The sequence below is a fragment of the Pseudomonas sp. BN411 genome, from assembly GCF_029871235.1.
Lineage (GTDB): Bacteria > Pseudomonadota > Gammaproteobacteria > Pseudomonadales > Pseudomonadaceae > Metapseudomonas.
In genome coordinates, this window is record NZ_SSOM01000086.1 from 1 (window position 1) to 56,048 (window position 56,048).

Genomic DNA, 56,048 nt, shown 5'->3' on the forward strand with positions numbered 1-56,048 from the left:
GCCAGCCTGGAGCTGCGCAACTTCTACTTCAACCGCGACTTCCGCCAGCACGCCGCCCCGCAGGCCAAGGCCGAGGAATGGGCGCAAGGCTTCCTCCTGCGCTACGAGTCGGGTTTCACCGAAGGCAGCATCGGCGTCGGCCTGGACGCCATCGGCCTGCTCGGCGTGAAGCTGGACTCCAGCCCCGACCGCGCCGGCTCCGGCCTGCTCAAGCGAGATCGCGAAGCGCCCAAACGCGCCCAGGACGAGTACGGTGAGCTGGGCCTGACCGCCAAGCTGCGGGCCTCGAAAAGCACCCTCAAGCTGGGCACCCTGATGCCCAAGCTGCCGGTGCTGCTGGCCAACGACTCGCGCCTGCTGCCGCAGACCTTCGAAGGCGGCCAGCTCAACTCGCTGGAGATCGACGGCCTGACCGTCGACGCCGGACGCCTCACCCAGGTGAACCAGCGCGATTCCTCCGATTACGAAGACATGAGCATCACCACGGTGGGCGTGAAGAACATCCGCGCGCGCCAGACCACCAGCGACGCCTTCGACTTCGCCAACCTCAGCTACAAGTGGAACGACGCCCTGACTACCGGCTATGGCTTCAGCCGCCTGGACGACTTCTACCGCCAGCACTACCTGAGCCTGAACCACCTGCTGGCGCTCGGCGACGGCCAGAGCCTGAAGAGCGACCTGCGCTTCGCCCGCTCCACCGACGAGGGCGGCAGCAATGTCGACAACAAGGCCTTCGGCGCCATGTTCACCTACGGCTTCGGCGGCCATGCCGTCGGCCTGGGCTACCAGCGCATGAGCGGCGACACCGGCTTCGCCTACGTCAACGGCAGCGACGCCTACCTGGTGAACTTCGTGCAGATCAGCGACTTCGCCAACCGCGAAGAACGCTCCTGGCAAGCCCGCTACGACTACAACTTCGCCGCTGTGGGGATTCCGGGGTTGACCTTCATGACCCGCTACCTCAGCGGCGACGACGTGGAACTGGGCGCCGGCCGCGAGGACGGCAAGGAGTGGGAACGCGACACCGACATCGCCTATGTGGTGCAGAGCGGCCCCCTGAAGAACCTCGGCCTCAAATGGCGCAACGCGACCGTGCGCACCACCAACTTCGGCAACGACCTCGACGAGAACCGCCTGATCCTCAGCTACACCCTGCCGCTCTGGTAAGGGTTCACCGCGGCAGGACGGCGTCCTGCCTGGCGAATGAATTCGCCCCTACAGGATGTCCGGCTCTACAGAGCGGGCTCCTGTAGGTTGGCGCAGCGCGCAGCGAAGCCCAACACAACGGATTCCCCCCGCCAGCATTTGTAGGAGCGAGCTCTGCTCGCGAACCTTCCGAGCCGGCCCCTTTCGCGAGCAAGCTCGCTCCTACACAGAAGCTGTGCTGCGTATTTCGATCGACCTACGGCATCCGGCAGCACCCACCTACACGTAGGTTGCGGCTGAGCTACGCGAAGCCCAACGAACGCGCGTTCCGGCAGCCGAGCACCATCACTGCTTGTAAGGATCCAGAACCGCTTCCTTCGGGCCCTTCAGCATCCACACCACCAGCTTCGCCGGCTTGGATTCGCTGGCGTTACGTGATTGCAGGTGGACGCTGCCAGCGGGCTCATACCAACTTTCGCCCGCCTTGTAGTGCTTGGCCTCCTCGCCCTTGAGCTGGGAGATCACCTCCCCTTCCTCCACGTAGGCGAACACCGAACCCGCATGACTGTGAGCCACGGAGCGCTGCCCCGGCGCATAGTCCACGGTCAGCAGGATGGCCTGCTTGCCTGGCGCGTTGAGCAGTTCGTGATCCTGCAGGATGCTGACTTGCTCCTGGCCCTCGCCCGCTTCGTGCGCATAGGCCAGCGGAAGGTTCAACAGCACCAGGCCGGCGGCCAGGGCGCCCAGAGTTTTCAGATTGCGCATGACGGCCTCACTCGCTCGGGATTTTGCGGAAGCCGACTGCCAGCCGATTCCAGGAGTTGATGGTGCTGATGGCCAGGGTCAGGTCCACGCGCTCGCGCTCGCTGAATTCTTCCGCGAGTTGGGCGTAGTCCTCGTCTGGTGCGTGGGTTTCAGAAAGGCGTGTCAGGGCTTCGGTCCAGGCCAGAGCAGCTCGCTCGCGCGGGGTAAAGAAGGGGCTCTCGCGCCAGACGGCCACCGCGTAAAGACGGCGTTCGGTTTCGCCGCGCTTGCGGGCGTCCGTGCTGTGCAGGTCAACGCAGAAGGCGCAGCCGTTGAGCTGCGATGCACGCAGCTTCACCAGCTCCAGCAGCGGCTTCTCCAGCGGCAATTTGCTCACCGCAGCATCCAGGGCGAGCATCGCCTTGAGGGCATCGGGAGAGGCGGCGTAGAAATCCAGGCGTGGGGTCATCGGGGCATCCTCGGGGTGGGAAGGGATGCCTTCAAACTACCGCTGGCGGGGTCTTTGACCTACGGCCAATTGGCCTGAATACCGGGTGACCAATCACAATAAATCAGGCGGTCGCAGATCATCTGTAGGGGCGAATTCATTCGCCAACCGGACCGAAGGTTCGGCGCTTGGACTTGGCCGTGGCAGCTGCGCGGCCATTGGCGATTGAAATCGCCCCTACACAACACGGTCACGCCTTGAGCTTGTGGGTCCAGTCCAACAGGCTGCGCCAGAGGCAGATGCCGACGAAGTAGGCCGAGGCCAGCCACCAGATGCCCAGCACCAGGGATTTGTAGAACGGGTGCTGGAGGATGAGGAGCATGCTGCTGATCATCCACACGAAGGTGACCACGATGTTCAGCGGCATCAGCTTGCGCACCCGGAACGGGTGAAGGAACTTCAGCTTGGTCAGGGTCAGCGCGGCAAGGACGCAGATCAGCAGCAGGCTCACCACCGCCGGCGGGTCGATGATCCAGACGTACAGCGCCACCACGTTCCAGGCTGCGGGGAAGCCGACGAAATAGTTGTCGCTGCTCTTCATGTTCAGGTTGCAGAAACAGAACAGCGACGACACCAGGATCAGGCTCACCGCCACCAGCGCCGTGTGGTCCGGCAGGTCGATGTAGCGGTAGATGAAGATCGCCGGGATGAACACATAGGTGAGGTAGTCGATCACCAGGTCCAGCGTGGAGCCGTCGAAGTTCGGCAGCATGGTGCTGGTCTGCACGCGGCGCGCGAGCGTGCCATCGAGGCCGTCGACCAGCAGGGCCGCACCGAGCCAGAGCAGGCAGTCGCGGGGTTGGTTGTCGAATAGGGCGAGAATGGCCATCAGGGCCAGCACGACGCCGGTGGCGGTGACACCGTGAGCGGACCAGGCCTTGGCTTTGTTGACGGCAGTGATGTTGGTGGACACGAGGCAGCTCTGCTCAGAATGGTGGGTTACAGAATCGATAGACCGCGATTATGCGTCAGCTGCTTCAGGGCCTTCAGACTTTTGTGAATCCGGCCATGTCGCTTTCAGACATCTTCACCTTGCATATTCGAGCCTAGGTCATCCGCGCCGGACGGCAACGTCCAACACCGCACGATCATCGGGAAATAGCGCCTATCGGCACGGGCTTGCAGCCAGGCGCGCAAGGTTGCACCCTTGCGCCCTTTCCGCCGCGAACCACCTTCATGAGCGCCCCGTCCGATCCCACCCGCTGCCCGCTTTGCGGCCAGAGCAACCAGTGCACCCAGGCCGATCCCACACGCGCCGGGCAGGCATGCTGGTGCTTCACGGCAAAGATCGATCCCGCTGCGCTCGAACGCATTCCTGCGCAAGACATTGACCGCGCCTGCCTGTGCCCCCGCTGCGCACAGGCGCTGCCACCCGATGCACCAAGCTGATGCGCCTTGATCGATTTTTGAGCAATCTCGCCGAGTTCAACCGCCTCGACGCTCGCCTGCTGCTGGCCGCCGGTCGGATTCGGGTCGATGGTCATCCGGTCAGCGACGGTCGCATCGACATCCGCGAGTTCAATCGCGTGGAACTCGACGAACGCGTGCTCCAACCCGGCAAGCCCGCGCGCTATTTCATGCTCTACAAGCCCTCCGGTCACGTCAGCGCCACCGAGCACCCGGAGCATCCCACCGTGCTCGACCTGCTCGACGAGCCCGACAAGCACGAACTGCATCTGGGCGGGCGACTGGACCTCACCACCAGCGGCCTGCTGCTGATCACCAACGACGGGCACTGGTCACGCCGGCTCACCCTGCCCGGCAGCAAGCAGCCCAAGGTCTACTACGTGGAAACCGAGCAGCCCATCGAAGCCGAGTACATCGAGACCTTCGCCCAGGGGCTGTACTTCGCCTTCGAGGACCTCACCACCCTCCCCGCCCAGCTGGAAATCCTCGACACCCGCGCCGCCCGTCTGACCCTGCACGAGGGTCGTTATCACCAGGTGAAGCGCATGTTCGGCCACTTCCGCAACCGCGTCGTGCGCCTGCATCGGGAGAGTGTCGGCCCGCTGCAACTGGACCCATACATGCAGCCGGGCGACTACCGGTCGCTCACTGCTGAAGAAGTGGCCTGCTTTTAGCTAGAAACATTCCGAGTCACATCGGGATCGAATAAACCGACGAACTGCAAGAATTTTTCCTTTCAATGAGCTTGCAGGGGTAAAGAGGCCCTGCTTAAATCGAACCCAAGGTCAGAGCGTGACCAAAGAGTCACGACGACCGTCTAAGCGTTCCCTGCGGCATCCTGTGCTCTGCACTCGTAGGTTCCCTGCCTGGTTAGAAGACCCCGTCCGGTGCTTGAAAAAGCGCCGGAACCCGCCGTCTTTTTTCGACCTAACCGCTTGAAATATAAAGAATTTTAAAAATTTCCGTCTGACATTCGATTGTCATCGAAAGACGTTTTCCTACTGCCAAGACTTAGAGCGGGCCAAGCCGTTGAGAGGGCCCGCATGACCCATCTGCGCCAGGAGGAAACGACATGAGGCCGGAAACCGCCATCGTCGAGATTCACAGCCAGTACAAGGTTTACACGGAGTTCTATGGCAACCCGGAAGCCAAGGAGACCATCATTCTGGTCAACGGCTCCTTGTCGACGACTGCCTCGTTCGCGCAGACAGTGAAATACCTGCAACCGCACTTCAACGTGGTGCTCTTCGACGAGCCCTATGCCGGCCACTCCAAGCCGCATAACGACAACACCCGCTTCATCAGCAAGGAGACCGAGGCCGACATCCTCCTCCACCTGATCGAGCACTTCCGGGTGGATTACCTGATGTCCTTCTCCTGGGGCAGCGTTTCCGCCCTGCTCGCCCTGGCCCAGTGCCCGGCGCGCATCAAGAAGGCCATCGTTACCTCCTTCTCGCCCATCCTCAACGAGCCGATGATGGACTACCTCAGCCGTGGCCTGGATTGCCTGTCCGCCATCGACCGGGATGGAGTCGGCAACCTGGTGAACGGCACCATCGGCAAGCACCTGCCGAGCCTCTACCAACGCTTCAACCACAAGCACTGCAGCAATCTGGATGAGCACGAGTACCTGCAGATGCACTTCCATGTCCGTCAGGTGATGAACATGGATTCGCGCTGCTACGTGGATTGCCTGGCCAATGTCGATATCCCGCTGCTGTTCATCAACGGCGACCGCGACGAGTACACCTCCGCCGAGGATGCCCGCCACTTCGCCAAGCACGTGCGCGATTGCCATTTCGCCACCATCGACAACGCCGGTCACTTCGTCGACGTCGAACACAAGGCAGGCTGGCTGCAAACCCAGCAGGCGATGCTGGGCTTCCTCAAGTCCAAGGCCACCAAGGGCATGGCTCGCCCACAGGTTGCCGACTACCAGGCCGTTGCCGTTTGAACGCGTGGCCGCCCGGGCAGGTGCAAGTATTTTCAGTAACTTGTGGCTGTCCCGGGCTTCACCTCGCCCGCGCCTTCTGGTAAAAATGGCACCCTTCGCGGGCGTCGTATAATGGCATTACCTGAGCTTCCCAAGCTCATGACGAGGGTTCGATTCCCTTCGCCCGCTCCAAAATCCCCTGACTAAGCCCCTGATTTATGGGGTTTTTTCGTTTCTGGGCTCTGGCAGTGTCGATGAAGTGTCGAAATCTGCCTATCTGCTTCTCACGCGTGGATACCGCTCAAGAAAGCTGATCGCCCACAAAAGCGCCCAGCATTCCGCAAGCACGATGAAGCCTCCCCAGAGAAACGTCGCGACTTTGCCGAAGTGGAACTTCCGGGTTTGCCGTCAGGTGCGAGTTTTCTTCTGCTCAGGTGATCGATGTCTTCATAGGCAGTTTGTCGACCGACTTAATCTGCTGGTCGTAGTCAACTGGCTCGTCCAGGCGGATGCTAGAGCGGGCATGCCTGTTTTCCTTTCTGATCCGCCACCGGTCGGCGTCTTGCTCAACTCCATAAGCGTCAGAGGGCCTTGCTGGCCAAACTGCCGACAGGTGTAACGCAAGTTGCCCCGCTGCGGCGGCGGTTCCTCGGTCACGAGCTAATGGAGCTTACGCAATGTCGGTAATCGAACCACTGTTGCTAAGCACCGTGCGCATTTGCACCTATGCAGGGTCGCGCGTGCTGACCAATGCCAGCGGCTTCTTTTTCACGCGGGACGAGCGCCTGTTCCTGGTCACCAGCCGGCATGTGGTGCTGGATGCGTCGAGCCGACATTTCCCTGACCGCCTCGAAATCGAGCTGCACACCGATCGGCATAATATGGCGCGTTCCTGCAGCTTCTCCGTGCCGCTGTATCGTGACGGCAAGAGCCTGTGGCGCCAGGGGCAGGATACGGCAGGTGGTATCGATGTCGCGCTGATCGAGATGGAGCGTGCGGCGTTGCCGAGCGAGATGGTTTACCACGCTTTCACACCGGGGCACCTGCAGTCTCCCAGCGACCTGATCGAGGTCGGCACTGCCCTGTTGGTGGTGGGATTTCCCTTGGGATTCCACGACAGCCTGCATCACATGCCGGTGGTACGGCATGCCATTGTTGCCTCTTCGTTCGGCCTACGTTTCCAGGGGCAGGGCTATTTCCTCACCGACGCACGCACCCACCGTGGCACAAGCGGGGCACCGGTGGTGATGCGGATGATGGATGATTGCAGGAGCTCGGAGGATCTGCCCTGGATCTTGCTCGGCATTCATTCGGCGCGCCTCGATCTGGGCAGCCGCGACCTGGTACAGGACGAAGCGCTTGGGCTCAACTGTACCTGGTATGCCGATATCCTGATGACCCTGAGTGCAAACTGACGGATGCGACAGTTGTAATCGGGGCAGCAGGGCGAGAAAGAGATCATTTGACGTGGAGGCCTCTGACGATGGGCAGGCAGGACTCCCTCGCTTTCGCGCAGGCCGCAGGCTGCGCTCAGCCCTCGATCGCCAGTGCATTCTGGTTTTAACTTTGCTGAGCTAGGGCTGCAGTCAGTGCGGCCTTGTCTGACATGCTTCCCCCCTTGGGCCTGATCCTGAGGTTGAAGCCGTGCGCGGCACCTCGGCCCTCAAGATCAGCACTCCGGGGAGCTGAAGATAGGCGTGCCGTTCTGGTCGATGCGCAAAATCTTACTCAGCGCGTGCTCGGCAGCGGATGCCGCATCGGACAGCAATTTGAAACACGCCTGGTCGCATACCAGGTGATAGATGGGTTCGGATGTCAGTCCGTGTTTTCTAATCGCAACGAATGCAAGCACACGACCGCCGCTCACTTCGGCTGTGCTCCAAGCCACATAGCCTGGAAATTCTCGCCTTTTCATGACGTTCTCAATTATTGGGGAGTGAGATTTCACTATCACCCTGATGCGCCTGAATAGCTCCCTCTAATTTAGATAACGGACCAAGGGGAGATGTCCGTAAATAAAAGGCCCGTTCGGTAGCGCGTTGGGGGGGAGGGATGGCGATCAGTATTCTCGGTATCGGCTGGCAACGCGGACCAGGCAGTGCCTGATCTCACGCCCGAGGGCTCGCCACGGGCATCATCCTGGCGCCCAGCATTCCACTGAGCTGAACACCGGCTGATCTTGCTCGTCGATGTGGAGCAGTTTGCTCAATGCCACCTTGGCCGCTTCAAGTGCATCGCACTGACGCGCAAAGTACGTACAGCCGTAGACCTGGTGAAAGCGGGGTTCGTCCTCACTGCCGTGAGGCTGGACGGCGACGAAGGCCAGCACGTGGTCTCCGTTGATGCGGGTTTCGGTCCAGGCGGAATGTTCGGGGAAATCGCGCCTATTCATTGTCAGCCCTCCTCTGGAGGGTTGGATAGATTCCCACTATTCGCCCTATGAGATCGAATAGCTCTCAGTAATTTCGATATCGGATGAAAGGTGTAAAACGCCGGAAACAAAAAAGCCCCGACGGCACGGGGCTTTTCTTTATGCGGAACTGTTATTCGGCGCGAACTTGTTCGGCCTGAGGACCTTTAGGCCCGGCGGTGACGAGGAAGCTGACGCGCTGACCTTCGTCCAGGGACTTGTAGCCAGTGCTTTCGATCGCACGGAAATGTACGAACACATCCGGCCCCTGCTCAGGGGTGATGAAGCCGAAGCCTTTCTCGGCGTTGAACCATTTGACGGTGCCGTTTTGGCGAGCAGACATAATGTTATCTCCAAGGTGTAGGAATACACGTCAGGCGGAAGCCTGGCCATGACTGGATGCGAAGCGAGGGGTGCCGAGGAGATGGAACATCGAAAGGACAGAACATCAAGACGGTGCCGCAAGACTGAGCAGGCAGTGGGCTCAGCATACAGGGTTCGCCTGGACTAGATAGTCTTTTCGGCCGATAGGGCCAGTTCTGGACTGATTCGGGACGACCGGTCCGGTTTCCCGGTCGGCGGACAAGCAAGTCTGTATAGTCCAAGGCGAGTCGCTCGCAATGACGGCTCATCACTCATAGGTAACCTACATGTCCGACGCACCGGCAAGCCGAGCGCAATCAGTACTGAACGAGCAGATTGAGACCTTTCTATCGAAGGGCGGCGAGATCACCGCGGTTCCCTCCGGCAAGACGGGGTGGAACGCTGATCGCAAGAAGTCGCAGTGGACCACGGCTCAGGACAAGAAATCAGGTAAGTGAACCCTGAAACGAAAGACCCCACCGGTGGCGGGGCTTAGTTGCTGAGCGCATCGCTAGTTTGTCGTATCCGACATTAGGCGCATGAGGTTCGGTAGTGGCTGGGACGGGAGCTGGAGGTGCTGCACTGGCAGGGCAAGGCCTGGATGCCGCTCAGTGATTGCTCGCGTCTGCTGGAGCGCCTGCCGCCCGTGATCGGTCAGTAAGTCCGCCAAACCGGAAAGGAAAATGCCGAGCCCTTGAATGGACTCGGCGTTTTTGCTTCAGCCGCGGTAGACCCGCACTACCCCAGGGCGGTCGCTCGCACCGGTCGGGCGTGGCGGCGGGCGGTGATGATGCCCAGGAAGGAAATCACGATCGCCAGGCTCACGGTGGTGGTGATTTCGGCCCGATGCTCGGGGGTCACCAGCATTACGCCCAGCGCGCAGACAATGAACGCGATGACGAGGTAGGTGAGCCAGGGGAACAGCCACATGCGGAAGACGATCTCGGTGTTGTTGCGCTGCAGTTTCGAGCGCATGCGCAATTGCGAAATCGCGATGACGAGGTACACCAGCAGCGCGATGGCGCCGGAGCTTGCCAGCAGGAAGTCGAATACGCCGGCCGGTGCGAAGAAGTTCAGCACGGCGATGCCGGCGCCGATCAGGGTACTGGCAATGACCGCAGCCCTGGGCACGCCAACGGGGGACGTCATTTTCAGGAAGGCCGGGGCCTCGGAGCGGCGGGCCAGGGAGAAGAGCATGCGGGAGGCGATGTAGATGGATGAGTTCATGCAGCTCGCCACGGCGACCAGCACGACCACGTCCACCAGGAACTTGGCGTAGGGAACGTTCATCAGCTCCAGGGCGCGCTGATAAGAGCCTTGCACCGGCAGCAGCGGGTCATTCCACGGCACCACGGAGATGATCACGAAGATGGACAGCAGGTAGAAGACGCTGATCCGCCAGATGACGGAGCGCGTGGCCCGGGCGATGTTCCGTGCCGGGTTGCTGGATTCGGCAGCGGCGATGGTGACGGCTTCGGTGCCGATGAAGCTGAACATGACGGTGATGAAGGCCCCGACCACTGCGGCCATGCCCTTGGGCGCGAAGCCGCCATGCTCATTCACCAGGGTACTGAGCCCGCTTACTTCCCGGTCGGGCACCCAGCCCATCAACATGACCAGGCCCAGGCTGATGAACGCGATGATCGCCGCCACCTTGAACATCGCGAACCAGAACTCGAACTCACCGTACTTGGACACGCTGAAGAGGTTGGTCGCGGCCAGGGCGATCACGGAAATCAGGGCGTACAACCAGGTGTCGATCTGGGGGAACCAGTTGTTCAGCACGTGGCCGGCGGCCAGCGCTTCGATGGGAATCACCAGCACCCAGAACCACCAGTAAAGCCAGCCGATGGTGAAGCCCGCCCAGCGCCCTATCGCCTGGTCGGCGTAGGTGGAGAACGACCCGGTGTCCGGATTGGCAACGGCCATTTCGCCGAGCATCCGCATGACGAGGACGACCAGAATCCCGGATGCGATATATGCCAGGATCGCTGCGGGCCCGGCGGCTGCGATCGCATGCCCCGACCCAACGAACAGGCCTGCGCCGATGATGCCCGCAATGGACAACATTGTTACGTGACGCGGCTTGAAGCCTTGCGCCAGATTTCCACTCGAACCATCGGATCCCACGGTGTTCATTTCGTCTTGTTCTCTTATTTCTGAAATTGGGGGATTGGGGCGGGCATCTACGAAAAGGGCGATCTCCTTCAATGGCCAAAGAACCGCATTCCAGACGCTCGCAGCGGCCAAACGGCGCGTCACTTTAAGTTGCGCGGGCCCGATTCCAGTTACTCAAAAACGCCACGGTACTGCTCAATCACGACTCGATTCCCCATAGAGCAGTGCTATCAAATTGCCCATCGCGAACCCTGGCGGGAGGCACTTTCCGCGAGTTCTCAGCAGCTTCGTCGGGAGATCAGATGAGATGGCGGCACGTCCGGCACGCTTGCGCCGGTTTACCGGAGGAAGGCTCGTTCAAGCCTGAAGAAACCCAGGGCGCGGGGCCCTGGGCGTCGGGGAGGGTCAGCGGGGTTCGGCGGCCAGGATCGCGCTGGCCAGTTCCAGGTCGCTGCTGCCTTGCAGGTCGGGGTTCTGCTGGCGCAGCCGCTGCAGTTCCGCTTCGAGGTACGGGCCGCGAATGGCACCATCGCTGGCGATGAAGCTGCTGGCGTCATCCTTCACCGGGCCGACGAGTTTGTCGTCGCCGCCGCTGGTGATGTAGCTGGAAGCAGTGGTTGCGCCGGTGGAGATGAGGTTGCGCAGCAGGTCGTCGTGATCGTCGTGGTCGTGCTTGGCCTCGGCGGACGCAAAGGGAACGGCGATCAGTACGAGGGCGGCAGCGGTGTTGCGGACACGCATGGTGACTCCTTGGTGTTGGCGTTCCCCCTCAGAGTGCGGTCGGTGAAACGAGTTCCAGCGCCCACCAGACATTTCTCCAATCGCGCCAGACGCTGCGATTCCCGTTCGTCGCGGCGAGCGGTGCCGCATCAAAAGCATTGATCCAGATTCGGTGAAACCTGGTTTCTTGCGTGGAAGAATGCGCGCGATTCCACGCTGAACCCTGTACCGGGTGTCGGGCCATGGCCAATGAACCTGGGAAGAACGCGGCGCTGTACTAGACTGCTCCCCTGCTGTGTCGGCGGGTTCGGTCAGTCGTTGCCTCGCACGGTTTCACGTCACTGTATTCTGTAATCCGCGGACCAGGGAGGGCCGACATTTCGAAGGAAGAGAGCGTTTCCATGTCCAATAACAAGTGTCTGATCGCCGCAGCCCTGACCATCGTGGCCGGCTATTTATCCACTGCCCAGGCCGATGAATCGGCCATTCAGGCGCACTGCCAGAACAAATGGAGTGGCGATGCCATGCGCGCCTACTGCGTGGAGGAACAACGCCGGTCCGCCGAGGCAATTGCCGGCTACAGCGGACCGGTTCGCAGCCGCTGCGAGTCCGAATGGGGCAGCGATTTCCACATGGTGCTGTTCTGCATCAGAGAGCAGGAGGGCCCAACCCAGGCTGTCGTGTCCAACGTGGCTCAGGACCAGTAGATTTCCCCCGCACAAGAAAAAGCCCCGCACTGCGGGGCTTTTTCATTGGACGCCTCGATGAACGGGAGAGCCCCGTTCGCTTTCACCTACAGCAACCCGCCGGCTCGGTACAGCTCCGGGCGCCGGTCGTCGTGCAGGTGGTTGTGCTGGCTGATGCGTTTGTTGCGGGCTTCGTCCAGCTTCAGGGTGGCGATCAGGATCTGCTCCCCACCCTCCTCCGCCGGCCCGGCCAAGGGGTAGCCATCCGGGTCGACGATGATCGAGCCCTGCACCCAGTTCACCCCGCGCTCACTGCCGTGGCGGTCGCAGGCGGCGATGAACAGCCGATTGACCGCCGCGTTGGCCTGCACGCGCACCACCTCCGCCGGACGCTCGATGGCAGGGCGCGGACCGTCCGGCCAATTGACGGGCGCACACAGCAGGTCGGCACCAGCCAGGGCGGGCAGGCGCACCCATTCCGGGAATTCCAGGTCGTAGCAGACCATCACACCGATACGACCGAAGGCGGTTTCCACCACCGGCGGCTGCTCGTTGCCAGCAGTGAAGATGGCGTTCTCGGCGTCCCACAGGTGGGCCTTGCGGTAGATCGCGCGCACGCCCGTGGCATCCACCAGTGCGGCGCTGTTGGCGACTCGCTCACCCTCCAGACGCTCGCAGAAGCCGCCGACGATGACGATATCCAGCTCGCCAGCCAGCGCCTGCCACAGCTGCAGGGTCGGCCCGTCCGCCGCCTCGGCAAGCGCCAGCGCTTCACCGAGGTCGTGGAAGACGTAGCCGCTCTGTACCAGCTCCGGCAGCACCACGACTCGCGCTCCTTGCAGCGCCGCCGCGCGGATGGCCCGCTCGGTGATGCGGCGGTTGTGGGCGAGGTCGCCGATCTTCGGTGCCAACTGGCAGCAGGCCACGGCGATGGTTCGAGGTGCGTTCACGGGTGGGTACTCCCTGTTGTCAGGTTCACGACGCCTGGCTTGAGCCAGGTCGGGCCACGGCGAGGATGTCGCGCTCGCTGATGGCGTCGATGGTGCGGCGCTCGGCTTCCAGGTCGAGCGAGCGGCTGAGGATGAAATAGGTCAGCCCGGAAACCACCAGCCCCACCAGCCAGGCGATATCCACACCGTCCAGCAGGCGCGCCATGGGGCCAATGAAGACTTCCTCGCCCGCCGACGCATCGAAGATGAAGAAGAACGGGACCATGCAGGCGAAGCCCACCAGGTAGGAGACGATGCCGCGCAGTTGCCAGGCGCCGTACATGCCCTTGGGCGTGAAGAAGTGCGGAATGGCGTAACGACCCTTGCGCACGAAGAAGTAGTCCACCAGGTTCACGGCGGTCCAGGGCACCAGGAAGTAGAGCATCAGCACCAGGAAGGTATTGAGGATGGAAATGCCGTTGCCGCGAATGGACAGCACGCAGGCCAGCAGCACCAAAGTAATGACGAGGATGGACAGCACCCGTGCGCGCGGTGTGGGGTTGATGCGGCGAACGGAGTCGATCCCGGTGAGCAGGGTCAGCATGGCGCTGTAGGTGTTGAGGGCGATCACCGGCAGGAAGCCGAGCACCGAGACCAGCACCAGCACATTGCCCAGCCCAGGCAGGAGGGCACTGCCCACGCGGTCCAGCGCCACCAGCGCATCGGAGGCTTGGAGCAGTTGGGCCAGCCAGGCACCGAGGCCGATCATCCAGCCACCGGAAAGCGAAGCACCGAGGAAGATGGCGGTAATCAGCTTCGCGCGACTGGTGTTCTTCGGCAGGTAGCGCGAGTAGTCGGAGACATAGGGCGCATAGGAGATGTTGTAGCTGGCGGCGATGGCGAATTGCGTGGCGAAGGCGACCCAGCTGAAACCGAGGCTGGCCGGCTCGGCGGCCTCCGTCTGCCCGGCGCCGAACATCAGGGCGACAGTCACCAGCGCATAGAGCGGCAGGGTCAGCATCAGCGCCCACTTGAACGCCTTGTGCATCAGGTCATGGCCGTAGATCGACAGCAGCGCGCCAACGGCGATCACCCCACAGGCCACCGGAAGCGGTTCGAGCCCGAAGACCTTGTTCAGGCCATCGATGATGAGGGTGACGTTGACCACGTTGAAGCCGACGAACACGAACAGGGTCGCCAGCAGCGCCAGCACCACGCCGCGATAACCGAACTGTGCGCGGGACTGGATCATCTGCGGCAAACCCATCTCCGGCCCTTGGGAGCCATGGAAGGCCATGAACAGGGTGCCGAACATGATGCCCAGTGCGCCGGCCAGGGTTGTCCACAGGGCGGACAGGCCGAGGGCGGGGCCGACGAAGCCGATGGAAATGGTGAAGAAGTGGAAGTTGCCGAGGAACCAGAACGGCCCCTGGCTGCCGAGCCGGGCATGGCGCTCCGATTCGGGGATGTAGTCGATCGAGTGGCCTTCGATGGCCAGGCCGCCGCCGGCTTCGGCAGCGTGCACGGGCTGGGTGGACCCTGACATGGGATGCTCCTTCGCTCCTGGTCGAGCGAACTGTTGTTCTTGTGATGATGCTGTCAGCGGCCACGCACGGCCCCGGCCATACATCGGGTTCATCTATGTTGGGTGAGGTAACGCAGCCCGAGCCCTGTGGCGAACGCTACCCGGGGCGCCCTATGATGGCGCGCCCGCGACCTGGCTCTTCCCCGCATCCGGCGGGCATCGAGCTATCGCTGAGATGGCAATCTAGGCGCCCGACCGGGCTCGTAAAATAGCCAGGCCTAACTGTTCACATAGATCAACATCTATGTAATGCACTCTGGAGGTCCCATGCTGGGCAACGTGTCCGAACTGGATATCCGCTTGATCCGGGTCTTTCTCGCCGTCGTCGAGGCGGGCGGCATTTCGGCGGCGCAGACCGCGCTGAACACTTCGCAGCCCACCATCAGCGCGCAGCTGGCCTCGCTGGAAACGCGCCTGGGCTTTCGCCTCTGCCAGCGCGGCCGGGCGGGGTTCGCGCTGACGCCCAAGGGCAGCCAGTTCGTCGAAGCGGCGCGCCGCCTACTGGCCGCCGCCGAAGGCTTCCGCCTGGAAGTGCAGCACATCAACCGCACCCTCAGCGGCACCCTGAATATCGGCCTGCTGGGGCAGATCGACCCGACGGCCAACAAGAAGATCGCCCAGGCCATCGCCCGCCTGCGCGCCCGCAACCAGGGCCTGTACTTCCAGTTCACCGAGCTGTCGTCATCCTTCCTCGAAGAGAAGCTGGTGAACGGCCACCTGGACCTCGCCATCGGTTATTTCTGGCGGAGGCTCGACAGCCTCGACTACTTTGCCCTCTTCAACGAAACCCAGTTGGCCTATTGCAGCGCCTCGCACCCGCTCTACGCGAAGGCCGGAGCGCTGGACAGCACGGAGGTGGCCGGGCACGAGTGGGTCTGGCCCAGTCATCCGCTGCCGGAGATGCCGGCGCCCGCCGCCATCGACCACCTCACCGCCCTCACCGACAGCATGGACGGCGCCGCCCTGCTGATTCTCTCCGGCCAGCACCTCGGCTTCCTGCCGCAACACTACGCGGCGCGGCACGTTGAACTGGACCAGGTTCGCGCGCTCAACCCCCAGCAACTGAGCTATGAAGTGCAGTTCCACGCGGCGGTACGGCGCTCCACCCGCCAGAGCGAACTGGTGAGCACCTTTCTCGGGGAGTTGATGGAAGTATTCGAGCTGGCCTGACCGGCTATGCCGTGTCTCAAAGCTCGTACTTGGCCTTCATGGCCTGCACCGCTGCCTGATCCCGTTGCAGGAAGGCGTTGAAGCGCTTGATCAGTCCTGGGTGGCGGATGCTGGAGAGGTGGTAGTAACTGTCGCTGATGGGCAGCAGTTTGGGCTCAACCACCAGACCCTGCTCGCGTCCCAGGTTCTTGAGGTGGAAGTGCGCCACCTGCCGCGCCATGTTGGCGGCATCGATGTAGCCGGCCAGGGCCATGTGGATCAGGCCTTCGGGGTTGGGCGCTTCCTTGATGGTCACCCGTCCGGCGGCGATGTCGTCCTGGAATTTCCACGGCGTGAAACCACGAACGAACCCTAGCCGGCCAAAGGTCTCGCGCGGATTTCCATTGCGTTCCGGCAACACCAGCATGACGTCCTGGAACTGCAGCACCGGTTGTGAATAAGTGATGCCGGCCGGCTTCTGCGCAACGTCCCAGCGCGGGTTGTCAGGGAAGACCAGATCGAGTTGGCCCGACCAGTAGGCATGGAACAGGCGCCGCACGGGCAGCGCCACATAGGTGAAGTGCAGGTGCTCACGCTCGGCGAAGAGGTCCAGCAGGTCGCGGGCGTAGCCACGGTACTGGTAGTCCGGCGGCGCGGCGGAGAAGATCGGGTAGTAGTCCACCTGCTCCACCCCGATGCGGTACTCCGCCGGCTGACTGGCATGACCGAACGGCAGCCACGCGCTGGTAAACAGCAACGCGGCGGTCCACAACGCTCGGCAACGACTTGATACCTGCGTATTCCGCATAGATGGGCAATGGGCCTGACGAAAATGCCGCCCAGTTTAGGCCGCCAGGCCGTCGGCAGTCTCCCCTTTTTCAGTCCTTCAGCGGCACCCGGATATCCACCCAGGCGGTACCGGCCATGGGGTCGAAATCGGCGCTGTAGCGCTCGAACTCCGGCGCGTCGGCGGCCTGCAGGTCGAAACGGCCATCGATGTCAGTTTCGATCAATCACAGGGCCTTTCCGATGGGGTCTTGCATGATCACTCCTTCGAGACGCGGGGCAGTGTGCCCTGCCCGCCTTGGCGCCACTTGATCGTTCTTGCGCGGCGCACTGGACGATAGCGCCAGGCGAAACCTCCGGGAACCTTGCCGCCTATAATGTTTCCAAATATTTCCCACACCTTCAGCGCACTCAGCCCTTCGGAAATCGCTCGCTAGCCACAAGGGAGGTTCCATGAACGTATCCGCCTCCATTCCCCAGTATTCGGCCGAGGAACGCCGCACGCGCATCCTGGCCATTGTCGGCGCCTCGTCCGGCAACCTGGTGGAGTGGTTCGATTTCTACGTCTACGCCTTCACCGCCATCTATTTCGCCCACGCCTTCTTCCCCTCCGACAACCCCACGGTGCAACTGCTCAACACCGCCGGTGTATTCGCCGCCGGTTTCCTGATGCGCCCCATCGGCGGCTGGATGTTCGGCCGCATCGCCGACAAGAAGGGGCGCAAGACCGCGATGATGATTTCGGTGCTGATGATGTGCGGCGGCTCGCTGGCCATAGCCGTGATGCCCACCTACGAAACCATTGGCGTCCTGGCGCCGGCCCTGCTGTTGCTGGCACGGCTGTTCCAGGGGCTTTCGGTGGGCGGCGAGTACGGCACCAGCGCCACCTACATGAGCGAGGTCGCGCTCAAAGGCCAGCGCGGCTTCTTCGCTTCCTTCCAGTACGTGACCTTGATTGGCGGACAGCTGCTGGCGGTATTGGTGGTAGTGGTACTGCAACAACTGCTGACCAACGACGAGCTGCGCGACTGGGGCTGGCGAATTCCCTTCGTTGCCGGCGCGGCCACCGCCGTCATCGCCTTCTACCTGCGCCGCTCGCTGAATGAAACAGCCAAGGCCGAAAACCTCCACCGCAAGGAGGCAGGCACCCTCGGGGAGCTCTTCGCCCACCACAAACGCGCCTTCTTCACCGTGCTGGGCTTCACCGCCGGTGGCTCGCTGATCTTCTACACCTTCACCACCTACATGCAGAAATACCTGGTCAACACCGCCGGCATGGACGCCAAGACCGCCAGCGGCGTGATGACCTTCTCCCTGTTCGTCTACATGTGCCTGCAACCGTTGTTCGGCTCCATGTCCGACCGCATCGGACGCAAGACTTCGATGCTCTGGTTCAGCGCCCTGGGCATGCTCTGCACCTGGCCGATCCTGTCCGCGCTGAAGACCGTCAGCAGCCCCTTTGCCGCCTTCGGGTTGATCATCCTCGCGCTGGCCATCGTCAGCCTGTACACCTCCATCAGCGGGCTGATCAAGGCGGAGATGTTCCCACCGGAAATCCGCGCCCTCGGCGTCGGCCTGTCCTACGCAGTGGGCAACGCGATCTTCGGTGGCTCGGCGGAGTACGTGGCTCTGGGCCTGAAGAGCCTGGGCGTGGAGGAGTACTTCTATATCTACGTGTCGTTCATGTGCGGCGTGGCCCTGGTGGTCTGCCTGCTGCTGCCTGACCTGCGCAAGGTCAGCTACCTGAACGACGAAGACTGAACCGGCTCCCGGCCGACGGCCGGCGGGGGATTGCGCAACCAATCCCCGCCGTCGCTGTCCATAATGGCGCGCGCAGTCCGCGCCTCCGGGAGGCCCCTTGTTCGCTGTATCCCCTCGTACGCTCCTTCGCCACACCATCCTCGCCCTGTCCTTCGCTTCCACCGCCGCCCTCGCCTGCCCCGCCGGGCAATCGGAGGTCTGCGTGGTGACCTGCTTCTGCGCGCCGGGCAGCCCGGGAGACATGGCGCCACTGCTGGAGGGCGTCAACCAGATGGCCGCCACCAGCCTGCAACAGTGGATCGTGGAGTCGCGCAACAACATGCCCGATACCCTGCTGCATCCCATTCCGCTGCATATCCGCGCGCAACTGGAGCCGTACTACGACCTGCAGGTACTGGACACGGCGCGCTACAAGGTGGGCGTCGACCAGCAAGCGAATGCCGCCAATACCCTGATGCAGAACCCCGACGTGGAAGCCGTGACCCTGGTGGACGTGATCGTCTTCCGCAGTGAAGACGACGCGCAGAACAACGTCGCCCTCTGGGCCCACGAGCTGCACCACGTGAAGCAGTACCTGGAATGGGGCGTGGCGGACTTCGCCAAGCGCTACACCCGCGACTACAACGCGGTGGAAGCCCCGGCCTACAAGATCCAGGGCGAAGTGGCGCGGGCGCTCAAGCCGACAGTGGTGAGTGGCGGGAGCCAGCAAGCGCACGCTACCGTCCAACCGTAGGGTGCGCCGTGCGCACCGGCGGTCGGGTCCCGTACAACTGTCATTCCGCGCCAGTCAGCGCAGCGGCTGGTCCAGCTTCCAACGCTGGCGCAGCTGCTGCAGCCGACCATCCTTGCGCATGGCCTCCAACGCTGCCTGCCAGCGGGCGGCCACTTGCCAGTCAGTCTGCAGGGAGAAGGCGATGTAGCTTCCTTGGCTCGCCAACGGCATCTGGTAGCGCAGCATGTCAGGCGGTAGTCCTTCCTCGCCGGCCAGCGTCGCGGCAGTGAGGGTATCGGTGACGATCAGGTCGGTACGCCCCAACTTCAACAGCCGCATCATCTGTTCCGGGCTGTCCACGCCATAGAGATTGGTAAAGCCAAGCGCTTGCAGCTGCGCATAGGCAACCCATTTGCGCGGCACGACGATGCGCGGTACGGCGCGAGCCTCGTCCAGGGTGCGCACCTGGCTGGAAGAATCGCTACGCCCGTAGAACGCCGTCTCCACGTCCATCAACGGCCCCACCCACAAGTACCGCCGCTCACGCTCGGGCGTACGCAAGATAGTGAACAGCCCCGTGTTGGCGGCGCTGCTGCCGTCGGCCAGGGCGCGCAGCAGAGGTTCCCGCTCGATCCGGATGTTGTCGCCCTCCTGCTCCGCCAGGGCACGCACCACATCCACGGCAAAGCCGACGATCTCGCCATTGCGCTCGAAATGCAGCGGCGGGTGGTTGTCGGTGAGCATGTGCAGATCTGCCGAAGCGGCAGCGAAGGATAGTGACAACAGCAACAGGCCTAGAATGCGCCTCATGTACAACACTCGATCGAACGATTGGCACAGCTTACGGCCAGCGCATGACAACTGTCCTGCGCCAGGGCGGCGGATGGGCACCAGGCGACGACCTGTCACCATCAGATAATCAGCCAGCTGCATGCTGATCTCCTTGAGCCGCCGCCGATGATGAAGTCGTACAAGGCCCTTGTTCCATGCTTGTGTCCAGTCTCCTTCCATGACGCCGGGCTTCCGTGGGGTCCGGCGGGCGATGCCCAGGTTCGCCACATCCTACGGGCTTGCGCCCTGCCCTTCCAAAACAGGTTGTCTGGCGAACCCTTCGCTGCCAGCGCAGCTATCACGCTGATCCCGCCGGCCGGGCCAGGTACCTGTCAGCCTCCCGCAGCCGACGGTTCTCCCGGCGCAGGGCATCATTGGCAGCCTGCAGCTCATGCTGCCGGCGCCCCATGTCGGCCAGCGCCTCCTGCCAGTAGCGCACCCGCAGCTCCTGCCAGAACAGGGCCAGCATCAGCAACGCAATCAGCAGGATCGCACCGCCGAGCAAGGCCCAGGTCAGTTCCATGGCACTCATTCCCCACTCCAGAATGGGCAGTCTTGCCCGACGCCACAAACATATGTAGCGTGAGGCGACAGGTCTAGAATGTAGATGTGTACAGGTAAACATTTGGCACGGATGGAGGCACGCCATGAAACGCAAGCAGTCGATCGAACACGTGCGCTGGGACCTGGCCCTGCGCTACCGCCTGATCGAGACCGTGGCCTGGTGGGAAGGGCGCTTGACCACCAATCACCTGATGCAGAGTTTCGGCATCAGCCGCCAACAGGCGTCCAAGGACATCAACACCTACATCGGTGAACATGCGCCCAGGAACCTGACATATGACAAGCACCTGAAGGGCTACGTCCCCAGCAAGCAGTTCCGCCCGCTGTTCATCGACGACAGCGCCGATGCCTATCTCCACCTGCTCAACCAGAACCACGAGCGCGCCCCCCATATCGAGGGCCTGGCCCTGGCCTATGCCCACACCGAAGTGCTCAAGGTGCCGGACCGCTCGGTACGCCCGGAAGTGCTGCGCCCGCTGCTGCGCGCCTGCCGCGAGGGGCTGCGCCTGGAGACCGAGTACGTCTCCCTGGCCAACCCTGCCCCGGAGATCCGCCTGATTGCCCCGCACACGCTGATCTACACCGGTATGCGCTGGCACGTGCGCGCCTATTGCGAGAAGAACCGCGCCTACCGTGACTTCGTCCTCAGCCGCCTGCGCGGCGTGCCGGAGCTGCTGGACACATCGGACTTTGGCCGTGAGCAGGATGAAGGCTGGAACACCCAGGTACAGGTGATCATCGAGCCCGACCCGCGCCTCAAGCCGGCGCAGAAGGCGCTGATCGAAGTCGATTACGGCATGCAGGACGGCCGTCTGGTGCTGGATACCCGTGGCGCCCTGGTGCAGTACGTGCTGCAGCGCTACCAGATCGACCAGAACAAGGTGCAGGCCAAGGCCGCGGCCCAGCAGATCGTGGCAGCCAACCTGGAGGAACTGCAGCGCTGGCTGTACAGCTGATTGCGGCCCCGTCCCATCGAGAAAGGGACCGATCGGGCAGCACTTCGTTCGTCCCGCGGTCCCACGAACTAGACTTCCATTAAGGCCCCAAAGAGAAGAGCCTCTGGCCGTCGCGGCACCTTCCCCATCCGCGAGTGATCGCGAAGCTTCGGCGGCCTTCTTTGGGAAGTTGCAATTTTCCCTCGCCTATCGGCTGCACCCGCTTCGCGTCGCCCTTTCAGGCCTTTCCGCCCCCTACCCCGCCGCTGAAACCGCAGCGTTCCGGGCCTTGCGGGTCATCAGGCTGAACAGGCTGAACGCGCTCAGGGCGAATACGCCCTGCAAACCGATCATCGGCCAGGCGGTGCCATCCTGCAGGGCACCCAGCAGCAGGCCGCTGCACGTGGCGCCGAGCATCTGCGAAAAGCCCATCAGACCGGCGGCCAGCCCCGCGCGGTGGGCGTTGGGCATGACCACGCCAGCCACCGACGCGGGGATCAGCATGCCGCCGCCCAGGGTAACCAGCACCTGCGGCAGGGAAAGGCCCAGCACCGACAGCCCGAGGGTGGCGTGCACCAGCACGGTGAGGGTGGCGCCGGTAGCCACGAGGCTGACGCCAATGCCGACGATACGCTGCGGCCCCAGCTGCATGATCTTGCGCTGGGTGAACAGCGCCCCGGCGATCAGCCCGGAGATGGTGGCGCCGAACGCCATGCCGTATTGCGCCGAGTTCAGCCCCAGCAAGCCGATATAGACAGCCGATGAGCCAGCCACTACGGCGAACATCGCCCCGTAGGTGCCCGCCAGGGTCAGGGCCAGGGCGCGGCTGGAGCGCTGCTTGAGCAGGTCGAAGTAGTCCCGCGCCAGGGTCGCCGGATGCCCGGCCTTGGGGTCGAGGCTGGGATTGGATTCGCGATAGAAGGCCAGCACCGCCAACAGCGCGACGCTACCGATGGTCAGCGAAGCCAGGACAGGGGCGTGCCAACCGCCCCACTGGGTCAGCAGGCCGCCCACCATCGGTGCCAGGGCGATGGCACTGAGCATGCCGATCACGGTCAGCGCCAGGGCCGGCGCGGCCTGGGCCTTCCATACATCGCGGACGATGGCTCGCGCCAGCACCAGCGCGGCGCAGGCGCCGAGGCCCTGGGCGACACGTCCGAGAATGAAGCCGGTCATGTTGTCGGCCAGCAGCATCCAGGCGGTGGCGGCCAGGTAAAGGGCGAGACCACCGATCAGTACCGGCCGGCGGCCGACGCGGTCGGACAGCGGTCCCATCAGCAGTTGCCCGATGCCGAAGGCAGCGACGAAACCAGACAGCGCGGCGAGGCTGGCGCCATGCACCGCGCCCAGACCCTGCTCGATCCTGCCGAGGGCGGGAATCAGTAGTTGGGTGGAGATTTCCCCCAGGGCGGTCAGCGCCATGAGGATGACCAGCAGCAGACGCGACGGGTTCATGACCGGACTCCTTCTTCTTCGGCTTCCAGCGCCAGGGCCATCAGCTGCCATTCCAGGGCCTGCCAGTCGTCATTGCTGACGGCAGACGGGGCGCCGCAATCCGCATCGCGTTGCACGGCTTGTTGCTCTTGGTTCATCGCAGGCATCTCCGTTGGTCGCTTCGCCCTTGGGCTGACGAATTAAATGACGAGTGACATATATACACAAAATTAGATTATGCCTATCATATTTTCGACCTGCGGTACTCCGCCCCGTCGCCGCCCTACCCGAGGATCGCTCCATGAATCGTCCGCACCTTGCCCTTCTCGCCCTGATTCCCGCGGCCCTGGTGGCCTTGAGCGGCTGCAACAGCCAAGCCGACACCTCGGTCACCGCGCCCCAGCCACGGGCGGTACTCGCAACAGACGTGCAGGCAGCTTCCCAGCAGGACGCGCTCTACACCGGTGTAGTAGCTGCGCGTACCGCCAGCGACCTGGGCTTTCGCGTCGGCGGCAAGGTGATTGCCCGCAAGGTGGACCCGGGCACCCGGGTCAAGCGTGGCGACGTGCTGCTGGTGCTGGACAACACCGACTTCGAACTGGCCCTGCGCGCCGCGCGCAACCGCGTGACCGCCGCCGAGGCCGAACTGCGCCAGGCCCGCGACGACGAAGCCCGCTACCGTCGCCTGTCCGGTACCGGCGCCGTGTCTCGCCAAATCTACGATCAGGCCAACACCCGCCTGCGGGTTGCCCAGGCAGAACAGGCCGCCGCCACGTCCGAAGCGGCCCAGGTGGAGAATCGCCGGACCTACTCGACCTTGCAGGCCGACGGCGACGGCGTGATCACCGATGTGCGGGTGGATCGTGGACAGGTCGTCGCCGAAGGCCAGATCGTCGCCAGCCTCGCCCATGACGGCGCGCGCGAGGCGGTGATCGATATCCCGGAAACCCAGCGTTCCCTCGCCAATCACACAGCCCGCGCCTATCCCTACGGCGCCTCTGGCGACGCGGTGCCGGCCACCCTGCGCGAACTCTCCGCCGCGGCGGATGCCACCACCCGCACCTTCCGCGCCCGCTACACCCTGGGCGGCGACTCCTCCGCCCTGGCCATCGGTTCCACCGTCACCCTGCAACTGGACGGCGCCGACCACCAGCAACTGGTTCGCGTGCCGCTGGGCGCCCTGCACGACAAGGGTCAGGGCACCGGCGTCTGGATCATCAAGACCGACGGAAAGGTAGAGCTGCGCGCTGTTCGCGTGGTGCGCCTGGAGCAGGAAGAGGCGGTTCTGGAAGGCGGCGTGCAGCCGGGCGAACGCATCGTCGCCCTTGGCGCCCACCTGCTGAACCCCGGTGACAGCGTGCGTGAACTGCCGGCGCCGTCGCTGGCCCTGGAGCACTGAGATGAGCCGCTTCAACCTTTCTGCCTTCGCGGTGCGCAATCGGGCGGTGACCCTCTTCCTGATCATCGCCACCCTGGTCGCCGGCGCCATCGCCTTCAACAAGCTGGGCCGTGCCGAGGACCCGTCCTTCACGGTCAAGACCATGACCATCACCGCCGCCTGGCCGGGCGCTACCGCACGTGAAATGCAGGAACAGGTGGCGGACCGCCTGGAAAAGCGCCTGCAGGAACTGGACTTCTACGACCGGGTGGAAACCATCGCCCAGCCCGGCTTCGTCTCGATGAAGCTGCAGTACCAGGACTCCACCCGGCCGGGCGACATCCAGCAGCTCTTCTACCAGACCCGCAAGAAGCTCTCCGACGAAGCCAAACGCTTGCCGCAAGGCGTGGTGGGCCCCTTCTTCAATGACGAATATTCGGACGTCTACTTCGCCCTCTACGCGCTGGAGGCCGACCAACTGCCGCACCGCCAACTGGTGCAGATGGCCGAGGACCTGCGCCAGAGCCTGCTCAACCTGCCCGGCGTGAAGAAGGTCAACATCCTCGGCGAACAGGCCCAGCGCATCTTCGTCGAGTTTTCCTACCAACGCCTGGCCACCCTCGGCCTGAAACCCGAACAGATCTTCGAAGCCCTGGGCAAGCAGAACGGCGTGGCGCCGGCAGGCTTCGTCGAAACCAGCGGCCCACGCGCCTACATCCGTCTGGATGGCGCCTTCGACAGCCTGAAGCTGATCGAGAACGTACCGATCAACGCCAACGGCAAGCTGCTGCGCATCGCCGACGTGGCCACGGTCAAGCGCGGCTACGAGGACCCGCCGAGCTACCGCATCCGCCACCAGGGCGAACCGGCGCTGATGCTGGGCGTGATCATGGAACCGCACTTCAACGGCCTTGAACTGGACAAGTCCCTCCAGGCCGAGGAAGACCGCATCCACGCCGGACTGCCCTTGGGCGTGACGTTCGACAAGGTCTCCGATCAGGCCGAGAAAATCCGCATCGCGGTGAACGAGTTCATGATCAAGTTCTTCGTTGCCCTCGGCGTGGTGATGCTGATCAGCCTGCTGGCCCTGGGCTTCCGCGTCGGCCTGGTGGTAACCGCCGCCGTGCCGCTGACCCTGTCCATCGTCTTCGTGATCATGCTGATGACTGGGCGCGAGTTCGACCGGATCACCCTCGGCGCGCTGATCCTCTCCCTGGGCCTGCTGGTGGACGACGCCATCATCGCCATCGAGATGATGGTGGTGAAGCTGGAGGAAGGCCTCGACCGCATCCAGGCCGCCACCTTCGCCTGGACCTCCACCGCCGCGCCCATGCTCACCGGCACCCTGGTGACCGTCATCGGCTTCCTGCCGGTGGGCTTCGCCAAGTCCGGCGCGGGCGAGTACGCCGGCAACATCTTCTGGATCGTCGGCTTCGCCCTGCTCGCCTCCTGGGTGGTGGCGGTGTTCTTCACACCCTACCTGGGGGTGAAGCTGCTGCCGAAGATCCAACCCGTCGCCGGTGGCCATGAAGCGCTCTACGCCACCCGCCTCTACCAGCGCCTGCGCGCCCTGGTCACCTGGTGCGTAAACCACCGCAAGACCGTCGCTGCGCTGGTGGTGGCGGCGTTCGTCGCCAGCGGCCTGGGCATGGGCATCGTGAAGAAGCAGTTCTTCCCCAACTCCGACCGTTCGGAACTGCTGGTGGAGGTCTACATGCCGCCGGGCAGCGCCTTCAAGGCCACCGAATCCGTGGTCGCCCAGGTGGAGAAAGCCCTGTTGGAAGAACCCCAGACCAAACTGGTCAACGCTTATGTGGGCGGCGGCGCTCCGCGCTTCTTCCTCTCCCTGAACCCCGAACTGCCGGACCCGGCCTTCGCCAAGATCATCGTGCAGACCGCCGACTCCAAGGCCCGCGATGCCCTGCGGGAACGCATGCAGGCGCGCATCGCCGCCGGCGAATTCCCCTCGGCACGGGTGCGCGTCACCCAACTGGTATTCGGCCCGCCGGTGCCGTTCCCGGTGGTGTTCCGCGTATCCGGTCCCAACCTCGACCAGCTGCGGCAGATCAGCGAAGAGGTGCGTGCCGTGGTCGCCGCCAACGCCATGACTCGCGACACCTTCATCGACTGGGGTGAGCGCAGCAGCTCCTATCGCCTGGTGCTGGACCAGGACCGCCTGCGCCTGCTCGGCTTCACCCCCAATGAGGTGAAAAGCCAGCTCAACGCCCTGCTCACTGGCAACCCGGTGACCGAAGTGCGCGAGGGCACCCGCACCGTGGCCGTGACGGTCCGTGCGCAGAACACCCAGCGGGAAAACCTCGGCGGTATCGAGGGCCTGACCATTACCAACGCCGCCGGCGTCTCGGTGCCGCTGGAACAGGTGGGCCGCTTCCAGCCGCTGATGGAAGAGCCCATCCTCAAGCGCCGCGACCGCGAGCTGACCTTCGAAGTACGCGCCGACATCATCAAGGGCACCCAGCCGCCGGATGTGGAAAAGGCCGTGTACGCCGACCTGCAACCGCTGATCGCCAAGCTGCCACCAGGCTACAAGGTGACCATCGGCGGCCCGGTGGAAGAAAGCGCCAAGGCCAACAAGGCGCTGGCCGTGCTGTTCCCGGTGATGATCCTGCTGACCCTGGTGGTGATCATGTTCCAGGTGCGTTCCTTCAGCCGGATGTTCATGGTCTTCGCCACGGCGCCCCTGGGCCTGATCGGCGCCATGCCGGCGCTGCTGTTTTTCAACCAGCCCTTTGGCTTCAACGCCATCCTGGCGCTGATCGGCATCGGCGGCATCCTGATGCGCAACACGCTGATCTTCACCGACCAGATCGACCAGGAACTGGCCCACGGCCGCCCCCTGCGCGAGGCCATCATCGAAGCCACCGTCCGCCGCGCCCGCCCGGTGCTGCTCACTGCCCTGGCTGCTGCGCTGGCGTTCATCCCGCTGACCTTCTCGGTGTTCTGGTCATCCCTGGCCTATGTGCTGATTGGCGGCGTGCTGGTGGGTACAGTGTTGACCCTGCTGTTCCTGCCGGCACTGTGTGCGCTGGTGTTGCGGCCTGTAGGGGCGAATTCATTCGCCAAGGGCAACGCAGTTGCCCCCTGACACTCCCCAGGGCAGGCCTTCGGTCTGCCTAGCGAATGAATTCGCCCCCACAAAAAAGCGGTGCCTCAATGGTCGAGCACGGCGCTGGACGTGACTTCTCTGTAGGGGCGAATTCATTCGCCAAGGGCAACGCAGTTGCCCCCTGACACTCCCAGGGCAGGCCTTCGGCCTGCTTGGCGAATGAATTCGCCCCCACAAAAAAAGCGGTGCCTCAATGGTCGAGCGCCGCGGCTGAAGGTGACTCCCCTGTGGGGGCGATTTCAATCGCTATGCGGACCGCAGGTTCGCCCAACCCAATCACTCCGCGCAGCAGCTATGCACCTTGGCCGGCTCATCCTCATAGCGGTCGTGGTAGGTCATCCAGTCCATGATCTCCTGCTCGTCCCGCCCCTTGGGCAGCAGGTCGAGGAAGTTGTAGGCGCCCACCAGCAGGTCCAGGCCACGGGCGTAGGTGGAGTAGGTGTGGAAAATCTCCCCCGCGTCGTTGCGATAGAACACGCTGAGCCCCGGCATGTCCTCGCCCGGGTCCTTGCTGGTGCCGTAGTTGTAGCGGGCGGTGCCGGCGGCGATGTCCTCGGGCCGGGCGGCCACGCCGAAGTCCTGGTTGAAGGAGCTGCCCTGGGACGACACCCACTTGAACTTCCAGCCCATGCGCTTGCGGAAGGCCTGGAACTCCTGCAAGGGCGCACGGGAAACGCAGAGTAGCGTCACATCGTGGTGCTTGAGGTGCTGGTTGGGCCCGTCGATGTGGTCGGCGAGGAAGGAGCAGCCGGGGCAACCTTCCTTCCAGTTGGGGCCGAACATGAAGTGGTAGACGACCAGGGTGCTGCGCCCGTCGAACAGGTCGGCCAGGGTTTCCCAACCGTCCGGTCCCTCGAAGGCGTAGACCTGCTCGATTCGAACCCAGGGCAGCGCCCGCCGCTCGGCGCTGAGCCGGTCGCGTTCACGGGTGAAGGCCTTTTCCTTGCGCAACAGCTCCTCGCGGGCATGCAGCCATTCTTCGCGGGAAACCACGGGGTGTTTGTCGATTTTCATGTCGCACTCTCCTGAACCTGACGGAAATGAGGGACTCGCCCCTGGTAGTCGTCTGATTTCAGGACCGTTCGACAATCACCCGTGCATTTCTCGACAGGCGGCAGTGCTTCAGAGAGAACGCCCGCGCCGCTCCTCCAGGCGCTGGATGGTCATGCTCGGGGTTTCGTCGAACAGCTTGCGGTACTCGCTGGCGAAGCGGCCGAGATGGTTGAAGCCCCAGCCCATGGCGATCACCGAGATATTCCGGGCGCTGCGGTCTTCCAGCAGTTCCTGGCGCACGGCGGTCAGGCGGTGCTTCTTCAGGTAGGCCATGGGCGATTGGCCGAAATATCGCTTGAAGCCCTCGAACAGCTTGAAGCGCGACACGCCGGCGGCCCGCTCGATGTCTTCCAGGCAGATCTCTTCGCGAGCATGGACATGGATGAAGTCCCGCGCCCGCACCAGGTAATGGGGCAACTTGATCTCCAGCCGTCCGCGCAACTCCTCCGAATAATTGTTCGGCTGCGCCAGGATCAGCCCCTTGATCAGCGCGCTTTCCAGGTCGCGGGTGAAGAACAGCTGGCCGTAGAGGTCACGGCTGCGCTCCAGCTCGTCGATCAGGTGCCGCGCCATGCGCCACCAGGACGCCGCAGCGCCCTCCACCGCGTTCATCTCCGCCTGGAAGCTCAACGGTGTGTCCACGCTGCGCTGCAGAAGGTCCTCCAGGGTCTGCTGCATGGCGGCGCGGGGAATGGCCACCTGCAACTTGTGGCAGTCACCGGCGATGGTGAGTTCCTGGAACTCGTGGGGCGACACGATCACCCCCCAGTCGCGATCCGAACGCAGGAGGTGCCCGGACTTGACCAGCTCCTGTTCACCGGCCAGCGGCAGGCTGAGGCTGTAGCAATTGAGGTTCATCTCGTCGCCGACACCGATGGTGACGTCCGTGCCGTACTCGACGTAGCCCATCGTCGTCGACATCGAGGGCAGCACGTTTCCGCTGTGATGGAACTGGATCCGCTCGGGCTTTGCAGCCTTCAGGTGGTGAGGGCCGCAGATGTTCGACATCCAGGAGCGCGCCCCGGCGAGGTCGTAGCGATCGGCGGAAATGTCTCGGAATTGATGGTTCTTCGTACTCATCACGCGGCACCCAAAACGGCTTCTGGAGATGCGCACTCTGCGGCGCGTCAACATGGACAAGGCAAGCTCCGTGCCACGCCCCTGCGGTCCGTCGCGATTCGAAACAAAAGGATAGCATTGTCGAAGTTCGTGGATACCCGCCTCTGTCTGGAGGGCCCGTCAGGCCTGTTCCAGAGCGATTCGCCGCCCCAGTACGGAGCAACCCGCCTCGCCACGGCGCAGCGTGGCAAAAACGCTTCGGATACCCCCTGGCAGGGTCCTGCCCCCGCCTCGCGAGCGAGCCGATGCCCCTTTGGAATCACGGGTGTTACCGCCATTGACCGGACACCGCACCGAAGACGCCGAAGTCGAAGCCTGCGGACAGCCTTCGCCAACTTTCCGGATAGCGCGCCAGACGCCCTTCTGCTAGCCGCGCGAAAAAGCGTTACCCCGCATCGCAGACCGTTACTGCGGCCTCGGGCGGCACGGCGAGGGCGAATTTCAATCCGCTCCGGCACCTGTTGGCCATCCGCTTTTTCGGCGAAAGCTATCCGCTTATTCAGGCTGCCAGAAATCCTTTGAAAGCCCCGTCACCCGGGACTTTCAAGGACCCGGTGAGCCGTCAAAATTTTCGGCGTTTCTTCGCCAACCAAGCGGATAGACCAGCCGACCCGCGGCTCCTTCTAATGGCCTCCACTGATTCACCCGATGTGGAAGGTGCCACCCATGAATACTTCGAATAAGAACGTTGCGCAGTGGAGAGAGTACGTCAGCGGCTGCCTGGACTTCCGTCCGGAAGAAGGCGTGTACCGCATTGCCCGCGACATGTTCACCGAGCCGGAACTGTTCGACCTGGAGATGGAGCTGATCTTCGAGAAGAACTGGATCTACGCCTGCCACGAGAGCGAGATCCCCAATGCCCACGACTTCATGACCCTGCGCGCCGGCCGCCAGCCGATGATCATCACCCGTGACGGCAACGGCCAGCTGAACGCGCTGATCAACGCCTGCCAGCATCGTGGCGCCACCCTCACCCGCGTCGGCAAGGGCAACCAGTCCACCTTCACCTGCCCCTTCCACGCCTGGTGCTACAAGAGCGATGGCCGCCTGGTGAAGGTCAAGGCACCGGGCGAGTACCCGGAAGGTTTCGACAAGGCCACCCGTGGCCTGAAGAAGGCACGCATCGAGAGCTACAAGGGCTTCGTCTTCATCAGCCTCGATGTCGCAGGCACCGACAGCCTCGAAGACTTCCTCGGCGACGCCAAGGTGTTCTTCGACATGATGGTCGCCCAGTCGCCCACCGGTGAGCTGGAAGTCCTGCCCGGCAAGTCCACCTACACCTTCGACGGCAACTGGAAGCTGCAGAACGAGAACGGCCTGGACGGCTATCACGTCAGCACCGTGCACTACAACTACGTGGCCACCGTGCAGCACCGCCAGCAGGTCAACGCCAGCAAGGGCAGCGCCGGCAGCACCCTGGACTACAGCAAGCTGGGGGCCGGCGACACCGAAACCGACGACGGCTGGTTCTCCTTCAACAACGGCCACAGCGTGCTGTTCAGCGACATGCCCAACCCCACCGTGCGCCCCGGTTACGCCACCGTGATGCCGCGCCTGGTCGAGGAGCACGGTCAGGGCAAGGCGGAGTGGATGATGCACCGCCTGCGCAACCTGAATATCTACCCCAGCCTGTTCTTCATGGACCAGATCAGCTCGCAGCTGCGCATCGTGCGTCCGCTGGCCTGGAACAAGACCGAGATCATCAGCCAGTGCATCGGCGTGAAAGGCGAATCCGACGCCGATCGCGAAAGCCGCATCCGCCAGTTCGAGGACTTCTTCAACGTCTCCGGCATGGGCACCCCCGACGACCTGGTGGAGTTCCGCGAACAGCAGCGCGGTTTCCAGGGCCGCCTGGAACGCTGGAGCGACATCTCCCGCGGCTACGGCAAGTGGGTCACCGGCGCCACGTCGAACAGCCAGACCCTGGGCATCGCCCCGGTGATGACCGGCACCGAATTCACCCATGAAGGCCTGTACGTGAACCAGCACGCCAACTGGCAGCGCTTCCTGCTCCAGGGCCTGGACCAGAAAGCCCTGAAACTGCAGGAGGTGCAGGCATGAACCAGCAGCTGCAATACCAGATCGAGCAATTTCTCTACGCAAAATCTGCCCTGTGCGACGCCCAGGACTGGGACGCCTACTTGGACCTGTTCGACGAGCAGTGCGAGTACCACCTGCCGCAGTGGGAGTCCGAGCACCAGTACACCACCGACCCGAAGCGCGGCATGTCGCTGATCTACTACAGCAACCGTTCGGGCCTGGAAGACCGCGTGTTCCGCATCCGCACCGGCAAGGCCGCCTCGACCATCCCGATGCCGCGCACCCTGCACCAGATCAGCAACGTGCGCGTCAAGGAGCGCGATGACGGCCAACTGGAAGTGAAGGCCAACTGGCACACCCTGTACTTCCGCCTGGGCCAGAGCGAGCAGTTCTTCGGCCACGCGACCTACCACCTCAAGCCCGTGGGTGAGAGCTGGAAGATCACCCGCAAGCACATGGTCCTGCTCAACGACACCATCAACTCGGTGCTCGATTTCTACCACCTCTGATTGCCCGGATGTACGCGCCATGAACCACAAGGTCGCCTTCAGTTTTGCCGATGGCAAAACCCTGTTCTTCCCCGTGCAGGGCAACGAGATCCTTCTCGATGCCGCCCTGCGCAACGGCATCAACATTCCGCTGGACTGCCGCGAGGGCGTCTGCGGCACCTGCATGGGCCGCTGCGAGTCCGGCCGCTACGCCATGGACTACGTGGACGAGGAGGCCTTGTCGGCCAAGGACCTGGAGCAGCGCAAGATGCTCACCTGCCAGACCCGCGTGCAGTCCGATGCGTCCTTCTACTTCGACTTCGACTCCGCCCTCTGCGGCGCGTCGAAGACGGTGCAGGAGCGCGGCATCGTCACCTTCGTGGAGCAGGTCTCGCCGACCACCGCCATCCTCCATCTGGATGCCGGTGTCGACGGCCAGCAGCTGGACTTCCTGCCGGGGCAGTACGCCCGCCTGCAGGTGCCGGGCACGGACTCGAATCGCTCCTACTCCTTCGCCAACCGGCCGAATGCGGAGAACAAGCTGCAATTCCTCATCCGCCTGCTGCCCGATGGAGTGATGAGCAACTACATCCGCGAGCGCTGCAAGGTGGGTGACGAAATCCGCTTCGAAGCCCCGCTGGGTGCTTTCTACATGCGCCACATCGAGAAGCCGCTGCTGCTGGTAGCCGGCGGCACCGGCCTCTCGGCCTTCCTCGGCATGCTCGACGAAATCGCCGAACGCGGCGGCTGCGGCCAACCTGTACACCTGTTCTACGGCGTGCGCCAGGTGGCGGACCTCTGCGAGCTGGAGCGCATCCAGGGCTACGCCGAGCGCATCCCAGGCTTCAGCTTCACGCCGGTGATCAGCGACGAAGGCCAGGACTGGAACGGCAAGCGCGGCTACGTCCCCGAGCATTTCGATGCAGCGGCCCTGCGCGAAGCCCCCTTCGACATGTACCTCTGCGGCCCGCCGCCGATGGTCGAGTCGGTGAAGACCTGGCTCACGGAGAACGGCATCGACAACGGCCACCTGTATTTCGAGAAGTTCACCGAGAGCAATACCTGACCGCTTCGTAGGATGGCGCGGGCGGCGTTCCGCTAGAGCGAAGCGAAACCCATCACCACATCGATGGGTTTCGCAGGCTCTACCCATCCTACGGGGTGGCGAATGCGCGATGCGTTCGCGAGCAAGCTCGCTCCTACGGCGGCACACAAAACAACAAACACGCTCCACCCGCTTCACCAACTGCCCAAACAACAACTATGCAGGCCGAGTCACGACGGCACTGCGCAACCAAGGCGGTAACCATGAAAAAAACCCTGAACCTTGCGATGCTCGGGGCCGCGCTGGCCTCTTCCCTCCCCGTCCTGGCACAGGACCCTGTGCGCATCGGCTTCATCACCACCCTCTCCACCCCCGCTGGCTACCTGGGCGAAGACGCCCGCGACGCCTTCCGCCTGGCCATGGACCAGGAAGGCGGCAAGCTCGGCGGCGTGCCAGTGGAACTGGTGGTGGAGGACGACGGCCTGCAGCCCGCCAAAGGCAAGCAGATCATCGACCGCATGAGCCTCGACGGCATCTCGCTCTACACCGGGGTGATGTTCTCCAACGTCCTCGCCGCCGTGGTCAACGGCGCCACCCAGGGCGACCGCTTCTACATCAGCACCAACGCCGCGCCCTCCAACCTGGCCGGCGCGCAGTGCAAGCCCCACTACTTCGCCGCCTCCTACCAGAACGACGTACCCCACGAGATGGCCGGCGTCGCCGCCAACGACCTGGGCTACAAGAAGATGGTCATCCTCGCCCCCAACTACCAGGCCGGCCGCGATGCCCTGGCGGGGTTCAAGCGCACCTTCAAGGGCGAGGTCACCGAGATCTACACCAAGCTCAACCAGCTGGACTTCTCCGTGGAGCTGGCGCGCATCCGCTCGCTGAACCCGGACGCGGTGTTCCAGTTCCATCCGGGCGGCGGCGGCATCAACTTCGCCAAGCAGTACGGCAGCTCGGGCCTGGCCAAGAGCATCCCGATGGTGGTGCCGGTGTTCTCCATGGACGAACGCATGCTCGCCGCCACCGGCAACGTGGCCGAGGGCGTCAACGTGGTCAGCGGCTGGAACCCGCAGTCCGACAACCCGGCCAACCAGGCCTTCGTCAAGGCGTTCACCGAGAAGTACAACCGCGCGCCCACCATGTACGCCGCCCAGGGCTACGACACCGCGCGCCTGATCGGCTCCGCCCTCAAGGCCACCAACGGCGACATCAAGAACGCTGAAGCCTTCCGCAGCGCCCTGCGTGATGCCCGTTTCGACTCGGTGCGTGGCGAATTCCGCTTCGGCAGCAACCAGCACGCCGTGATCGACTGGCACCTGCTCAAGGTCCAGGCCGGCGCCGACGGCAAGCTCACGGAAGTGCCGGTGAAGACCATCGCCAAGGCCCAGGTGGACAGTTACGCGGCCCAGTGCGCGCTCTGATCCCGACCTGAACCGCCAGCCCGCCGGCCACCCCGGCGGGCCATCACCGCAGGACTTCGCCATGCTGTTGCTCGAACAACTTCTCAACGGCCTGCAGTACAGCGCCCTGCTGTTTCTGCTCGCCTCCGGCCTGACGCTGATCTTCGGCATCATGGGTGTCATCAACCTGGCCCACGGCGCCTTCTACATGGTCGGTGCGTTCTGCGCCGCCTACACCGCCATCGCCAGCGGCTCCTTCTGGCTCGGCGGCCTCGCTGCCCTGGCCGGTGCCGCGCTCTATGGCCTGGTGATCGAGACCGGGATCATCCGCCGCCTCTACAACCGCGACCACCTCGACCAGGTGCTGGCGACGCTGGCCGTGGTGTTCTTCAGCAACGAGCTGATCACCCTGCTGTTCGGCCGCAGCCCGCCGGCCATGCCGACACCGGACTGGTACAACACCTTCGTCGAAGTGCTGCCCGGCCTGATGTACCCGGTCAGCCGCCTGCTGTTCATCGGCGCCGGCCTGCTGGTGGCCCTCGGCATGTGGCTGCTGATCAACCACACCCGCCTGGGCATGCTGATCCGCGCGGGTGCCGACGACCACGAGATGGTCGGTGCCCTTGGGGTCAACATCAGCCGCCTCTACACCCTGGTGTTCGTCTTTGGCTGCGTGCTCTGCGGCCTCGCCGGATTCATGGCGGCGCCGCTGCTCTCGGTGGAGATCGGCATGGGCGAGAAGGTGCTGATCACCACCTTCGTGGTCATCGTCGTTGGCGGCGTGGGTTCGGTACGTGGCGCCCTGGTCGGTGCCCTGCTGATCGGCATGGTCGACAGCCTCGGCCGCGCCTACATCCCACCGCTGCTGGACCAGCTGCTGCCCGCCGACGTCAGCGGCGCACTGAGCGGCGGCCTGATTTCCGCCAGCGCCTACATCGTCATGGCCCTGGTGCTGCTGGTGCGTCCGCGCGGCCTGCTGCCGGCCCGTGCCTGAGGAGAATCCCATGTCCCGTCGACTGATTATCGACCTGGCCTGCCTGGCCACCTTCGCGCTGATGCCGCTGCTGGCGGCGCTGCTCGACGAACCCTTCCTGGTCAGCCTGTTCACCCGCCTGGCCATCTACGGCATGGCCGCCGCCAGCCTGGACCTGCTGATCGGCTACGGCGCCATGGTCAGCTTCGGCCACGCCGCCTTCTTCGGCCTGGGCGGCTACGTGGTCGGCATCATCGCCTTCCATACGTCCCAGGGCATGCCGCTGTGGGGCTGGGAAGGCAGCAACAGCGCATTGGTGGTCTGGCCGCTGGCCCTGCTCTGCTGCGCCCTGCTCGGCCTGGTGATGGGCTACCTGTCGCTGCGCACCACCGGCGTGCAGTTCATCATGATCACCCTGGCCTTCAGCCAGATGCTCTATTTCATCCTCGGTTCGCTGTCCCTCTACGGCGGCGACGACGGCATCCTGATGAACGAGCGCAACACGGTTCCGGGCCTCGACCTGAACGACACCAACCAGTTCTATTACCTCTGCGTCGGCCTGCTGGTGGCCTGGCTGCTGTTCTGCCGGCGCCTGGTGGGATCGCGATTCGGCTTCGTCCTGCGCGGCCTCAAGCAAAGTGAACGGCGCACCGTCAGCCTGGGGCTGAAACCCCTGCGCTATCGCCTCACCACCTTCGTCATCGCTGGCATCGGCGCCGGGCTGGCCGGCCTGCTCTGGGCCAACTACGCGCTGTTCGTCAGCCCCGACATGGCGTCCTGGCAGAAGTCCGGCGAGCTGATGGCCATGGTCATCCTCGGTGGCGTCGGCACCCTGCTCGGCCCGGTACTGGGTGCGGCCGTCTACCTCGGCCTGGAGCAACTGCTGAGCCTGTGGACCGAGCACTGGCTGCTGATCTTCGGCCCGCTCCTGCTGCTGGTGGTGTTGTTTGGCCGCCAGGGCATCTACGGCCTGCTGATGGCCCGTCAGCGGCCGCGCAAGCCCTCCGCCCAGCCCGCCCCTGTCGCCACCACCCGCGAGGTGCACCCATGAGCGCGCAACTGTCCATCCGTGGCCTGGAAAAGGCCTTCGGTGCGGTGAAGGCCACCAATGGCGCCAACCTGGAACTGGCCGCTGGCGAGCTGCACGCCATCATCGGCCCCAACGGTGCCGGAAAGTCGACGCTGATCTCGCAGATCGCCGGGGAAATCCGTCCGGACAAGGGGCAGATCCTCTTTGCTGGCAAGGACATCACCGATGTGCCCGCCCACGAACGCCCACGCCTGGGCCTGGCGCGGTCCTTCCAGGTCAGCCAGCTCTACCCGGACTTCAGCCTGCTGGAAAACGTCGCCGTGGCCATCGCCGCCCGCGAAGGCAAGAGCTTCGGCATGTGGAAGCCGCTGTCCCGCGACCGCAGCCTGCTGGACCCGGCGCGCGGCTACCTGGAGCAGGTCGGCCTCGGCCATCGCTCGGAGGACCGGGTGAGCGAACTGTCCCACGGCGAACGCCGCCAGCTGGAACTGGCCCTGGCGCTGGCCCAGGAAGCCTCGGTGCTGCTGCTGGACGAACCCATGGCCGGCATGGGCGCCGAGGAATCCGCGCGCATGACCGAGCTGCTCATGTCGCTCAAGGGGCGCTACGCCATTCTGCTGGTGGAACACGACATGGACGCGGTGTTCGCCCTGGCCGACCGCATCACCGTGCTGGTCTACGGCCAGACCATCCTCACCGGCTCCGTCGAAGAAGTCCGCAGCAACGCGCAGGTCCGCGCCGCCTACCTGGGGGAAGAATATGCTTGAAGTCAGTGGATTGCAGGCCGGCTACGGCCTGAGCCAGGTGCTGTTCGACATGCACCTGAAGATCGAACAGGGCGAAGTGGTGTCGCTGATCGGCCGCAATGGCATGGGCAAGACCACCACGGTGAAATCCATCATGGGCCTGCTCAAACCCAGCGCCGGGAACATCCGCATCCACGGCAAGGAGATGCGCGGCGCCACGCCCTACCGCATCGCCCAGGCCGGCCTCGGCCTGGTGCCGGAAGGCCGCCGCGCCTTCGGCACCCTGAGCGTGAAGGAGAACCTGCTGGCCACCGCCAGCAAGGGCGGCAAGTGGGACCTCAAGCGCATCTACGCCCTGTTCCCGCGCCTGGAGGAACGCCAGGAGCAACTGTCCAAGACCCTCTCCGGCGGCGAGCAGCAGATGCTGGTAGTGGGTCGCGCGCTGATGACCAACCCGCAGTTGCTGATCCTCGACGAAGCCACCGAAGGCCTCGCCCCGGTGATCCGCGAGACCATCTGGAACTGCCTGGCCACCCTCAAGGCCGAGGGCGAGACCATCCTGGTGATCGACAAGAACCTCAAGGAGATGGCGCGGGTGGTCGACCGCCATCACATCATCGAGAAGGGCCGCCAGGTCTGGCAGGGCACGCCAGCGGAGCTGTCGGCTGCCCCCGAGCTTTCGCACCGATACCTGGGCGTCTAGAGCACCGCCCCGACCCGCCCGGTCCGTCGTCACCACGGACCGGCAACCCCGACGCAACCCGCCTCCCGCCGGCTTCGCAAAAAGCCGGCGGCGGACGGTTGCGCCCAAAAACCAGAAGAAGAAGAGCCTTGCGATGATCTACAAGTCCCGTGCGTTACCCCTCCTTTTGAGCACCCTCCCCTTCAGCGCGCTGGCCGCGGAATCCGGTTTCATCGAGGACTCCACCGCCACCCTGCAGCTGCGCAACTACTACTTCAGCCGCGATTTCTCCGACATCGTCGGACCGAACAAACAGTCCAAGGCCGAGGAATGGGCCCAGGGCTTCATCCTCAACTTCAAGTCCGGTTACACGCCGGGAACCGTGGGCTTCGGCATCGACGCCATCGGCACCCTCGGTATCAAGCTCGACAGCAGCCCCGACCGGGTGAACACCGGCCTGCTGCCGGTGCAGGAAGACGGCGAGGCCGCCGACGACTACAGCCGCCTGGGCGTCGCCGGGAAGATGCGCGTTTCCAAAACCGAGCTGAAAGTCGGCGAGCTGCAACCCAACCTGCCGGTGCTGATGTTCAGCGATATCCGCCTGTTGCCGCCCAGCTACCAGGGCGCCAGCGTCACCTCCAGCGAGATCGCCGGGCTCACCCTGCAGGGCGGCCACCTGACCGGCACGAGCCTGCGCAACGAAGCCGGCGACGACAAGATCCAGGCCCAGATCGGCTACCAGCCGCAACGCCAGGCCTCCTCGGACGCGTTCAACTACGCGGGCGCGGATTACGCCTTCAACAGCAACCGAACCACAGTGGGCGCCTGGTATGCGCAACTGGAAGACATCTACGACCAGCGCCTGATCAGCCTGAAGCACGCCGAACCTGTGGGCGACTGGGTGCTGGGCGCCAATATGGGCTTCTACGATTCCAGCGAAGACGGCAAGAAGATGATCGGCGAGGTCGACAACCAGGCCTTCTACTCCCTGCTCTCGGCCAAGCGCGGCGGCCACACCTTCTTCATCGGCTACCAGGGCATGTACGGCGACCAGGGCTTCCCCAAGGTCTTCGCCAACATCACGCCGCTGGGCAACGAGGTCCCCACCTACGAGTTCGCCTCGGCGGATGAGCGCTCCTGGCAGGTGCGCCATGACTACGACTTCGCCGCCCTCGGCATCCCCGGCCTGACCACCACCCTGCGCTACATCAAGGGCGACAACGTCGACACCGGCAAGGGCTTCGAAGGCGAGGACTGGGAGCGTGACCTGGACATCGGCTACGTGATCCAGAGCGGCTCGCTCAAGGGCCTGGGCGTGCGCATCCGTAATGTCACCGCGCGTTCCAACTACCGCACCGACATCGACGAAAACCGCCTGATCCTCAACTATACCGTGGCACTGTTCTAAGACCGAGCGCCGAGGTCAGACCTCGGCACGGCCTGCTCCACCTGTGGGGGCGATTTCAATCGCGAAGCAGGCCGAAGGGCTGCCCTACGGAGGTTCGTTGGGGGCAGCTGCGCTGCCCTAAGCGAATGAATTCGCCCCCACAGGTAATTTCCCCCCAGTGCCTGCCCCGACAAGGAATCCCCATGCCCCGAAAATCCCTGGCCGCCCTGCTGCTCTGTCTCGGCGGCCTTTTCATGCTCGCCGCCTGGCTGCTGGCCAGCCCCTGGCCGTTGGTCCTGGCCGGTACCTGCACCTTATGGGGTGGGTTGCTCTATCACCATCTGCCTGCCCAGGTAGTCGAAGTGCCGGTGCTCCAGCCGATTCCAGAACCGCTGCCCGCGCCGTCACTCCCTGTGGAAAACCCGGTGGTGGCCGCGCCCACGCTGCCGTTCGATCAACTGCTGGCCCGCCTGGCCGACCTTGGCCTGGCGATTGCCGAAAGCGAGGCCGACATGCAGCAGGCCAACAGCCTGGCCCAGCAGGCGGGCGAGAACCTGCAACTCTCCACTCGCAGCATCGAGGATTCGAAAACGTCCATAGGTGAGCTGGGCGAGTACATGGTCCACATCACCGAGGTGTTCAACGATCTCAGCGACCAGTCGCAACGCATCGGTTCCATCGTCGGCAGCATCCAGGAGATCGCCAAGCAGACCAACCTGCTGGCCCTCAACGCCGCCATCGAGGCGGCACGCGCCGGCGAACAGGGCCGTGGATTCGCGGTGGTGGCGGAAGAAGTGCGTAACCTCGCCCGCCGCGCAAACGAAGCCAGCGAACAGATCAGGGAAATTGTCGGCGGCTTGCAGAACGCCTCGGAAAACGCACGCACCGGCCTGGCACAGGTGGATGGTTCGACGCGCTCCGGCCTGGAGAAATCCGCCATCGCCCTGCAGGCCCTGGCACAGATGAAGAGCGTCGCCGTGACGCGCTACGAAATCGTCCAGCGCATCATGCAGCGCCTGGACGAGAAGCAGCGGATCACCGGGCAATTGAGGGAGTTGCTGGGCTGAGGCGAACCAGCAGGGATAGGCACAGGTTTCTGTGGGCTGCTTTTCCTGTGGGGGCGAATTCATTCGCGATGCAGACCGCAGGTCTGCCATTGGGGGCACTGCGTGCCCCTCAGCGATTGAAATCGCCCCCACAAACGGTCCGCTACAACCCCATCAATTCGCATATCGCCCGATACAACGGCGTCCCCGGCTGCCCCAGCTCCAGCACCACGTCGAAATGGTTCCGACCAGGCGCTTCGACGAAGCGGCCCGGCAGCCCGCTCGCGCGCCAGGCCTCAAGGAAGTCATGGGACTGGCGAGCGAACTCCGCCGTTTCCAGCGCCCCGTAGCTGATCACCAGTTCCGCCCCCCGCGTCGGCAGATGGAAGGCCGGGCTGTTGCGGCGCGCCGCCATCTCGTCCATCCCCATCCAGCCGTTGATATGGGTCTCCAGCAGCGGCCGCAGGTCGAACAGCCCACTGATGGGAAGCGCACCGCACAGCACATTGCCCGGCACGCCGTAGCGCCCGTGCCAGTCGCCGGCCAGGAGCATTCCCGTGAGATGCCCGCCGGCAGAGCTGCCACTGGCATACAGCCGCTGCGGATCGCCGCCGTACTCGACGATATGCCGATGCAGCCAGGCCAGCGCGCGGCGGGTCTGGTCGACGATGTGATCGAGGCTCACGGCCGGAGCCAGGTCGTAGTCCAGGACCACCACGCAGGCGCCAGCGGTAGTCAAGGCCGGCGCCATGAACGCCGATTCGGCCTTGGACAACGCACGCCAATAGCCGCCGTGAATGAACAGCAGTACCGGGGCATCCCGCTGAACGGCCGGGAAGATATCCAGCCGCTCACCGGCTCCTGGCCCGTAGGACACATCCTTGAAGCACTTCAGCTTCGCGTGGGCTGCGTCGCTCAGCGCGCGGTACTGGCGCGGGTACTGGTCGAAGTCCTCGACGCTGGCGCGGGCGTTGTACTGCACGTCGTAGTAGGCGGCCAGTTCGGCCGGATCGCTGGGGCGGGTCATGGGCACCTCCGAGGGTTGTCCGTCGATTAGGCGGCATCCCGCGGGAGGGCGAAATCCGGATAGTCGGGGATGGTTATCCGGGGAGTTGGGGGGGCCGTTATTGGGGGGAAATCATTCATGAAAGGCCGAGCGCGGGGTCAACCACCCTCACCCCAACCCTCTCCCAAAGGGAGAGGGGGCTGTCCGTGCAGGATTGGTAGGGAGTGCCCAGCGCGAGTCATCCCTCTACCTCTGGGAGAGGGGCCGGGGGTGAGGGAGGCAGAGTTCGGCATTATCCCGAAAGTCGATATCAACCCACCGCCCATAAAAAAGCCGGCCAAACGGCCGGCTCAAAAGCGGGGGAACCAGCCTCCCCCGCCTAGTCGGTGACTCAGGCTTCAGCGCGAACGCGGTCGCGGATGTTCTCCTGCTCCTGGCTCGGAGCCGACTGCAGCTGGAAGTCGAAGTCGATTTCGGCGAAGCGGTCCACGGCGCCACGGGCGGCGGCAGCGGCGGCGTCTTCGGTGAAGCGGATCTCACCCACCAGGCCATCGCGGGTGGCGTAGGCGAAGTCGTCCCACAGGTATTCGTCGCCCGACAGGTTGATCTGAGTGGTCAGGTGACGGTAGCCCGGTGCGGAGATGAAGAAGTGGATGTGCGCCGGACGATTGCCGTGGCGGCCCAGGTGGTTCAGCACTTCCTGGGTGGTGCCATCCGGCGGGCAGCCGTAGCCGGACGGCACGATGCTGCGGGCGCGGTAGCGGCCTTCGGCGTCGGTGACGATACGGCGACGCAGGTTGTAGTCCGACTGGGTGGTGTCGAAGTAGGAATAGGTGCCCTTGGTGTTGGCGTGCCACAGGTCAACCACCGCACCAGCGATCGGCTTGCCATCGGCGTCTTTTACCTGGCCCTGGAGGAACATCACGGTACCGGCGTCGGTGCCGTCGTCCATGCGGGTCTCGCCTTCGGACAGCGGCGCGCCGGCCACGTACAGCGGGCCCTCGATGGTGCGCGGAGTGCCGCCGGTCAGGCCGGCCTGCTCGTCCTGGGCATCCAGCAGCAGGTCCAGGTAGTGCTCCAGGCCGAGGCCGGCAACCAGCAGGCCGGCCTCACCACGGGCGCCCATGCGGTTGAAGTAGTCCACCGCTTTCCAGAACTCTTCGGTGGTGACTTCCAGGTCTTCGATGATCTTGATGGAGTCGACCAGGATGCGGTTCACCAGCTTCTTCATGCGCTGGCTGCCCTGGTCGTTGTTGAATCCGCTGACTTCCTGGAAGAACTTCTGGACGCTTTCGTTGCTGGACAGTTTGATAGTCATGGCTATTTCCTCATCTTGTTGTTATCGGGCGCGAATCGATCAGCGATCGTCTTCGTGAATCGATGACGGGTGGCGGCAGAGACCGTCCACCTCAATCTCCATGTAGGGGAAGAGCGGCAGCTGCATCAGGGTGTCGTGCAGTTCTTCAACACTGGCGAGGTCGAAGACGCTGTAGTTGGCGTAGTGGCCGGCGATGCGCCACAGGTGACGCCACTTGCCCTCGCGCTGCAGGCGCTGGGCCAGTTCTTTCTCGTCGGCCTTGAGCTTGGCAGCCTTGGCCGGGTCCATGTCGACCGGGAGTTTCACGGTCATCTTCACGTGGAACAGCATGGAAAGGTCTCCTGTTTACTTGCGGCGGAAGAACGCCAAGCGCTCTTCGTCCAGGGCCAGGCCAAGGCCCGGGGTACGCGGCACGTGCAGCTGGAAGTCGCGGTAGACCGGCGCTTCGCTGACGATTTCCTCGGTCAGCAGCAGCGGCCCGAACAGCTCGGTGTGCCAGGTCAGTTGCTTCAGGGTGACGAAGGCATGGGCCGACGCCAGGGTACCGATGGAGCCTTCGAGCATGGTGCCGCCGTACAGGGCGATACCGGCCGCTTCGGCGATCTGCGCGGTGCGCAGCACGGCACGCGGACCACCGTTCTTGGCGATCTTCAGGGCGAAGATGCTGGCGGCGCCGTCGGCGGCCAGGCTGAAGGCGTCTTCGACGCTTTCGATGGATTCGTCGGCCATGATCGGCGCCGGGCTGCGCTGGTTCAGGCGCACCTGGCCGGAACGGTTGATACGCGAGATCGGTTGCTCGATCAGGTCGATGCCATTGTCACCGAGAATGCGGCAGGCACGCAGGGCGACGGACTCGTCCCAGGCCTGGTTCACATCGACACGCACGCTGGCGTTGTCGCCCAGGGCTTGCTTGATGGCAATCACGTGCTTGAGGTCGCGGTTCACTTCGCCCGCGCCGATCTTCAGCTTGAAGATGCGGTGGCGGCGGATTTCCAGCATGTGCTCGGCTTCGGCGATGTCCTTGGCGGTGTCGCCGCTGGCCAGGGTCCAGGCCACTTCCAGGCCGTCACGCACGCGGCCACCGAGCAGCTCGCTCACCGGCAGGCCGAGGCGCTTGCCCTGGGCATCCAGCAGCGCGCTTTCCAGGCCGGACTTGGCGAAGGTGTTGCCCTTGGCAGCCTTGTCCAGGCGCAGCATGGCGGCGTTGATGTTGTTGGCGTCCTGGCCGATCAGTAGCGGAGCGAGGTGGCTGTCGATGTTCTGCTTGATGCTTTCCGGGCTCTCGTTGCCGTAGGCCAGGCCACCGATGGTGGTGGACTCGCCGAGGCCTTCGATGCCATCGGAGCAGCGCAGGCGAATCACCACCAGCGTCTGGTTCTGCATGGTGTGCATGGCCAGCTTGTGCGGGCGGATGGTCGGCAGGTCGACGATGATCGTCTCGACGCTTTCGATCAGGACTTGGCTCACTTCAATACCCATCAGGTTCGTTTCATCTGGTCCCGATAGTGGCCGCGACAAATCGCGGGGTCCAATATAGAGTTTGTCTAGCACGATACCCACAGGGTATCGAATACCTCGCACAGCCACCGCCCCGGAGTCACCATGGAGCTTCGCCATCTGCGCTACTTCCAGGCGCTTGCCGAAACCCTCAATTTCACCCGTGCCGCCGAGCGTCTGCACATTGCTCAACCCCCACTGAGCCGCCAGATCCAGCAGCTCGAGGAGGAACTCGGGGTGGCCTTGCTGGACCGTGGAAGACCCCTGCGCCTGACCGAAGCCGGACGCTTCTTCCACGAGCATTCCCGCACCCTGCTCGAGCAACTGGGCAAGGTTTGTGACAATACCCGCCGCATTGGGTCGGGGGAAAAAGCCTGGCTCGGCATCGGCTTCGCACCCTCCACCCTCTACGGTGTTCTACCCGACCTGATCCGCCGCCTGCGCAGCGATGCCGGCCTGGAGCTGGGCCTTTCCGAGATGACCACCCTGCAACAGGTGGAAGCCCTCAAAGCCGGCCGCATCGATGTCGGCTTCGGCCGCATCCACATCAACGATCCGGCCATCCAGCAAGAGGTGCTCACCCTCGACCCGCTGGTAGCCGCCCTGCCCGCCGGACACCCGCTGCTGCCTGGCCCGGTGAGCCTCACCGATCTCGCCCAGGAGCCTTTCGTGCTCTATCCGGGCAACCCGCGGCCGAGCTACGCCGACCATGTGTTGTCACTGTTCGCCGCCTATGGCCTGCAGATCGAAGTGGCGCAATGGACCAACGAACTGCAGACCGCCATCGGCCTGGTCGCCGCCGGCATCGGCATCACCCTGGTGCCGGCATCGGTGCAAGTGCTGCACCGCATCGACATCGGCTATGCCAGCCTGCAGGAAGCCCAGGCCACCTCGCCCATCATCATCAGCCGCCGCGTGGGTGACGCATCGCCGGCACTGACCCATTGCCTGGCGCTCATCGAAGAGCTGGCCGAGGGGCATATCGGCTGAACAGCGGACACCTTGTGGGGGCGTACCTGCTCTTCCGTAGGGTGGATCACGCTTCATCGATCCACCGTCCGCGGCTCACCCGGACTCCATTGGTGGATGTAAAAAGCGACATCCACCCTACGGGGCAGCTGCGCTGCCCATAGCGAATGAATTCGCCCCCACAACAAGCCTGCATTCCCTGGCACGTTCGTAGGGTGGATCACGCTTTATCGATCCACCGTCCGTGGCTCATCCGGGCTCCATTGGTGGATGTAAAGAGCGACATCTACCCTACGGGGCAGCTGCGCTGCCCTTGGCGAATGAATTCGCCCCCACAAAAAAGCGACCGCCCCCACCGCAAGAAAAAAAGCCCGCAAAGGAGTGGAACGGGCTGAGGTAAAGCTAAAAAGGATTCGCCTACCGCAAGGGCGAGAACTTTGCCGGCAGGTAGACGGTGGAATGCATTTCCCGCAGTTGCGGCCCGGAGTTCTCCGGCGGCCAGACGCCGTCCTCCACTGCCCGCGTGCGCACGTCGAGGCGCTGTTCCAGGGTCGTGTAGGGCCAGATGTGCAGGTAGCGCGGCGTGCGACCATCGGTGGCGTAGAAGGCCGCGTAGACCTGTGAATAACTTTCCGTGGTGCGCGGTCCGACGGCTTTCTTCCAGCCTTCCAGGGTGGGCGTCAGGCCGGAGGGAATCAGGTTGTATTCACGCAGTTCGTAGAAGGGCCCATGGGCACCCGGCGCCAGGGGTTCGAGGAAGGGGAACAGCGTGTAGTTCTCCACCTTCATGTCGAGCATGAATTCTTCGATACCGAAGGCATCCCGTGCCTGCAGGAAGCGCTCGCGCTCGGTCTGGCGGGCATTCTCGTCGGCGAAGCCACGCAGTACGGCGATCTGGTTCAGCGGACCGATTTCCGAGGCCCAGCAGCCCATCAGGGTGCAGCCCGGCGCCGCCTCGGCCAGGGTGGATTCCAGGCGCGCCAGCGCTGCAGCCGGGGTGCGCACGCGCAGGGTGAAGGTGATGAGTTCGTAGAGTCGCATCGGGGTCTCGCTGCCAGGTTTGAAAAAGGGGCCGACCATCTTCAGCCGGCCCCGTTGGCTCAGAACTTGAAGGTGTAGGTGGTGATCAGGCGGTTCTCCTGATAGTCCGGCCCGGAGGCAGTGCCAGTGCCGAAGCGGGTCTTGACGTCGATGTTGCGCCACTCGAGGCCCACACCCTTGAGCGGACCGCTCTGCACCACGTAGCTGAGGAAGAAGTTGCGTTCGCTCTCCACGTTCTGGTCCAGGGCGTTGTTGCCACGGTCAATGCCGGTGCCTCGCAGGTAGCGCGTCATCAGCTTGAGGCCGGGCACGCCGTAGGCGGCGAAGTCGAGGTCATAGCGCAGCTGCCAGGAGCTTTCGTTCGGCTTGATGAAGCCGACGGTGGACCAGTTCACCAGGTAAGGCTGGGGCGCGAAGCCGTTCAGCGTCGGGAAGACACTCTCGCCGAGCATGCGCTGGTAGCCGACGCCGATGGCGTGGGCGCCCTTGCGCACGGTGGTCATGGCGCCGTAGGAGTGGTTGTCGATATCGCCGTAGAGCGCCTTGCCGTCTTCGCTGTTGTCGAAGTAGCGCAGGTCGGTCTTCAGGCCGTAACCGCCCCCAAGATCGGCGTTGTGGGTCACGCCCAGGTAGTGCTGCTGGTAGATGTCTTCCAGCTGGCCGTAGAAGTAGCTGGCATTCAGCGCGGGGCTGAACGCGTAGGTAGCGCCGCCGAAGTTCAGGCCATCGCTGCGACGTTTGATGTCCGGGCCGTTGAACAGGTACATCTTCTCGCGGCCGGACGATTCGCGGCTGCTGATCTCGGTGAAGCGCCCGCCGGTGAGGGTGAGTTTGTCCACCTCGCGGGATTCCAGCAGGAAACCGTGGTAGGTGGTGATCAGCTGGCGGGTGTCGTCGTAGAAGGCCACCGGCAGCATCGGGCGGTGCTCACCCACCTTCAGCTCGGTCTTCGAATAACGCATCTTGCCGGTCAGCGCGGCGCGGCCATATTCGTGGGCCTGCTCTCCCTTGCTGTCATCGTAGGGAATGATGGTGTCCGGGCCGCGGCCACCGCCGCCATCTAGGCGGAAAGCATATTGCCCGGAAACATCCAGACCGAACTGCACAGTGCCTTCGGTATATCCGGAGATAGCGCGGAAGTCGAAACCCTGGGTCCAACTTCCGAGACGCGATTTCGGCGCACCTTCCTGTTTGAAGTCACGATCGATATAGAAGTTACGCAGGCCAAGGCTGATTTGCCGATCCTTCACGAAGTCCGCCTGGGCAGACATCGGCATGAGCATCCCCATCAGGCCTGCGGCAGCTACGCCGCTGGCCAGCCAGCTTTTCTGAAACATGGAAGTAATCCTTTCTTACATGTGCATGCAAGGCACATCGAGTGGGAGCAGATTAATTAGCAAGAAGTGCAACTTCGGCAGTTAATCCACACTGTTGTTTTTATAACCACTTACTGCAAAAAAGTTGTAGCAAGGCCCGCCACCCGAACATGTACGGGCGCCCTCGATTTCTAGTTATGGGTAAACCTTTTAAACGGATGAATTACAACTTCATCCGACATTCCGGAATGACTCCGAAATTCTTTTCAACACCGCGCGTTGGGCTTCGCGTAGCTCAGCCACAACCTACGAAGTTCGCCGTAGGAGCCAGCTTGCTGGCGAACACCCCCGCGACGATCTTTCGCGAGCAAGAACTCGGCGTCCCCCTCGCTCCTACATGACCAACCCAAATCAGCAGGCCGAGCGCGAGGCGTCTCCCAGGCGGTGGTAGGCGCGGTTGAAATACACCAGGCCTTCCTGGTTCTTGCCGTGGCGGATGCCCAGCACCTCGCAGTAGAAGATGGTGTGCGAGCCCACTTCATGGGCCTGGGCGATGCGGCAGTCGAAGCTCACCAGGGCATCGTCCAACAACGGCGAACCACTCTCCAGGGTGCTCCAGCTGGCGCGGGCGAAGCGCTGATCGGAGTCCAGTTCGCGGTTGGCGAACACGGCGGAAATCTCTTTCAGCTCGGCGGTCAGCACGTTCACGCTGAGCACACCGTTCTGCTTGAAGTGGCCGTTGGCGAACGAAGAGCGGTTCATGCACACCAGCAGCGTCGGCGGCTGGTCGGTGACGCTGCACACCGCTGAAGCGGTGAAGCCCCAGCGGCCCGCCGCGCCATCGGTGGTGATGACTGAAACGGCGCCGCCCAGCAGCGCCATGGCATTACGGAATCCATTGGTATCGACCATGGTCTTGCCCCTCTGCTGTCAGATGTCCAGCACCAGTTTGTTCGACTTGGCTCGCGAGCAGCAGACCAGGATCTGGTCGTTGGCGGCCTTCTCTTCATCGGTCAGGTAGACGTCGCGGTGGTCCGGTTCGCCTTCCAGCACGTCGCACAGGCAAGTCCCGCAGACGCCCTGCTCGCAGGAAATCTCGATCTTGATGCCCACACCGGCCAGCGCATCGACAATGCTCTGACCCTCGGCCACCTGCACGGTCTTGCCGCTGCGCGAAGCGACGACTTCGAAGCTTTCGCCACTGGCGTCCACTTCCACCTGGAAGTACTCGCGGTGGATATGATCGTCGGCGTAACCGGCCTTGCGCGCCTCGGCGATCACCCAGTCCATGAACCCGGCCGGGCCGCAGACATAGACGTGAACGTCGTCGGCCGGCTGACCCAGCACGGCGGGCAGGTCGAGCTTCTGCGCAGCGTCTTCGTCGTCGAAGTGGGTACGCACACAGGCCGCGAAATCGGCGCTTTCCAGCTCTTCGAGGAAGGCAGTACGGCTGCGCGAACGGCCGCAGTAGTGCAGCTCGAAGGCGCTGTCCTTCGCGGTCAGTTCGTGGGCCATGGCGATCATCGGGGTGATGCCGATGCCACCGCCGATGAGGATGGAACGGCTCGCGCCGCTAGCCAGCGGGAAGAGGTTGCGCGGTGCGCCGATGGCGACCTCGCTGCCTTCCTGCAGCAGTTCGTGGACCGCGACCGAACCACCACGGGAAGCTGGATCACGCAGCACGCCAAGGCGGTAGACGGAGGCGTTGGCCGGGTCACCGCAAAGGGAGTACTGGCGCACCAGGCCGGATTTCAGGTGGATATCCACATGGGCACCGGCCTCGAACGCCGGCAGGGGTTTGCCCGACGGGTCGGCGAGGTCGAGGATCACTACGCCCTCGCCCTGCTCCACCCGCTTGCGGACCACCAGATTCAACACTTGCTCACTCATACCGGCCTTCCCGCACCCTCGTAGGTGCTGATTGTTCTGTTTCGTTGTTACTTGCCGCACTGCACGCACGACATCATTTGGAATCGTCTGATTCAGGGGCTTCCGAGCTAGGTCGAAGCGAGGCGAAAGGGCCTGAGAAAGCGGAATTTACGACTGTAAATGAGCATTTCGAAGGCACTTTCAACGCTGCTTCCCCGACGCGCAGCTGACCCTGGACAGACGATCAGCGCATGAACAGCCCACCGTTCACATCCCAGGTCGCCCCGGTGGTGAAGTAGGCTTCCGGACGCGCCAACTGCACCACCAGATCGCCGAGGAAATCGGCATCGCCCAGGCGCTTGACCGGGATGTTGGCCAGCAGCCCTTCCATGCGCTCGGCCGGCACCGCTGCGCGCACCGCCGGGGATTCGATCGGACCCGGAGCGATGGCATTGACGGTGACGCCGCCCACCGCCAGCTCCTTGGCGAAGATCTTGGTCAGGGTGACGATGGCGCCCTTGGACGCGGCGTAGTGCGCACCCGTGGCGGTGCCGCCGTTCTGTCCGGCCAGGGACGCCATGTTGACGATCCGCCCGTAGCCGGCCGCCGCCATGTGCGCACCGAACACCTGGCAGCCGACGAAGACGCTGCGGGTGTTGAGGCTGAGGACGCGGTCGAACTCTTCGGGGCTGATCTGCATGACCGGGGTGGTCATGGTCATGGCGGCGTTGTTCACCACCACGTGCAGGGCGCCGAAGCGTTCCAGGGTCGCTGCCAGCGCCAGCTCGAAGTCGGCCTTGCTGGCCACGTCGAGCTTCAGCGCCAGACTGCGCTCGCCACTGGGGTCGAGCCTGTCGGCGGCGGCCTGGGCGCCTTCCAGCGACAGGTCGGTGATCACCACCGCGTAACCGGCTGCGAACAGGCGGCTGGCGATGGCGAGGCCGAGGCCCTGCGCGGCGCCGGTGACGAGTGCAATCTGGCTCATGGCGCGCTCCCCAGGGTCGATCCATGGGCTCGCGAGCTAGAGCGAGACAAGGAAGAAATGGCTGAGAGAGCGGAGTTTACGTGCCGTAAATGAGCATCTCGAAGCCATTGATGACGCGGTATCGCCGACGCGCAGCAGCTCATGGGTCGGCCCTCAGAGGATGTAGCCGATACCGGCTAGGGTATCGGTGGAGTTGATCAGCTGGATCAGCTTGCGCTGGATCTTGAAGCACTCGCCTTCGCGCTTGAGCTGGAAGGTGATGTCGGCGGTGTAGTGCTTGAGCACGTCCTTGCGGAACTCCCTCAGGTTCTGCGCGCAGCGCACGGTCACCACGTCGCCTTCCTCACCCAGCACGCGGAAGCGCGACAGGGCACGCACGGTGCGGGCGCGCGGGCTGGTGGAGATGGACTCGCCGCCGATCAGGCGCTGCACGCGCAGCTGACGCATATGGTGGTCGTCGTAGGCGTAGTTCAGGGTGTTCTCGAAGTCGGTCTCGTTCGGATCGATCGGGATGATGTAGGTGCCCTTGTCGGTCCACAGGTTCAACCAGGCATCGAAGTCGCCGTGGTCGAGCATGTCCGCTTCCTGCCAGATGAAGGCACTGACGTGGTTGAGCAATTCAAGGTTCATGTTTTTTCTCTCAAATAGTGCGTTTCGTGGCGACGCCATCCCTTGCCCCTCTCCCGCTGGCGGGAGAGAGGCGGATGAGGGTCAGACCGACATCATCTTTTTCCACTGCTGGTAGGCAGCGCGCATGCCGGTCTCGGCGCTCACGTCGCTGATCAGCCCGTCCTCGCTCGGCTTCTCGCCGGGCAGGCCGCGGTTGAGCATGATCCAGAGGTCGGTGCCCGCCTGGGCGCCCTTCTGCACGCGCTCCCAGGCCTCGGAATCGTCCGGGGTGCCGAAGCCCATGGGGCCCTGGAAGTGTTCGTGCAGGCGCAGGCGGTAGCGGTTGGCCACGGCCGGGCCGCCGTCCATGGTGATCACCGCGTGGTGGATCTCGGTCTCGTTCACCGAGACCGGTTGCAGCACGCGGAAGAAGGCCATGGAGCAGGCCACGTTGGGGAACAGGTTCAGGTTGAAGCCGGAACCGCCCACGGCGCGGACGATGCGGCGCACCTGCTGCTCCTCGATGCCTTCGGCGCGAAGCTCTTCGGCCAGGGCCTCGAAGCGCTCGGGGATCGGCTGGTCGAGGTTGGCTTCCAGGTCCACCAGCTCGGGGATCATCACCATCACGCTGTGGCCGTTGCCGAGGTCTTCGACGTAGCCCGGGCCCTTAACGAAGTCGAAGAGTTCCAGGGTCTGCTCGTCCACCGAGGACAGGAACGACTTGTGCACCAGCGGGAAGTGGTAGGCGTCGGTGGTGTTTTCCAGCTGGATCTTCCAGTTGCCGGGGAAGCGGAAGCGGTGTTCACCGGAAACCTTCACGCCGTAGCCGGCACCCTGTTTCATGAACAGGTCGATCCACTTCTTGGCTGGGCCGAGGAAGTCCACCAGCGGCTCGATGTCGTCCTTGAAGGTGGCGAAGATCATGCCGTTGTATTCCTCGACACGCAGGCTCACCAGCGGCAGCTCGCCCTTGTCCAGGCAATCGGCGTAGCTCTCCGGGTGCGGCACGCCGCGCAGGCTGCCGTCCAGGGCGTAGCTCCAGCCGTGGTACGGGCAGACGAAGCTGTTGGCCTTGCCCTTCTTGTGTTCGCAAACGGTTGCGCCACGGTGGCGGCAACGGTTGAGCAGCACGTGCACGTCCTTCTTGCGGTCGCGCACGACGATCACCGGCTGCTTGCCGATGTAGGTGCTCTTGTAGCTGCCGCCTTCCGGAATCTCGCTGGCGTGGGCCACCCAGATCCAGGTGCTGTAGAAGACCTTTTCCAGCTCTTCGTCGAAGATGCGGGCGTCGGTGTAGAGGGAGGTGTGCACGCGGTCGTGCAGCACCAGGTCGGCCGGCGAGCTGGCCAGGTTCACGGTTTCGATCAGGTTGGTCACGATCACTCCTCGTCGACGCAAGGCGCCGACTTACACAAAGTTCTTGTTGGCGGCTTCCTACAGGGATGCCGTCGTCATTTGCCGGGTACCGGCAGGTGCGCGTCGCTGTTCCACGCCTCCACCGGACGGCTGAACAGGTTCTCGGTCTGGAAATGCGCCATGCGCCAGGCGCCCTCCTCCTCGCGGAACTTCACTGTCAGGCGCGCCGCATTGAGGTGCGAGGCTCCGCTGGCGAAGGTGGAGGTCTGCAACATCACCCAGCTGCCGACCGCTTGCGCGCCTTCGACGCGGATCAGCTCGGAGCAGAGGAAGTGCACGTTCAGGGCGAAGTGCGCCGGCTCGACCATGTAGGTGGCGAACATGGCGCGGATCGCCTCGCGGCCCTGGTAACCACCGAAGCTCTTGGCGTACTTGGCACCCTTGCCTTCCCAGACGGCGTCGGCGGTGAACAGGCCGGCCAGCTCATCCAGGGGCGTGCGGGCATCCAGTGCGTCGCAGAGCTCCATGTAGCGGTTCATGCAGGCGCGCACGGCGTGTTCGCTTTCCAGTTGGCGCAGGCGTTGCTCAAGGGCTTCGGTCATGGCGGTCACGCGCGCTGGATGATCAGTTCGCGGCCGGTGCGGGCCTCGACCTTGGCGTAGCGCCACAGCTTGTAGGTGCCATCACCCACCGGCGTGGTGCGGAACAGGTTGCAGGCGGCGTGCACGGTTTCGATGTCCGGTACGTCGGCCAGCAGGTAGGTGGTCCAGGGGTAGCCGGTGCTTGGTCCGACCATGCTCTGGTCGTCGTCCATGTTGCCGAACACCTTCACACCGGGCAGGTCGTGGATGCCGTTCCACATCGCGCTGAAGGCCGCCCAGACCTGCAGTTGCTCTTCGCGCGGGGCGTCGAAGAAGTTCTGGTTGATGCCCATGCAGAACAGGACGCGCAGGGCTTTCTTATCGCTCATCGAAATCACCGATCAGTCAGTTGGAATTCACAGGTAGCCGGGCAGCGGCTTGTTGCCGAAGAAGATCGCGCCGGCGTTCTGGTAGGTCATGTCGCCCATGAAGGCGTGCTGGGTGATCACCAGGGTGTCGTTGACGAAGCGCGACAGCGGGTTGTCCCGGTACACGCCGGTCATGCCGGACAGCATCTGTGCGGTACGCGCCACTTCGGCGGACACGCGGGTGGCGTGGGTGGAGGACAGGCGCAGCAGGTTGGTCTGTTCCACGCTCACCGGGTCGCCGGCCAGCAGGCTGGCCCAGGCGTTTTCCATCGCCTCGTAGAACCAGGCGCGGGCGGCGCGCAGTTCGGCTTCGGCCTTGGCCATTTGCATCTGCGCCAGCGGGCGGTCAGACAGGGCCGGAGCGCCAGTGACGGAGAAACGGCCGGTGGCCATGCCGGACAGGTAGTCCAGCGCGGCACGGGCGACGCCCAGCCCCACGACGGACAGCACCTGGGTGGCGAAGGACAGGGACGGATAGCGGAACATCGGCTCGTCGAGGTTGGACGGGCCACCGCGGACGAAGGTCCATTCCTCGGGCACCACCACGCCATTGATCACCACGTCATGGCTGCCGGTGCCGATCAGGCCGACCACATCCCAGGTCTCCTCGATCTTCACCTTCTCGCGCGGCATTACCGCCAGGCGCGGCAGGCCGACGGTGTCACCGTTCTTCGGGCTGATGCCGACGCCGATCAGGTTGGCGCCCATGCAGCCACTGGAGAATTTCCAGCGCCCGTTCACTTCCAGCCCGCCCTCGACGAAGGCGGCCGGCTGCGGCGGGAAGATGCCACCGGCGAACACCACGTCCGGGCCGTTGGCGTAGACCTTTTCCAGGGTCGCCAGCGGCAGCGCGGCCAGGTACACCGGATTCATGCCGAAGCTGGCGACCCAGCCGGCCGAACCATCGGCGGCGGAGATGTCCTCCACCATCTGGCAGAACTCCATCGGCGAACGCTGGTCGCCACCGAAGCGGGTAGGCACCAGTGCGCGATAGACGCCCAGTTCCTTGAAGCGCTCGATCACGTCCTGGGAAATGAATTTCTGCCGGTCGAATTCCTCGCGCCGGGCACGCTCGCGGATGTCGGCGAGCAGTGCCTGGAATCCTTCACTCGCGGTAATCGGGGTGGGGCGCTGGTAATCCAGCTCGCTTAGCGAAGACATGGGGCTCTCCAGGTGGGCTTCTTGGTTATTGTTCGAGGCGCTGCACAAGCTCGCGGGCGACTGCCAGCAGCAGTTCATCCGCGCCCTTGGCGGCAACGAGTTGCAGACCCACCGGCAGCTTCGAGGCGCCCTCGAAAGGAATGCTCAGTGCCGGGTGGCCAGTGAGATTGAAAGGCCGCACGAAAGCGGTCATGCCGATGGCCGCGCGGGTGTCGGCGGCATCCGCCACCAGCGCCGGGTAGTCCGGCATGGTCGGCAGCGCGAGGATCGGGCAGCGTGCCAGGGCGGCATCCACCTCAGCAGTGAAGGCGGCGCGGACGGCTTCGGCGTCGGCCACGGCGGCGTCGGTGGTGTCCTTGGCAGCCAGCAGGCGCGAGGCGACATCAGCGCCCACCAGCCCGGATTCCACCAGGTGGCCGCAGGCGTTCCAGGTTTCCCGGTTGATGATGGCCAGGCCCGCGTCATAGGCGGCCTGCATGCCGGGCAGCGGCGCACTGAGCAATTCGAAATCAGAGGCTTCCAGCACGGCATCCAGCGCCGCCTGCACTTCCGGATTGGCCTGTACCGGTACGACGCCAATGCGGACGCCACTCACCGCCGGTAGCGCATCAAAGGAAGGATCGATGGCAGCCATGGCCTCGATCAGCATCTGAATGCTGGTGGCGAAGGGGCCGACACAATCCAGGGAAGTCTGTGCCGGCATCACACCGGCACGGCTGACGCGGCCGAAGGTCGGCTTGAGGCCGAACACGCCGCAGCAGGCCGCCGGCACGCGCACCGAACCACCGGTATCGGTGCCCAGGGAAAAGTCGCAGAGACCTGCGGCGACGGCAGCAGCCGAGCCACTGGAAGAGCCACCAGGCACGCGGCCGGGATAACGCGGGTTTTCCGCCGTGCCGGTCCAGGCATTCAGGCCGGTGGTGCCGAAAGCCAGTTCATGCAGGCTGGTCTTGCCGGTGATGCAGCAGCCCGCATCCAGCAGCGCCTGGACCACATCGGCATGGCGCAGGGCATCCGGCGCTTCTTCCAGCGCGCGACTGGAAGCGCGGGTGGGATGGCCGGCGATATCGATGGTGTCTTTCACCATCACGGTTCGCCCCGCGCCACCCAGCTCCAGTCGCTCGACCACTATCGTCATCTGCATCACCCATTGGCGTTCTTGTTGGTGCTCGACCACCCCGTCGGAGGTGTCGATTGCGTAAATCCAGAATCGAAAGAATTACGTGAAATGTCAATTGAATTATCACTGGAAACTGAGTGTGTAGATTAGGTGCATTTTCACGTAACAGAGCACCATTTACGTGCATTTAGGTAACAGCTATAAAATGGATATTTCACGCAAACTATATAAATAAATGCTTTATTTTCAATTAGTTACTTATCCGATAAGAATTATTCACATCGCGCACAATGAAAATTTAATCGCGTATCTTCTCCTCAAACCTGATCGATTATCGAACGGAATATTTGAAATTTATTGCGGATTTTTTAGCGATAAATAGGTTCTTTTTTTATCCTGAAAAACCACAAGAATCAGCCAGGAAAACGCCCTGCAAAGGACGCTGGAAAGCCGATTGCCACTGGCATGACGTCGGTTGGCAGAAAGGTCCGATGGGAGAGTCAGCAAGCACTGGCTTGAAGGGAAAGCAGGAGGGCTAAACGGAGCTGCCT

At 63.7% G+C, this 56,048-nt stretch carries 57 protein-coding genes and 1 tRNA gene; 25 read left to right on the forward strand and 33 right to left on the reverse strand.

Annotation, left to right across the window (positions count from 1 at the left end; genetic code table 11):
• On the forward strand, positions 1-1,167 hold a 1,167-nt coding region (locus E8F06_RS28195; protein ID WP_280365291.1), incomplete at its 5' end, for an OprD family porin.
• A 324-nt stretch (positions 1,168-1,491) separates the two neighbouring features.
• Here the strand turns inward: E8F06_RS28195 and E8F06_RS28200 are convergent.
• From E8F06_RS28200 to pcsA, 3 genes are all read right to left on the reverse strand, one after another.
• The gene (locus tag E8F06_RS28200; RefSeq protein ID WP_280372453.1) at positions 1,492-1,911 is read right to left on the reverse strand and encodes a cupin domain-containing protein; all 420 of its coding nucleotides are present in this window, start codon (positions 1,909-1,911) and stop codon (positions 1,492-1,494) included.
• Between the two features lie 7 nt (positions 1,912-1,918).
• Entirely contained in the window at positions 1,919-2,359 is a 441-nt protein-coding gene (locus tag E8F06_RS28205; protein ID WP_280372454.1) for a carboxymuconolactone decarboxylase family protein, read from the reverse strand.
• Between the two features lie 229 nt (positions 2,360-2,588).
• Positions 2,589-3,311 (reverse strand): phosphatidylcholine synthase, encoded by a 723-nt coding sequence (pcsA, locus tag E8F06_RS28210; protein ID WP_190827799.1) that lies wholly within the window; start codon positions 3,309-3,311, stop codon positions 2,589-2,591.
• A gap of 263 nt (positions 3,312-3,574) precedes the next feature.
• Between pcsA and E8F06_RS28215 the strand changes: the two genes are divergently transcribed.
• From E8F06_RS28215 to E8F06_RS28235, 5 genes are all read left to right on the forward strand, one after another.
• Complete coding sequence (locus tag E8F06_RS28215; protein WP_280372455.1) at positions 3,575-3,787, forward strand: cysteine-rich CWC family protein; 213 nt, start codon at positions 3,575-3,577, stop codon at positions 3,785-3,787.
• Positions 3,787-4,479, forward strand: coding sequence for a pseudouridine synthase (locus tag E8F06_RS28220; RefSeq protein ID WP_280372456.1), 693 nt, complete (start codon positions 3,787-3,789; stop codon positions 4,477-4,479). The genes E8F06_RS28215 and E8F06_RS28220 overlap by 1 nt, the downstream gene beginning before the upstream one ends.
• Before the next feature lie 398 nt (positions 4,480-4,877).
• On the forward strand, positions 4,878-5,759 hold the full coding sequence (locus tag E8F06_RS28225; protein WP_280372457.1) for an alpha/beta hydrolase: 882 nt from the start codon (positions 4,878-4,880) through the stop codon (positions 5,757-5,759).
• Positions 5,760-5,856: 97 nt separating this feature from the next.
• Positions 5,857-5,930: transfer RNA gene (locus E8F06_RS28230), tRNA-Gly, on the forward strand.
• Positions 5,931-6,415: 485 nt separating this feature from the next.
• Complete coding sequence (locus E8F06_RS28235) at positions 6,416-7,153, forward strand: serine protease (RefSeq protein WP_280372458.1); 738 nt, start codon at positions 6,416-6,418, stop codon at positions 7,151-7,153.
• A 254-nt stretch (positions 7,154-7,407) separates the two neighbouring features.
• On the opposite strand, the gene E8F06_RS28240 is transcribed toward E8F06_RS28235, so the two are convergent.
• The 3 genes from E8F06_RS28240 to E8F06_RS28250 form a co-directional block, all read right to left on the reverse strand.
• The gene (locus E8F06_RS28240; protein WP_280372459.1) at positions 7,408-7,653 is read right to left on the reverse strand and encodes a hypothetical protein; all 246 of its coding nucleotides are present in this window, start codon (positions 7,651-7,653) and stop codon (positions 7,408-7,410) included.
• A 219-nt stretch (positions 7,654-7,872) separates the two neighbouring features.
• Positions 7,873-8,130, reverse strand: a complete 258-nt coding sequence (locus tag E8F06_RS28245; RefSeq protein WP_280372460.1) for a hypothetical protein — start codon at positions 8,128-8,130, stop codon at positions 7,873-7,875.
• Positions 8,131-8,281: 151 nt separating this feature from the next.
• Positions 8,282-8,491 carry a cold-shock protein gene (locus tag E8F06_RS28250; RefSeq protein WP_280372461.1) on the reverse strand — a complete coding sequence of 70 codons (210 nt, stop codon included), beginning with the start codon at positions 8,489-8,491 and terminating at the stop codon, positions 8,282-8,284.
• Positions 8,492-8,798: 307 nt separating this feature from the next.
• Between E8F06_RS28250 and E8F06_RS28255 the strand changes: the two genes are divergently transcribed.
• Positions 8,799-8,969: a hypothetical protein gene (locus tag E8F06_RS28255; protein WP_280372462.1), complete on the forward strand. Its 171-nt coding sequence runs from the start codon at positions 8,799-8,801 to the stop codon at positions 8,967-8,969.
• 280 nt (positions 8,970-9,249) lie between these two features.
• On the opposite strand, the gene E8F06_RS28260 is transcribed toward E8F06_RS28255, so the two are convergent.
• Positions 9,250-10,650 carry an amino acid permease gene (locus tag E8F06_RS28260; RefSeq protein ID WP_280372641.1) on the reverse strand — a complete coding sequence of 467 codons (1,401 nt, stop codon included), beginning with the start codon at positions 10,648-10,650 and terminating at the stop codon, positions 9,250-9,252.
• 384 nt (positions 10,651-11,034) lie between these two features.
• On the reverse strand, positions 11,035-11,370 hold the full coding sequence (locus E8F06_RS28265) for a DUF2388 domain-containing protein (RefSeq protein WP_280372463.1): 336 nt from the start codon (positions 11,368-11,370) through the stop codon (positions 11,035-11,037).
• A gap of 380 nt (positions 11,371-11,750) precedes the next feature.
• Between E8F06_RS28265 and E8F06_RS28270 the strand changes: the two genes are divergently transcribed.
• Positions 11,751-12,056, forward strand: a complete 306-nt coding sequence (locus tag E8F06_RS28270; protein WP_280372464.1) for a hypothetical protein — start codon at positions 11,751-11,753, stop codon at positions 12,054-12,056.
• A gap of 86 nt (positions 12,057-12,142) precedes the next feature.
• On the opposite strand, the gene E8F06_RS28275 is transcribed toward E8F06_RS28270, so the two are convergent.
• Entirely contained in the window at positions 12,143-12,985 is an 843-nt protein-coding gene (locus tag E8F06_RS28275) for a nitrilase family protein (protein ID WP_280372465.1), read from the reverse strand.
• Positions 12,986-13,010: 25 nt separating this feature from the next.
• A complete protein-coding gene (locus E8F06_RS28280) occupies positions 13,011-14,510 on the reverse strand; it encodes a cytosine permease (protein WP_280372466.1) in 1,500 nt (499 codons plus the stop codon).
• Between the two features lie 306 nt (positions 14,511-14,816).
• Here E8F06_RS28280 and E8F06_RS28285 point away from each other — a divergent pair, with 306 nt between their 5' ends.
• Positions 14,817-15,719: a LysR family transcriptional regulator gene (locus tag E8F06_RS28285; RefSeq protein WP_280372467.1), complete on the forward strand. Its 903-nt coding sequence runs from the start codon at positions 14,817-14,819 to the stop codon at positions 15,717-15,719.
• A 16-nt stretch (positions 15,720-15,735) separates the two neighbouring features.
• On the opposite strand, the gene E8F06_RS28290 is transcribed toward E8F06_RS28285, so the two are convergent.
• Complete coding sequence (locus E8F06_RS28290) at positions 15,736-16,455, reverse strand: transporter substrate-binding domain-containing protein (protein ID WP_280372468.1); 720 nt, start codon at positions 16,453-16,455, stop codon at positions 15,736-15,738.
• 121 nt (positions 16,456-16,576) lie between these two features.
• Positions 16,577-16,711, reverse strand: coding sequence for a hypothetical protein (locus E8F06_RS28295; RefSeq protein ID WP_280372469.1), 135 nt, complete (start codon positions 16,709-16,711; stop codon positions 16,577-16,579).
• 226 nt (positions 16,712-16,937) lie between these two features.
• Between E8F06_RS28295 and E8F06_RS28300 the strand changes: the two genes are divergently transcribed.
• Entirely contained in the window at positions 16,938-18,245 is a 1,308-nt protein-coding gene (locus E8F06_RS28300; RefSeq protein ID WP_280372470.1) for an MFS family transporter, read from the forward strand.
• 97 nt (positions 18,246-18,342) lie between these two features.
• Positions 18,343-18,978: a DUF4157 domain-containing protein gene (locus E8F06_RS28305; RefSeq protein WP_280372471.1), complete on the forward strand. Its 636-nt coding sequence runs from the start codon at positions 18,343-18,345 to the stop codon at positions 18,976-18,978.
• 54 nt (positions 18,979-19,032) lie between these two features.
• Here E8F06_RS28305 and E8F06_RS28310 read toward each other — a convergent pair whose 3' ends face one another.
• Together E8F06_RS28310 and E8F06_RS28315 are read right to left on the reverse strand one after the other, a co-directional pair.
• Complete coding sequence (locus E8F06_RS28310; protein WP_280372472.1) at positions 19,033-19,767, reverse strand: transporter substrate-binding domain-containing protein; 735 nt, start codon at positions 19,765-19,767, stop codon at positions 19,033-19,035.
• 319 nt (positions 19,768-20,086) lie between these two features.
• Positions 20,087-20,320, reverse strand: a complete 234-nt coding sequence (locus E8F06_RS28315) for a hypothetical protein (RefSeq protein WP_280372473.1) — start codon at positions 20,318-20,320, stop codon at positions 20,087-20,089.
• A gap of 115 nt (positions 20,321-20,435) precedes the next feature.
• Here E8F06_RS28315 and E8F06_RS28320 point away from each other — a divergent pair, with 115 nt between their 5' ends.
• Positions 20,436-21,308: a WYL domain-containing protein gene (locus tag E8F06_RS28320; RefSeq protein ID WP_280372474.1), complete on the forward strand. Its 873-nt coding sequence runs from the start codon at positions 20,436-20,438 to the stop codon at positions 21,306-21,308.
• Positions 21,309-21,542: 234 nt separating this feature from the next.
• Here the strand turns inward: E8F06_RS28320 and E8F06_RS28325 are convergent, their stop codons facing one another.
• Positions 21,543-22,742 (reverse strand): multidrug effflux MFS transporter, encoded by a 1,200-nt coding sequence (locus E8F06_RS28325; protein WP_280372475.1) that lies wholly within the window; start codon positions 22,740-22,742, stop codon positions 21,543-21,545.
• On the reverse strand, positions 22,739-22,879 hold the full coding sequence (locus tag E8F06_RS28330; RefSeq protein WP_280372476.1) for a hypothetical protein: 141 nt from the start codon (positions 22,877-22,879) through the stop codon (positions 22,739-22,741). Before E8F06_RS28330 ends, E8F06_RS28325 begins: the two co-directional genes overlap by 4 nt.
• Before the next feature lie 143 nt (positions 22,880-23,022).
• On the opposite strand from E8F06_RS28330, the gene E8F06_RS28335 reads away from it, so the two are divergent.
• Positions 23,023-24,120 carry an efflux RND transporter periplasmic adaptor subunit gene (locus tag E8F06_RS28335; protein ID WP_280372477.1) on the forward strand — a complete coding sequence of 366 codons (1,098 nt, stop codon included), beginning with the start codon at positions 23,023-23,025 and terminating at the stop codon, positions 24,118-24,120.
• Between the two features lies 1 nt (position 24,121).
• Entirely contained in the window at positions 24,122-27,205 is a 3,084-nt protein-coding gene (locus E8F06_RS28340) for an efflux RND transporter permease subunit (RefSeq protein WP_280372478.1), read from the forward strand.
• Between the two features lie 297 nt (positions 27,206-27,502).
• Here the strand turns inward: E8F06_RS28340 and E8F06_RS28345 are convergent, their stop codons facing one another.
• Complete coding sequence (locus tag E8F06_RS28345) at positions 27,503-28,240, reverse strand: thioredoxin family protein (RefSeq protein ID WP_280372479.1); 738 nt, start codon at positions 28,238-28,240, stop codon at positions 27,503-27,505.
• Between the two features lie 108 nt (positions 28,241-28,348).
• Complete coding sequence (locus E8F06_RS28350; protein ID WP_280372480.1) at positions 28,349-29,362, reverse strand: AraC family transcriptional regulator; 1,014 nt, start codon at positions 29,360-29,362, stop codon at positions 28,349-28,351.
• A 702-nt stretch (positions 29,363-30,064) separates the two neighbouring features.
• Between E8F06_RS28350 and antA the strand changes: the two genes are divergently transcribed.
• From antA to E8F06_RS28400, 10 genes are all read left to right on the forward strand, one after another.
• The gene (gene antA, locus E8F06_RS28355; protein WP_179059298.1) at positions 30,065-31,459 is read left to right on the forward strand and encodes an anthranilate 1,2-dioxygenase large subunit; all 1,395 of its coding nucleotides are present in this window, start codon (positions 30,065-30,067) and stop codon (positions 31,457-31,459) included.
• Positions 31,456-31,947 (forward strand): anthranilate 1,2-dioxygenase small subunit, encoded by a 492-nt coding sequence (gene antB, locus E8F06_RS28360; RefSeq protein WP_280372481.1) that lies wholly within the window; start codon positions 31,456-31,458, stop codon positions 31,945-31,947. Before antA ends, antB begins: the two co-directional genes overlap by 4 nt.
• A gap of 19 nt (positions 31,948-31,966) precedes the next feature.
• Positions 31,967-32,992 (forward strand): anthranilate 1,2-dioxygenase electron transfer component AntC, encoded by a 1,026-nt coding sequence (antC, locus tag E8F06_RS28365; protein ID WP_280372482.1) that lies wholly within the window; start codon positions 31,967-31,969, stop codon positions 32,990-32,992.
• Positions 32,993-33,234: 242 nt separating this feature from the next.
• Positions 33,235-34,398: an ABC transporter substrate-binding protein gene (locus E8F06_RS28370; RefSeq protein WP_280372483.1), complete on the forward strand. Its 1,164-nt coding sequence runs from the start codon at positions 33,235-33,237 to the stop codon at positions 34,396-34,398.
• A 61-nt stretch (positions 34,399-34,459) separates the two neighbouring features.
• Positions 34,460-35,371, forward strand: coding sequence for a branched-chain amino acid ABC transporter permease (locus tag E8F06_RS28375; RefSeq protein WP_179059302.1), 912 nt, complete (start codon positions 34,460-34,462; stop codon positions 35,369-35,371).
• A gap of 10 nt (positions 35,372-35,381) precedes the next feature.
• Complete coding sequence (locus tag E8F06_RS28380; RefSeq protein ID WP_280372484.1) at positions 35,382-36,401, forward strand: branched-chain amino acid ABC transporter permease; 1,020 nt, start codon at positions 35,382-35,384, stop codon at positions 36,399-36,401.
• Complete coding sequence (locus tag E8F06_RS28385) at positions 36,398-37,147, forward strand: ABC transporter ATP-binding protein (RefSeq protein WP_280372485.1); 750 nt, start codon at positions 36,398-36,400, stop codon at positions 37,145-37,147. The genes E8F06_RS28380 and E8F06_RS28385 overlap by 4 nt, the downstream gene beginning before the upstream one ends.
• Positions 37,140-37,829, forward strand: a complete 690-nt coding sequence (locus tag E8F06_RS28390; protein ID WP_280372486.1) for an ABC transporter ATP-binding protein — start codon at positions 37,140-37,142, stop codon at positions 37,827-37,829. Before E8F06_RS28385 ends, E8F06_RS28390 begins: the two co-directional genes overlap by 8 nt.
• Positions 37,830-37,962: 133 nt before the next feature.
• Positions 37,963-39,216 carry an OprD family porin gene (locus tag E8F06_RS28395; protein ID WP_280372487.1) on the forward strand — a complete coding sequence of 418 codons (1,254 nt, stop codon included), beginning with the start codon at positions 37,963-37,965 and terminating at the stop codon, positions 39,214-39,216.
• Between the two features lie 182 nt (positions 39,217-39,398).
• Complete coding sequence (locus E8F06_RS28400; protein WP_280372488.1) at positions 39,399-40,262, forward strand: methyl-accepting chemotaxis protein; 864 nt, start codon at positions 39,399-39,401, stop codon at positions 40,260-40,262.
• 142 nt (positions 40,263-40,404) lie between these two features.
• On the opposite strand, the gene E8F06_RS28405 is transcribed toward E8F06_RS28400, so the two are convergent.
• The 4 genes from E8F06_RS28405 to E8F06_RS28420 all read right to left on the reverse strand — a co-directional run bounded on the left by E8F06_RS28405 (position 40,405) and on the right by E8F06_RS28420 (position 44,032).
• Positions 40,405-41,268 (reverse strand): alpha/beta hydrolase, encoded by an 864-nt coding sequence (locus tag E8F06_RS28405; RefSeq protein ID WP_280372489.1) that lies wholly within the window; start codon positions 41,266-41,268, stop codon positions 40,405-40,407.
• A 370-nt stretch (positions 41,269-41,638) separates the two neighbouring features.
• Complete coding sequence (catA, locus tag E8F06_RS28410; RefSeq protein ID WP_280372490.1) at positions 41,639-42,565, reverse strand: catechol 1,2-dioxygenase; 927 nt, start codon at positions 42,563-42,565, stop codon at positions 41,639-41,641.
• 39 nt (positions 42,566-42,604) lie between these two features.
• Positions 42,605-42,895 (reverse strand): muconolactone Delta-isomerase, encoded by a 291-nt coding sequence (catC, locus tag E8F06_RS28415; RefSeq protein WP_028628792.1) that lies wholly within the window; start codon positions 42,893-42,895, stop codon positions 42,605-42,607.
• Between the two features lie 15 nt (positions 42,896-42,910).
• The gene (locus E8F06_RS28420; RefSeq protein WP_179059390.1) at positions 42,911-44,032 is read right to left on the reverse strand and encodes a muconate cycloisomerase family protein; all 1,122 of its coding nucleotides are present in this window, start codon (positions 44,030-44,032) and stop codon (positions 42,911-42,913) included.
• A gap of 135 nt (positions 44,033-44,167) precedes the next feature.
• On the opposite strand from E8F06_RS28420, the gene E8F06_RS28425 reads away from it, so the two are divergent.
• The gene (locus E8F06_RS28425) at positions 44,168-45,052 is read left to right on the forward strand and encodes a LysR family transcriptional regulator (RefSeq protein ID WP_280372491.1); all 885 of its coding nucleotides are present in this window, start codon (positions 44,168-44,170) and stop codon (positions 45,050-45,052) included.
• A gap of 396 nt (positions 45,053-45,448) precedes the next feature.
• On the opposite strand, the gene E8F06_RS28430 is transcribed toward E8F06_RS28425, so the two are convergent.
• The 11 genes from E8F06_RS28430 to E8F06_RS28480 form a co-directional block, all read right to left on the reverse strand.
• On the reverse strand, positions 45,449-46,072 hold the full coding sequence (locus tag E8F06_RS28430; protein WP_280372492.1) for an NIPSNAP family protein: 624 nt from the start codon (positions 46,070-46,072) through the stop codon (positions 45,449-45,451).
• Between the two features lie 59 nt (positions 46,073-46,131).
• Positions 46,132-47,409 (reverse strand): OprD family porin, encoded by a 1,278-nt coding sequence (locus E8F06_RS28435; protein ID WP_280372493.1) that lies wholly within the window; start codon positions 47,407-47,409, stop codon positions 46,132-46,134.
• A gap of 390 nt (positions 47,410-47,799) precedes the next feature.
• Positions 47,800-48,300 (reverse strand): flavin reductase, encoded by a 501-nt coding sequence (locus E8F06_RS28440; RefSeq protein ID WP_179059311.1) that lies wholly within the window; start codon positions 48,298-48,300, stop codon positions 47,800-47,802.
• 18 nt (positions 48,301-48,318) lie between these two features.
• Entirely contained in the window at positions 48,319-49,278 is a 960-nt protein-coding gene (locus E8F06_RS28445) for a PDR/VanB family oxidoreductase (RefSeq protein WP_280372494.1), read from the reverse strand.
• 223 nt (positions 49,279-49,501) lie between these two features.
• On the reverse strand, positions 49,502-50,242 hold the full coding sequence (locus E8F06_RS28450; RefSeq protein ID WP_280372495.1) for an SDR family NAD(P)-dependent oxidoreductase: 741 nt from the start codon (positions 50,240-50,242) through the stop codon (positions 49,502-49,504).
• A gap of 153 nt (positions 50,243-50,395) precedes the next feature.
• Complete coding sequence (locus E8F06_RS28455; RefSeq protein WP_280372496.1) at positions 50,396-50,872, reverse strand: aromatic-ring-hydroxylating dioxygenase subunit beta; 477 nt, start codon at positions 50,870-50,872, stop codon at positions 50,396-50,398.
• 81 nt (positions 50,873-50,953) lie between these two features.
• Positions 50,954-52,228: an aromatic ring-hydroxylating dioxygenase subunit alpha gene (locus E8F06_RS28460; protein WP_280372497.1), complete on the reverse strand. Its 1,275-nt coding sequence runs from the start codon at positions 52,226-52,228 to the stop codon at positions 50,954-50,956.
• A 74-nt stretch (positions 52,229-52,302) separates the two neighbouring features.
• Complete coding sequence (locus E8F06_RS28465) at positions 52,303-52,809, reverse strand: nuclear transport factor 2 family protein (protein ID WP_280353052.1); 507 nt, start codon at positions 52,807-52,809, stop codon at positions 52,303-52,305.
• Positions 52,810-52,814: 5 nt separating this feature from the next.
• Positions 52,815-53,177, reverse strand: coding sequence for an IacB protein (locus E8F06_RS28470; RefSeq protein ID WP_280372498.1), 363 nt, complete (start codon positions 53,175-53,177; stop codon positions 52,815-52,817).
• 27 nt (positions 53,178-53,204) lie between these two features.
• A complete protein-coding gene (locus E8F06_RS28475) occupies positions 53,205-54,377 on the reverse strand; it encodes an acyl-CoA dehydrogenase family protein (RefSeq protein WP_280372499.1) in 1,173 nt (390 codons plus the stop codon).
• 25 nt (positions 54,378-54,402) lie between these two features.
• On the reverse strand, positions 54,403-55,515 hold the full coding sequence (locus E8F06_RS28480) for an amidase (RefSeq protein WP_280372500.1): 1,113 nt from the start codon (positions 55,513-55,515) through the stop codon (positions 54,403-54,405).
• Positions 55,516-56,048: the final 533 nt, after the last annotated feature.

Coding starts and splice junctions, on each gene's coding strand:
- E8F06_RS28200 (WP_280372453.1), bottom strand. CDS start 1,911: ATGCGCAATCTGAAAACTCTGGGCGCCCTGGCCGCCGGCCTGGTGCTG.
- E8F06_RS28205 (WP_280372454.1), bottom strand. CDS start 2,359: ATGACCCCACGCCTGGATTTCTACGCCGCCTCTCCCGATGCCCTCAAG.
- E8F06_RS28215 (WP_280372455.1), top strand. CDS start 3,575: ATGAGCGCCCCGTCCGATCCCACCCGCTGCCCGCTTTGCGGCCAGAGC.
- E8F06_RS28220 (WP_280372456.1), top strand. CDS start 3,787: ATGCGCCTTGATCGATTTTTGAGCAATCTCGCCGAGTTCAACCGCCTC.
- E8F06_RS28225 (WP_280372457.1), top strand. CDS start 4,878: ATGAGGCCGGAAACCGCCATCGTCGAGATTCACAGCCAGTACAAGGTT.
- E8F06_RS28235 (WP_280372458.1), top strand. CDS start 6,416: ATGTCGGTAATCGAACCACTGTTGCTAAGCACCGTGCGCATTTGCACC.
- E8F06_RS28240 (WP_280372459.1), bottom strand. CDS start 7,653: ATGAAAAGGCGAGAATTTCCAGGCTATGTGGCTTGGAGCACAGCCGAA.
- E8F06_RS28245 (WP_280372460.1), bottom strand. CDS start 8,130: ATGAATAGGCGCGATTTCCCCGAACATTCCGCCTGGACCGAAACCCGC.
- E8F06_RS28250 (WP_280372461.1), bottom strand. CDS start 8,491: ATGTCTGCTCGCCAAAACGGCACCGTCAAATGGTTCAACGCCGAGAAA.
- E8F06_RS28255 (WP_280372462.1), top strand. CDS start 8,799: ATGTCCGACGCACCGGCAAGCCGAGCGCAATCAGTACTGAACGAGCAG.
- E8F06_RS28260 (WP_280372641.1), bottom strand. CDS start 10,650: ATGAACACCGTGGGATCCGATGGTTCGAGTGGAAATCTGGCGCAAGGC.
- E8F06_RS28265 (WP_280372463.1), bottom strand. CDS start 11,370: ATGCGTGTCCGCAACACCGCTGCCGCCCTCGTACTGATCGCCGTTCCC.
- E8F06_RS28270 (WP_280372464.1), top strand. CDS start 11,751: ATGTCCAATAACAAGTGTCTGATCGCCGCAGCCCTGACCATCGTGGCC.
- E8F06_RS28280 (WP_280372466.1), bottom strand. CDS start 14,510: ATGTCAGGGTCCACCCAGCCCGTGCACGCTGCCGAAGCCGGCGGCGGC.
- E8F06_RS28285 (WP_280372467.1), top strand. CDS start 14,817: ATGCTGGGCAACGTGTCCGAACTGGATATCCGCTTGATCCGGGTCTTT.
- E8F06_RS28300 (WP_280372470.1), top strand. CDS start 16,938: ATGAACGTATCCGCCTCCATTCCCCAGTATTCGGCCGAGGAACGCCGC.
- E8F06_RS28310 (WP_280372472.1), bottom strand. CDS start 19,767: ATGAGGCGCATTCTAGGCCTGTTGCTGTTGTCACTATCCTTCGCTGCC.
- E8F06_RS28315 (WP_280372473.1), bottom strand. CDS start 20,320: ATGAGTGCCATGGAACTGACCTGGGCCTTGCTCGGCGGTGCGATCCTG.
- E8F06_RS28320 (WP_280372474.1), top strand. CDS start 20,436: ATGAAACGCAAGCAGTCGATCGAACACGTGCGCTGGGACCTGGCCCTG.
- E8F06_RS28325 (WP_280372475.1), bottom strand. CDS start 22,742: ATGAACCCGTCGCGTCTGCTGCTGGTCATCCTCATGGCGCTGACCGCC.
- E8F06_RS28330 (WP_280372476.1), bottom strand. CDS start 22,879: ATGAACCAAGAGCAACAAGCCGTGCAACGCGATGCGGATTGCGGCGCC.
- E8F06_RS28335 (WP_280372477.1), top strand. CDS start 23,023: ATGAATCGTCCGCACCTTGCCCTTCTCGCCCTGATTCCCGCGGCCCTG.
- E8F06_RS28340 (WP_280372478.1), top strand. CDS start 24,122: ATGAGCCGCTTCAACCTTTCTGCCTTCGCGGTGCGCAATCGGGCGGTG.
- E8F06_RS28345 (WP_280372479.1), bottom strand. CDS start 28,240: ATGAAAATCGACAAACACCCCGTGGTTTCCCGCGAAGAATGGCTGCAT.
- antA (WP_179059298.1), top strand. CDS start 30,065: ATGAATACTTCGAATAAGAACGTTGCGCAGTGGAGAGAGTACGTCAGC.
- antB (WP_280372481.1), top strand. CDS start 31,456: ATGAACCAGCAGCTGCAATACCAGATCGAGCAATTTCTCTACGCAAAA.
- antC (WP_280372482.1), top strand. CDS start 31,967: ATGAACCACAAGGTCGCCTTCAGTTTTGCCGATGGCAAAACCCTGTTC.
- E8F06_RS28370 (WP_280372483.1), top strand. CDS start 33,235: ATGAAAAAAACCCTGAACCTTGCGATGCTCGGGGCCGCGCTGGCCTCT.
- E8F06_RS28375 (WP_179059302.1), top strand. CDS start 34,460: ATGCTGTTGCTCGAACAACTTCTCAACGGCCTGCAGTACAGCGCCCTG.
- E8F06_RS28380 (WP_280372484.1), top strand. CDS start 35,382: ATGTCCCGTCGACTGATTATCGACCTGGCCTGCCTGGCCACCTTCGCG.
- E8F06_RS28385 (WP_280372485.1), top strand. CDS start 36,398: ATGAGCGCGCAACTGTCCATCCGTGGCCTGGAAAAGGCCTTCGGTGCG.
- E8F06_RS28390 (WP_280372486.1), top strand. CDS start 37,140: ATGCTTGAAGTCAGTGGATTGCAGGCCGGCTACGGCCTGAGCCAGGTG.
- E8F06_RS28395 (WP_280372487.1), top strand. CDS start 37,963: ATGATCTACAAGTCCCGTGCGTTACCCCTCCTTTTGAGCACCCTCCCC.
- E8F06_RS28400 (WP_280372488.1), top strand. CDS start 39,399: ATGCCCCGAAAATCCCTGGCCGCCCTGCTGCTCTGTCTCGGCGGCCTT.
- E8F06_RS28405 (WP_280372489.1), bottom strand. CDS start 41,268: ATGACCCGCCCCAGCGATCCGGCCGAACTGGCCGCCTACTACGACGTG.
- catA (WP_280372490.1), bottom strand. CDS start 42,565: ATGACTATCAAACTGTCCAGCAACGAAAGCGTCCAGAAGTTCTTCCAG.
- catC (WP_028628792.1), bottom strand. CDS start 42,895: ATGCTGTTCCACGTGAAGATGACCGTGAAACTCCCGGTCGACATGGAC.
- E8F06_RS28425 (WP_280372491.1), top strand. CDS start 44,168: ATGGAGCTTCGCCATCTGCGCTACTTCCAGGCGCTTGCCGAAACCCTC.
- E8F06_RS28430 (WP_280372492.1), bottom strand. CDS start 46,072: ATGCGACTCTACGAACTCATCACCTTCACCCTGCGCGTGCGCACCCCG.
- E8F06_RS28435 (WP_280372493.1), bottom strand. CDS start 47,409: ATGTTTCAGAAAAGCTGGCTGGCCAGCGGCGTAGCTGCCGCAGGCCTG.
- E8F06_RS28440 (WP_179059311.1), bottom strand. CDS start 48,300: ATGGTCGATACCAATGGATTCCGTAATGCCATGGCGCTGCTGGGCGGC.
- E8F06_RS28445 (WP_280372494.1), bottom strand. CDS start 49,278: ATGAGTGAGCAAGTGTTGAATCTGGTGGTCCGCAAGCGGGTGGAGCAG.
- E8F06_RS28450 (WP_280372495.1), bottom strand. CDS start 50,242: ATGAGCCAGATTGCACTCGTCACCGGCGCCGCGCAGGGCCTCGGCCTC.
- E8F06_RS28455 (WP_280372496.1), bottom strand. CDS start 50,872: ATGAACCTTGAATTGCTCAACCACGTCAGTGCCTTCATCTGGCAGGAA.
- E8F06_RS28465 (WP_280353052.1), bottom strand. CDS start 52,809: ATGACCGAAGCCCTTGAGCAACGCCTGCGCCAACTGGAAAGCGAACAC.
- E8F06_RS28470 (WP_280372498.1), bottom strand. CDS start 53,177: ATGAGCGATAAGAAAGCCCTGCGCGTCCTGTTCTGCATGGGCATCAAC.
- E8F06_RS28475 (WP_280372499.1), bottom strand. CDS start 54,377: ATGTCTTCGCTAAGCGAGCTGGATTACCAGCGCCCCACCCCGATTACC.
- E8F06_RS28480 (WP_280372500.1), bottom strand. CDS start 55,515: ATGACGATAGTGGTCGAGCGACTGGAGCTGGGTGGCGCGGGGCGAACC.